Annotated in this window: 54 protein-coding genes (1 of these 54 cut by a window edge); 43 read left to right on the top strand and 11 right to left on the bottom strand. The window is 38.3% G+C overall.

The annotated features are described in order from the left end of the window. Window positions 1-1,035: 1,035 nt before the first annotated feature. Window positions 1,036-1,260 (bottom strand): nucleoside/nucleotide kinase family protein, encoded by a 225-nt coding sequence (locus IEX29_RS11630; RefSeq protein ID WP_188734629.1) that lies wholly within the window; start codon window positions 1,258-1,260, stop codon window positions 1,036-1,038. A gap of 281 nt (window positions 1,261-1,541) precedes the next feature. Between IEX29_RS11630 and mnmE the strand changes: the two genes are divergently transcribed. The 13 genes from mnmE (at window position 1,542) to IEX29_RS11565 (ending at window position 14,726) form a co-directional block, all read left to right on the top strand. Continuing rightward, entirely contained in the window at window positions 1,542-2,918 is a 1,377-nt protein-coding gene (gene mnmE, locus IEX29_RS11625; RefSeq protein ID WP_188734628.1) for a tRNA uridine-5-carboxymethylaminomethyl(34) synthesis GTPase MnmE, read from the top strand. Window positions 2,919-2,952: 34 nt separating this feature from the next. Continuing rightward, complete coding sequence (gene mnmG / locus IEX29_RS11620; protein WP_188734627.1) at window positions 2,953-4,839, top strand: tRNA uridine-5-carboxymethylaminomethyl(34) synthesis enzyme MnmG; 1,887 nt, start codon at window positions 2,953-2,955, stop codon at window positions 4,837-4,839. A gap of 185 nt (window positions 4,840-5,024) precedes the next feature. Further along, window positions 5,025-5,741: a 16S rRNA (guanine(527)-N(7))-methyltransferase RsmG gene (gene rsmG / locus IEX29_RS11615; protein WP_188734626.1), complete on the top strand. Its 717-nt coding sequence runs from the start codon at window positions 5,025-5,027 to the stop codon at window positions 5,739-5,741. Between the two features lie 631 nt (window positions 5,742-6,372). Continuing rightward, complete coding sequence (gene noc / locus IEX29_RS11610; RefSeq protein ID WP_188734625.1) at window positions 6,373-7,230, top strand: nucleoid occlusion protein; 858 nt, start codon at window positions 6,373-6,375, stop codon at window positions 7,228-7,230. A 277-nt stretch (window positions 7,231-7,507) separates the two neighbouring features. Beyond that, window positions 7,508-8,281 carry a ParA family protein gene (locus IEX29_RS11605; protein ID WP_188734624.1) on the top strand — a complete coding sequence of 258 codons (774 nt, stop codon included), beginning with the start codon at window positions 7,508-7,510 and terminating at the stop codon, window positions 8,279-8,281. Next, on the top strand, window positions 8,262-9,101 hold the full coding sequence (locus IEX29_RS11600; protein ID WP_188734623.1) for a ParB/RepB/Spo0J family partition protein: 840 nt from the start codon (window positions 8,262-8,264) through the stop codon (window positions 9,099-9,101). The genes IEX29_RS11605 and IEX29_RS11600 overlap by 20 nt, the downstream gene beginning before the upstream one ends. A gap of 159 nt (window positions 9,102-9,260) precedes the next feature. Further along, a complete protein-coding gene (locus tag IEX29_RS11595) occupies window positions 9,261-9,398 on the top strand; it encodes a hypothetical protein (RefSeq protein ID WP_188734622.1) in 138 nt (45 codons plus the stop codon). Between the two features lie 148 nt (window positions 9,399-9,546). Beyond that, complete coding sequence (locus tag IEX29_RS11590) at window positions 9,547-10,512, top strand: metal ABC transporter solute-binding protein, Zn/Mn family (RefSeq protein WP_188734621.1); 966 nt, start codon at window positions 9,547-9,549, stop codon at window positions 10,510-10,512. Window position 10,513: 1 nt separating this feature from the next. Beyond that, window positions 10,514-11,278, top strand: coding sequence for a metal ABC transporter ATP-binding protein (locus IEX29_RS11585; RefSeq protein ID WP_373290670.1), 765 nt, complete (start codon window positions 10,514-10,516; stop codon window positions 11,276-11,278). Further along, complete coding sequence (locus IEX29_RS11580) at window positions 11,253-12,176, top strand: metal ABC transporter permease (protein WP_188734619.1); 924 nt, start codon at window positions 11,253-11,255, stop codon at window positions 12,174-12,176. The genes IEX29_RS11585 and IEX29_RS11580 overlap by 26 nt, the downstream gene beginning before the upstream one ends. Next, window positions 12,173-13,060, top strand: coding sequence for a metal ABC transporter permease (locus IEX29_RS11575; RefSeq protein WP_147212593.1), 888 nt, complete (start codon window positions 12,173-12,175; stop codon window positions 13,058-13,060). The genes IEX29_RS11580 and IEX29_RS11575 overlap by 4 nt, the downstream gene beginning before the upstream one ends. 101 nt (window positions 13,061-13,161) lie before the next feature. Further along, the gene (locus IEX29_RS11570; RefSeq protein ID WP_188734618.1) at window positions 13,162-13,845 is read left to right on the top strand and encodes a response regulator transcription factor; all 684 of its coding nucleotides are present in this window, start codon (window positions 13,162-13,164) and stop codon (window positions 13,843-13,845) included. Beyond that, on the top strand, window positions 13,842-14,726 hold the full coding sequence (locus tag IEX29_RS11565; protein WP_188734617.1) for a sensor histidine kinase: 885 nt from the start codon (window positions 13,842-13,844) through the stop codon (window positions 14,724-14,726). The genes IEX29_RS11570 and IEX29_RS11565 overlap by 4 nt, the downstream gene beginning before the upstream one ends. A gap of 94 nt (window positions 14,727-14,820) precedes the next feature. Here IEX29_RS11565 and IEX29_RS11560 read toward each other — a convergent pair whose 3' ends face one another. After that, window positions 14,821-15,594, bottom strand: coding sequence for an ABC-2 transporter permease family protein (locus IEX29_RS11560; RefSeq protein ID WP_188734616.1), 774 nt, complete (start codon window positions 15,592-15,594; stop codon window positions 14,821-14,823). After that, a complete protein-coding gene (locus IEX29_RS11555; protein ID WP_188734615.1) occupies window positions 15,587-16,519 on the bottom strand; it encodes an ABC transporter ATP-binding protein in 933 nt (310 codons plus the stop codon). The genes IEX29_RS11560 and IEX29_RS11555 overlap by 8 nt, the downstream gene beginning before the upstream one ends. Window positions 16,520-17,726: 1,207 nt before the next feature. Between IEX29_RS11555 and IEX29_RS11550 the strand changes: the two genes are divergently transcribed. After that, on the top strand, window positions 17,727-18,431 hold the full coding sequence (locus tag IEX29_RS11550; protein WP_188734614.1) for a DUF554 domain-containing protein: 705 nt from the start codon (window positions 17,727-17,729) through the stop codon (window positions 18,429-18,431). A 42-nt stretch (window positions 18,432-18,473) separates the two neighbouring features. Here the strand turns inward: IEX29_RS11550 and yyaC are convergent, their stop codons facing one another. Continuing rightward, on the bottom strand, window positions 18,474-19,073 hold the full coding sequence (gene yyaC / locus IEX29_RS11545; protein WP_188734613.1) for a spore protease YyaC: 600 nt from the start codon (window positions 19,071-19,073) through the stop codon (window positions 18,474-18,476). 78 nt (window positions 19,074-19,151) lie between these two features. On the opposite strand from yyaC, the gene IEX29_RS11540 reads away from it, so the two are divergent. The 7 genes from IEX29_RS11540 to rpsR all read left to right on the top strand — a co-directional run bounded on the left by IEX29_RS11540 (window position 19,152) and on the right by rpsR (window position 24,472). Beyond that, entirely contained in the window at window positions 19,152-20,171 is a 1,020-nt protein-coding gene (locus IEX29_RS11540; RefSeq protein WP_188734612.1) for a YkvI family membrane protein, read from the top strand. Window positions 20,172-20,438: 267 nt separating this feature from the next. Then, window positions 20,439-21,344, top strand: a complete 906-nt coding sequence (locus IEX29_RS11535) for a mechanosensitive ion channel family protein (RefSeq protein WP_188734611.1) — start codon at window positions 20,439-20,441, stop codon at window positions 21,342-21,344. Between the two features lie 101 nt (window positions 21,345-21,445). Further along, window positions 21,446-21,640, top strand: coding sequence for a DUF951 domain-containing protein (locus tag IEX29_RS11530; RefSeq protein WP_077602771.1), 195 nt, complete (start codon window positions 21,446-21,448; stop codon window positions 21,638-21,640). 188 nt (window positions 21,641-21,828) lie between these two features. Further along, window positions 21,829-22,929: a redox-regulated ATPase YchF gene (gene ychF / locus IEX29_RS11525; RefSeq protein ID WP_188734610.1), complete on the top strand. Its 1,101-nt coding sequence runs from the start codon at window positions 21,829-21,831 to the stop codon at window positions 22,927-22,929. A 245-nt stretch (window positions 22,930-23,174) separates the two neighbouring features. Then, window positions 23,175-23,462 (top strand): 30S ribosomal protein S6, encoded by a 288-nt coding sequence (gene rpsF / locus IEX29_RS11520; RefSeq protein ID WP_188734609.1) that lies wholly within the window; start codon window positions 23,175-23,177, stop codon window positions 23,460-23,462. A gap of 15 nt (window positions 23,463-23,477) precedes the next feature. After that, window positions 23,478-23,978: a single-stranded DNA-binding protein gene (ssb, locus tag IEX29_RS11515; protein WP_188734608.1), complete on the top strand. Its 501-nt coding sequence runs from the start codon at window positions 23,478-23,480 to the stop codon at window positions 23,976-23,978. Between the two features lie 263 nt (window positions 23,979-24,241). After that, window positions 24,242-24,472 (top strand): 30S ribosomal protein S18, encoded by a 231-nt coding sequence (rpsR, locus tag IEX29_RS11510; RefSeq protein ID WP_077602766.1) that lies wholly within the window; start codon window positions 24,242-24,244, stop codon window positions 24,470-24,472. A gap of 426 nt (window positions 24,473-24,898) precedes the next feature. Here the strand turns inward: rpsR and IEX29_RS11505 are convergent, their stop codons facing one another. Then, window positions 24,899-25,384 carry a hypothetical protein gene (locus IEX29_RS11505; protein ID WP_188734607.1) on the bottom strand — a complete coding sequence of 162 codons (486 nt, stop codon included), beginning with the start codon at window positions 25,382-25,384 and terminating at the stop codon, window positions 24,899-24,901. Between the two features lie 570 nt (window positions 25,385-25,954). On the opposite strand from IEX29_RS11505, the gene IEX29_RS11500 reads away from it, so the two are divergent. The 4 genes from IEX29_RS11500 (at window position 25,955) to dnaB (ending at window position 30,939) form a co-directional block, all read left to right on the top strand. Next, window positions 25,955-26,887, top strand: coding sequence for a YybS family protein (locus tag IEX29_RS11500; protein WP_188734606.1), 933 nt, complete (start codon window positions 25,955-25,957; stop codon window positions 26,885-26,887). A gap of 157 nt (window positions 26,888-27,044) precedes the next feature. Further along, window positions 27,045-29,030, top strand: coding sequence for a DHH family phosphoesterase (locus tag IEX29_RS11495; RefSeq protein WP_188734605.1), 1,986 nt, complete (start codon window positions 27,045-27,047; stop codon window positions 29,028-29,030). After that, window positions 29,027-29,473 carry a 50S ribosomal protein L9 gene (gene rplI / locus IEX29_RS11490; protein WP_188734604.1) on the top strand — a complete coding sequence of 149 codons (447 nt, stop codon included), beginning with the start codon at window positions 29,027-29,029 and terminating at the stop codon, window positions 29,471-29,473. Before IEX29_RS11495 ends, rplI begins: the two co-directional genes overlap by 4 nt. Before the next feature lie 104 nt (window positions 29,474-29,577). Next, window positions 29,578-30,939, top strand: a complete 1,362-nt coding sequence (gene dnaB / locus IEX29_RS11485) for a replicative DNA helicase (RefSeq protein WP_188734603.1) — start codon at window positions 29,578-29,580, stop codon at window positions 30,937-30,939. A gap of 171 nt (window positions 30,940-31,110) precedes the next feature. On the opposite strand, the gene IEX29_RS11480 is transcribed toward dnaB, so the two are convergent. Next, window positions 31,111-31,452, bottom strand: a complete 342-nt coding sequence (locus tag IEX29_RS11480) for a DUF3899 domain-containing protein (protein WP_188734602.1) — start codon at window positions 31,450-31,452, stop codon at window positions 31,111-31,113. Window positions 31,453-31,905: 453 nt separating this feature from the next. Here IEX29_RS11480 and IEX29_RS11475 point away from each other — a divergent pair, with 453 nt between their 5' ends. From IEX29_RS11475 to oppF, 5 genes are all read left to right on the top strand, one after another. Beyond that, window positions 31,906-33,588 carry a peptide ABC transporter substrate-binding protein gene (locus tag IEX29_RS11475; protein ID WP_188734601.1) on the top strand — a complete coding sequence of 561 codons (1,683 nt, stop codon included), beginning with the start codon at window positions 31,906-31,908 and terminating at the stop codon, window positions 33,586-33,588. Between the two features lie 143 nt (window positions 33,589-33,731). Then, on the top strand, window positions 33,732-34,661 hold the full coding sequence (gene opp3b / locus IEX29_RS11470) for an oligopeptide ABC transporter permease (RefSeq protein WP_188734600.1): 930 nt from the start codon (window positions 33,732-33,734) through the stop codon (window positions 34,659-34,661). Further along, the gene (opp3C, locus tag IEX29_RS11465) at window positions 34,661-35,683 is read left to right on the top strand and encodes an oligopeptide ABC transporter permease (protein ID WP_188734599.1); all 1,023 of its coding nucleotides are present in this window, start codon (window positions 34,661-34,663) and stop codon (window positions 35,681-35,683) included. The genes opp3b and opp3C overlap by 1 nt, the downstream gene beginning before the upstream one ends. Window positions 35,684-35,700: 17 nt before the next feature. Beyond that, a complete protein-coding gene (locus tag IEX29_RS11460) occupies window positions 35,701-36,747 on the top strand; it encodes an ABC transporter ATP-binding protein (protein WP_188734598.1) in 1,047 nt (348 codons plus the stop codon). Window position 36,748: 1 nt separating this feature from the next. Next, window positions 36,749-37,690: an ABC transporter ATP-binding protein gene (gene oppF, locus IEX29_RS11455; RefSeq protein WP_188734597.1), complete on the top strand. Its 942-nt coding sequence runs from the start codon at window positions 36,749-36,751 to the stop codon at window positions 37,688-37,690. A 194-nt stretch (window positions 37,691-37,884) separates the two neighbouring features. Here oppF and IEX29_RS11450 read toward each other — a convergent pair whose 3' ends face one another. The 4 genes from IEX29_RS11450 to IEX29_RS11435 are packed head-to-tail and all read right to left on the bottom strand — an operon-like array spanning window position 37,885 to window position 41,847. Then, window positions 37,885-38,907, bottom strand: coding sequence for an ABC transporter ATP-binding protein (locus tag IEX29_RS11450; RefSeq protein ID WP_188734596.1), 1,023 nt, complete (start codon window positions 38,905-38,907; stop codon window positions 37,885-37,887). Further along, a complete protein-coding gene (locus tag IEX29_RS11445) occupies window positions 38,882-39,928 on the bottom strand; it encodes an ABC transporter ATP-binding protein (RefSeq protein ID WP_188734595.1) in 1,047 nt (348 codons plus the stop codon). Before IEX29_RS11445 ends, IEX29_RS11450 begins: the two co-directional genes overlap by 26 nt. Window positions 39,929-39,968: 40 nt before the next feature. Beyond that, on the bottom strand, window positions 39,969-40,925 hold the full coding sequence (locus tag IEX29_RS11440) for an ABC transporter permease (RefSeq protein WP_188734594.1): 957 nt from the start codon (window positions 40,923-40,925) through the stop codon (window positions 39,969-39,971). Between the two features lie 16 nt (window positions 40,926-40,941). Beyond that, window positions 40,942-41,847 (bottom strand): ABC transporter permease, encoded by a 906-nt coding sequence (locus tag IEX29_RS11435; RefSeq protein ID WP_188734593.1) that lies wholly within the window; start codon window positions 41,845-41,847, stop codon window positions 40,942-40,944. A 266-nt stretch (window positions 41,848-42,113) separates the two neighbouring features. On the opposite strand from IEX29_RS11435, the gene IEX29_RS11430 reads away from it, so the two are divergent. The 12 genes from IEX29_RS11430 (at window position 42,114) to IEX29_RS11380 (ending at window position 56,225) form a co-directional block, all read left to right on the top strand. Beyond that, window positions 42,114-42,641 (top strand): DUF2812 domain-containing protein, encoded by a 528-nt coding sequence (locus IEX29_RS11430; RefSeq protein WP_188734592.1) that lies wholly within the window; start codon window positions 42,114-42,116, stop codon window positions 42,639-42,641. Window positions 42,642-43,004: 363 nt separating this feature from the next. Beyond that, window positions 43,005-44,204, top strand: a complete 1,200-nt coding sequence (locus IEX29_RS11425) for a quaternary amine ABC transporter ATP-binding protein (protein ID WP_188734591.1) — start codon at window positions 43,005-43,007, stop codon at window positions 44,202-44,204. After that, entirely contained in the window at window positions 44,197-45,042 is an 846-nt protein-coding gene (locus IEX29_RS26695) for an ABC transporter permease (protein ID WP_204799027.1), read from the top strand. Before IEX29_RS11425 ends, IEX29_RS26695 begins: the two co-directional genes overlap by 8 nt. A 78-nt stretch (window positions 45,043-45,120) precedes the next feature. Further along, window positions 45,121-46,017, top strand: coding sequence for a glycine betaine ABC transporter substrate-binding protein (locus tag IEX29_RS26690; protein ID WP_204799028.1), 897 nt, complete (start codon window positions 45,121-45,123; stop codon window positions 46,015-46,017). A 982-nt stretch (window positions 46,018-46,999) separates the two neighbouring features. Beyond that, window positions 47,000-48,289, top strand: coding sequence for an adenylosuccinate synthase (locus IEX29_RS11415; RefSeq protein WP_188734590.1), 1,290 nt, complete (start codon window positions 47,000-47,002; stop codon window positions 48,287-48,289). A gap of 127 nt (window positions 48,290-48,416) precedes the next feature. Next, on the top strand, window positions 48,417-48,707 hold the full coding sequence (locus IEX29_RS11410; RefSeq protein WP_188734589.1) for a hypothetical protein: 291 nt from the start codon (window positions 48,417-48,419) through the stop codon (window positions 48,705-48,707). A gap of 522 nt (window positions 48,708-49,229) precedes the next feature. After that, the gene (gene yycF, locus IEX29_RS11405; protein ID WP_077602744.1) at window positions 49,230-49,931 is read left to right on the top strand and encodes a response regulator YycF; all 702 of its coding nucleotides are present in this window, start codon (window positions 49,230-49,232) and stop codon (window positions 49,929-49,931) included. Between the two features lie 6 nt (window positions 49,932-49,937). Continuing rightward, on the top strand, window positions 49,938-51,767 hold the full coding sequence (walK, locus tag IEX29_RS11400) for a cell wall metabolism sensor histidine kinase WalK (protein ID WP_188734705.1): 1,830 nt from the start codon (window positions 49,938-49,940) through the stop codon (window positions 51,765-51,767). Then, window positions 51,764-53,062, top strand: a complete 1,299-nt coding sequence (locus IEX29_RS11395) for a YycH family regulatory protein (RefSeq protein ID WP_188734588.1) — start codon at window positions 51,764-51,766, stop codon at window positions 53,060-53,062. Before walK ends, IEX29_RS11395 begins: the two co-directional genes overlap by 4 nt. A gap of 1 nt (window position 53,063) precedes the next feature. Then, on the top strand, window positions 53,064-53,999 hold the full coding sequence (locus IEX29_RS11390) for a two-component system regulatory protein YycI (protein ID WP_188734587.1): 936 nt from the start codon (window positions 53,064-53,066) through the stop codon (window positions 53,997-53,999). Then, on the top strand, window positions 53,996-54,799 hold the full coding sequence (locus IEX29_RS11385; RefSeq protein WP_188734586.1) for an MBL fold metallo-hydrolase: 804 nt from the start codon (window positions 53,996-53,998) through the stop codon (window positions 54,797-54,799). Before IEX29_RS11390 ends, IEX29_RS11385 begins: the two co-directional genes overlap by 4 nt. Window positions 54,800-55,007: 208 nt before the next feature. Next, the gene (locus tag IEX29_RS11380; protein WP_188734585.1) at window positions 55,008-56,225 is read left to right on the top strand and encodes a S1C family serine protease; all 1,218 of its coding nucleotides are present in this window, start codon (window positions 55,008-55,010) and stop codon (window positions 56,223-56,225) included. Window positions 56,226-56,488: 263 nt separating this feature from the next. Here the strand turns inward: IEX29_RS11380 and IEX29_RS11375 are convergent, their stop codons facing one another. Beyond that, on the bottom strand, window positions 56,489-56,851 hold the full coding sequence (locus IEX29_RS11375) for a DoxX family protein (RefSeq protein WP_229720193.1): 363 nt from the start codon (window positions 56,849-56,851) through the stop codon (window positions 56,489-56,491). A gap of 283 nt (window positions 56,852-57,134) precedes the next feature. On the opposite strand from IEX29_RS11375, the gene IEX29_RS11370 reads away from it, so the two are divergent. Then, a protein-coding gene (locus tag IEX29_RS11370; RefSeq protein WP_188734583.1) for an ABC transporter ATP-binding protein crosses the window boundary here: on the top strand, window positions 57,135-57,671 show its 5' end (the start). 1,179 nt of this gene lie beyond the right edge of the window; only the first 537 of its 1,716 coding nucleotides appear in the window; its start codon is at window positions 57,135-57,137; the stop codon falls past the right edge of the window.

Genomic DNA, 57,671 nt, shown 5'->3' with positions numbered 1-57,671 from the left:
TAAAATTAATCCTTAATCAGCTAGCTTTAGCTTTATCCACCATTAAGAATAAGATTTCGATATTGTTTTTAAAATTATATCAGTCATTTTTGATACAGGTAATGTTCCGTCAATAACCAGGTCTGATGAAGGTTTGATGGATTGTAACATTTCCAGGTAGCCATTTCTTCCAGCTGAAAGATAGTTCTTTGCATCCAATAAGATATTTTTTGCAGTGCTGTCTTGAAAATCCCTGACAAGCCGGCGTGCGTAAGCGATATCCAGTGGTGTATCTATAAATACAGCAAAGTTAATCCACTCCTTGATGTGTGCATGCTGATATGCAAATGGAAAGTCGATTACAATATACTTAACAGAATCTGAACGAACGTGTTCTTCATTATCCCGTTTGCATGTTGTTAAATCATCTTACTATTAAAATGGAGATTGTATATAGCGCCGCTCCGACCAACCACTACGCTTTCCATGGGGACGGCTTCAGCTAACTTGAAAAGAAAACCGCTTTTCAAGTGGATCTTCAGCTCGCCCTGTTCCCATAGGAGTCTCCGTGGTTGGTCTGCGCTCAGTTAGGCTTCTACAGCGAATGCAAGAAATCATATCCTGATGGAGTTGAATGAAATCATTGCTTTTTGCTTGATGAAAAGATCATTTTAGTGTTTCAAATGGTTGATTCGGCATGAATAGTAAATATCGGGAATAGCTTTCATGAACAGAAAGTAATCGTGACAGAATATTATGAACCCAGGAAAAATGTTTTATCTGATCTAACTTCTATTTAGTCATCTATTTCAACTTGTATAGAGCACTCCTTCTAACGGAGGCGGACCGTTTTGACTCCTGAGGGAATAGCATCATCTGAAGATCCACTTTTGCCAAGTGTTCTTCTTGGCAAAAGTTAGCTGAAGAGTATGCCCCTAGGAAAGCAAAACGGTCCGACGCAGCGGTGGCCTTACACGTTACCTTCCAGCTAGAATTTATGGTTTGTCAAGAGATAGATGGAAGGAACGATAAACACCTATCACTATGATAAGAAAGTTATTTTTTAGGGTGCGAAAGTTGAGTTAATAATAAATCCAAATCCCATTCATCATAATCAGCTCCGCGTTCAACCCAGTCAATTATATTAGAAGGGCCGTTAAAATCGTAGTCATCAAAAAATAAGGTCTTAGCATTTCCCAGCTTACTGCTTAAATCTTTGGATACTGTTGTTTTCCCGCTTCCTGAAACTCCTCCTACAGCAATAATAAATGGGTTACCCAATATTTTTCCCCCCTATGCTTTAAAATGAATAGTTCTATTAGTAATGTGTCACAAATAATAAGTGGGAGCAAGTTATATCAGCATCTTTCAATTATCCACTGATAGAAAAGGTTATTAAAAAACTTTATACACATGTGGATAACAGCAATTTGAGAACAAAAGAAGTATCTATGTGGATAAGTTTCTTTTTTTCTAAATCTATGTTATTCTTGATTGTTAGTGATAATAAAAATTAACGAATTAATTATAGATATAGAATGAAGGTAAGGCAGGTGAATAAGATGGATACAGATACAATAGCGGCGATATCTACTCCAATTGGCGAGGGAGCTATTGCAATTGTGCGTTTAAGCGGGCCGGAAGCAATATCGTTAGCCTCTGATGTGTTTGAAGGAAAGAACCTGAAAGAGGTAGATTCTCATACGATTCATTATGGAAAAGTTGTTGATCCAGTAACGGGGGAATTAGCAGAAGAGGTCATGGTATCTGTGATGCGTGCTCCCAAAACGTTTACGCGGGAAGACATTGTCGAGATTAATTGTCACGGCGGTTTAGTGTCTGTAAACCGTGTATTAGAAATTATGCTGGCAAAAGGAGCACGTCTGGCTGAGCCTGGTGAATTTACAAAACGTGCCTTTTTAAACGGGCGTATTGATTTATCACAGGCAGAGGCTGTTATGGATTTGATTCGTGCGAAAACAGATAAAGCAATGAATGTGGCATTAAAGCAAATGGATGGACGGCTGTCGAAGCTTATCCAGACGTTAAGGCAGGAATTGCTGGAAACAGTTGCTCATGTAGAGGTAAATATTGACTATCCGGAGTATGATGATGTAGAGGAAATGACGCATACCTTAATGGAAGAAAAGACAAAAGAGGTAGGTCTCGAATTAGAGAAGCTTCTGGAGGTTGCTGCCCAGGGTAAAATTTTGCGTGAAGGACTGGCAACAGCTATTATTGGACGGCCAAATGTCGGAAAATCTTCCTTAATGAATACATTAGTCCAGGAGAATAAAGCGATTGTAACGGAAATACCGGGAACAACCAGAGATATTATTGAAGAGTATGTGAATGTCCGCGGTGTTCCATTACGCTTAGTCGATACAGCCGGTATCCGGGAAACAGAGGATATTGTTGAGCGCATCGGTGTGGATCGTTCCAGACAGGTATTGAAGGAATCGGATTTAATTTTATTTGTGTTAAATTATAATGAAGCTTTAAGCGACGAAGATAAAAAATTATTTGAAGCTGTTCAAGGATTAGAATATATTGTTATCATTAATAAGACAGATTTAGAACAGAAATTAGATTTAGAAGAGGTAAAGGCATTTGCAGAAGGGAAGTCTGTTGTAACAACTTCCTTAATTGAAGAGCAGGGCGTTGATGAACTGGAGCAGGCAATTGCCAATACCTTTTTTTCTGGTGAAGTAGATGCAGGAGATTTAACATATGTATCCAATGTGCGCCATATCCAACTGCTGAAGCAGGCAAAGCAGGCATTAGTTGATGCCCGTGAAGCAATCGAACTGGGGATGCCTATGGATATTGTTCAAATTGATGTGACACGTTCGTGGGAGTTTATGGGAGAAATTATTGGTGATACAGCAAGCGACAGTTTGATTGATCAGTTATTTTCTCAATTCTGCTTAGGAAAATAAGGGATATGTTTAATAAAGGAAAGGAAGAAAAAAAATGACTTACAATGCAGGAAATTATGATGTCATTGTTGTTGGAGCCGGTCATGCTGGAGTAGAAGCAGCGTATGCCTCTGCCCGTATGGGAGCAAAAACATTAATGCTGACATTGAACTTAGATATGATAGCTTTTATGCCTTGTAACCCATCCATCGGTGGACCTGCAAAGGGTATTGTTGTACGTGAAATTGATGCACTCGGCGGAATTATGGGGAAAATCATTGATAAAAGCTATATTCAAATGCGTATGCTGAATACAGGGAAAGGGCCAGCTGTACAAGCATTGCGTGCACAGGCTGATAAACCGGTATATATGCAGGAAGTGAAGAATCTGGTTGAAAATGAAAAAAACTTAACTGTTCGTCAGGGAATGGTTAATTCTCTTATTGTAGAAGATGGCATTTGTAAAGGGGTCATCACAGAAACAAAAGCTGCTTATTATGCAAAATCTGTCATCGTTACTACCGGAACCTTTATGCGCGGGAAAGTATTGATGGGGGATTTAGAGTATGAAAGTGGACCAAATAACCAGCGTGTGTCCATTAAATTATCAGAGAACCTGGAAGAGCTGGGTTTTAAACTAACACGTTTTAAAACTGGTACACCGCCGCGTGTAAACAGTCATACAATTGATTATTCAAAAACTGAAATTCAGCCAGGGGATGAGAATCCCAAAAGCTTCTCATATGAGACAACAGAAGTTATCGAGGATCAAATTCCATGCTGGTTAACGTATACAAATGAATTTACACACCAGGTAATTAATGAAAACCTGACATTATCTGCGATGTATTCCGGTATGAAACGCGGGACAGGTCCAAGATACTGCCCATCGATTGAAGATAAAATTGTCCGTTTTAATGATAAACCGCGTCATCAGATTTTCTTAGAGCCGGAAGGAAGAAATACAGAAGAGGTCTATGTGCAGGGGCTATCCACATCTTTACCGGAATCTGTTCAGCATGAAATGGTAAAATCCGTTCCAGGTCTGGAAAATGCAGAAATCATGCGGGCAGGTTATGCGATTGAGTATGATGCTGTCGTGCCGACACAGCTTTGGCCGACATTGGAAACAAAACGTTTACCAGGTCTATTTACTGCCGGCCAGATTAACGGAACTTCAGGCTATGAAGAAGCAGCCGGCCAAGGTTTAATGGCAGGGATGAATGCAGCAGCAAAAGTTACAGGCAAGGAGCCAATTATCTTAGATCGTTCTCAGGCCTATATTGGTGTTATGATTGATGATTTAGTAACAAAAGGGACAAACGAGCCTTATCGTTTACTGACATCACGTGCAGAATACCGTTTATTGCTCCGTCATGATAATGCTGATCTACGTCTTACAGATATTGGATATGATTATGGGTTAATTTCTGAGGAAAGATATACAGCTTTTACTGCGAAAAAAGAACAGGTGGAAGCTGAGAAGAAACGTTTAAATAGAATCGTTGTCAAACCGGCAGAAGAAGTACAAAATGTCATGAAAGCTGCCGGAGCTGTACCGATGAAGGAAGCAGTCAAAGCATACGATTTATTAAAACGCCCGGAATTAACATATGAGCATATAGAACAAATGATTGAAAAAGGCGAGAATATCAGTGAGGATGTAAAAGAGCAGGTTGCTATTCAAATTAAGTATGAGGGCTATATTAAAAAAGCAAGAGAGCAAGTAGCAAGAATGCTTAAAATGGAAGATAAAAAAATACCAGCAGATATTGATTATACAGCAATTAACGGAATTGCCACAGAAGCGATTGAAAAACTGAAAAAAGTCCGTCCGCTGTCTGTAGGCCAGGCATCCAGAATTTCAGGAGTAAATCCTGCAGATATTTCTATTCTGCTTGTTTATATTGAACAAGGAAATATTGCCCGAATTGCAAATTAAAATGAAGAAAATAGCGGCGTTAAAGAGACGTCGCTATTTTTCTAAATTGTATCGTGCTTTCTATATTGATACATAAATGTAAGAATTTAATGCTTTAGGGGAGGGGATGGTCTTCTTCCTTCATAAAAGAAACTGTACATATACTTACAATCCAAAAAAATAGTAGTGTGGTAAAGGAGACTGTTATGAAATCAGAAAAATTCGTGCGAAAATTGGAAGAAAAAGGGATAATGTTAAATGAAGCGCAGCAAAAGGCATTTGACATTTATTTCAAAGAGCTCATCGAATGGAATGAAAAAATAAATTTAACGGCAATTACAGAAGAAGAGGAAGTATATGAAAAGCATTTCTATGACTGTATTACTGCGGCTTTTTACACGGATATGACGCAGGAATTATCTATTTGCGATATTGGTGCAGGTGCAGGGTTCCCTAGTATTCCATTAAAAATATGCTTTCCACACTTAAAAGTGACAATTATTGATTCCTTGAAAAAACGAATTAATTTCTTGAACCACTTAGCGAATAAGCTGGAATTGACAAATGTAGCATTTTACCATGACCGTGCTGAAATTGCCGGAAAAAATGAGGCGTTTCGTGAACAGTATGATTTGGTGACTGCAAGAGCAGTAGCCAGAATGTCTGTATTAAGTGAATTATGTCTCCCATTTGTAAAAAAAGGCGGTTACTTTATTGCAATGAAAGGATCGCAGGCAGAAGAAGAACTGGAGACAGGCAAAGCTGCAATTGAATTACTTGGTGGGGAAGTAGAATCCATTGATACTTTTACACTTCCTCAAGACGGGGGCGAACGTTCTATTATTAAAGTAGCTAAAAAACGCAAGACTCCGAAAAAATATCCTAGAAAAGCAGGTCTGCCAAATAAAGAACCGATTGAATAACTATTTTTAGGCAATAAATGAACATCTTTGCACAGATAGATAAATACTCTTTAGATTATTTAAACTCATTTTATATTTTTTCAGCGGTAGGTATGGTAAAATAAAACTATACATATCGATTGTTCGTTGTTGTATTGTGTGAAGTATAGATGCTATTATAGGAATGTTATAGGTGTGGATTTACGATGTATGGAGATAACGCTTTAAAAGTTTCTAAATGATAAGCAGCTTGGGTAATGACCTTCTAATAAAACTGCTTAGGCTTGAGCAGGGATGAAGAAGTTACTGGAGCATGTTGTCTGCATTTTCAAGACTTGATTCAGGCCCTTTTGAACATGTACTTATAATAGATGAATTCACCAAATATTTATTGAATAATTTCAGAGTACCCTGTTAAAAACGTGAAGGCTTTATATCAGGTGTTATTAATTTTTAATATAGATAAAATGGTAAGATAACGAACTAAAAAAGATAATGTTTCACGTGAAACATTATCTTTTAAGTGAAGATCAGATATTAATTTAACATGAGTGAGCTCTGATAAATTAATTATTACGTAAAGCTTCGAGCTTTTATTTTATATAGATGGAATAATGAATAGTTTGTTAATATTAGAAGGTGGTGTCAGCAAGTGGTGAGTCCTTTTAATCGGATATTTGGAAAAAGCGATAAGGATCCAATTGATACGGACAAGGTTTCCTATTCTTCAGATGAAGTGATTCAGCTCGATATCGATAAAATTCAGGCCAATCGCTACCAGCCACGAACGATTTTTCAGGAAGAAAAGATAAAAGAATTAGCTCAAACCATACACACACATGGGATGATTCAGCCAATTGTCGTTCGTAAAATAGATGATGATTCTTTCGAATTGATTGCAGGGGAAAGAAGATGGCGGGCAGTTCAGCATTTAGGCTGGAAGAAAGTGTCCGCAATTATCCGCGAAATGAGCGATACAGAAACGGCCTCTGTTGCGCTGATTGAAAATTTACAACGTGAAGAACTGACTGTCATTGAAGAAGCTATCGCGTATAATAAGCTGCTTGAACTGCATGATTTGACGCAGGAAGCATTAGCACAGCGTCTTGGTAAAAATCAGTCTACGATTGCAAACAAGCTGCGATTATTAAAGCTGCCGAAAGAAGTACAGGATGCTTTACTAGGAAAATTAATTACAGAAAGACATGCCCGTGCTTTAATTAAGTTAAAGGATGAGGAGCAGCAGCTTCTTGTTTTAAAAGAAGTTCTTGAAAAAGAATGGAATGTGAAACAAACTGAAGAGCGAATTGCTAAAATCAATGAGCCGAAAGAAGAGAAGCGGAAGCCAAAGCCTAAATTTAAAGGTATCAATAAAGATGTCCGGATTGCCATGAATACAATTAGGCAGTCGCTTAATATGGTATCTGATACTGGTGTTGACGTAGAATCAGATGAACAGGAACTGGATGATTATTATCAAATAACTATTAAAATACCAAAACAAAAATAGTTGCGGAATTATCGGTATTTATGTTTTTCTTTGCCCATCTTTAGTTAAGATGGGTATTTATTTTGAAGAGAATTAATATATAATAGAGTATATTAATTGTTTATATAAGAATTTGAAGATGGTACTTTGAATGATTCTATATTAAAATTAAATTAAAATTTACTAGAAAGCATCGTAATTTATAAATAAATGCTATGATAGTGAATAGAGAAGTGATTGCTCAAGTTTTTTTGATAAAGAAAGATTTGAACAACCTCCGAGTAAGGTAGGTGTCAACATGGGGAAAATTATATCCATCGCAAATCAAAAGGGAGGCGTTGGAAAAACAACATCGTCTGTAAATGTCAGCGCTTGTTTAGCTTCATTGGGAAATAAGGTATTACTTGTTGATACAGATCCTCAAGGAAATGCAACGAGTGGGGTCGGCGTTAATAAGGCAGATGTTAATCAATGTATCTACAATGTGTTAGTAGAGGATACGCCAGCAGAAGATGTTATTGTTTCTTCAAATTTAGAGAACTTGGATATTATTCCTGCTACGATACAGCTGGCGGGATCAGAAATCGAACTTGTTCCTATTATATCAAGAGAAATACGTTTGAAATCTGCATTAGGTGAGATAAAAGATCAATATGATTATATTATTATTGATTGTCCGCCATCATTAGGACTACTGACAATTAATGCATTAACCGCGTCAGATACTGTAATGATTCCGGTACAATGCGAGTATTATGCTTTAGAAGGATTGAGTCAATTATTAAATACAATAAGACTGGTGCAAAAGCATTTAAATAAAGAATTAATGATTGAAGGTGTTCTTTTAACAATGCTGGATGCACGTACCAATCTTGGAATTCAAGTTATTGAAGAAGTGAAAAAGTATTTCCAGGATAAAGTATTTGAAACAATTATTCCAAGAAATGTTCGTTTAGGTGAAGCACCAAGTCATGGTCAGCCAATTATCTCTTATGACCCCAGATCCCGCGGTGCAGAGGTATATCTTGATTTAGCGAAGGAAGTGATGACAAATGCAGAGAGGGTTAGGTAAAGGGATTAATGCGTTGTTTCCAGAAGTCGAAAAAGACAATAAAGATAGTATTCAAGAGATTGAAATATCTAAATGCCGTCCCAATCCTTATCAGCCGAGAAAGAGCTTTCAAGCAGACTCTATTGAAGAGTTAAAGGATTCTATCAAAGAATATGGTGTCATTCAACCAATTATTATAAGGAAAAGTCTCAAAGGCTATGAAATTGTTGTCGGTGAAAGAAGATACCGGGCAGCGAAAGAAGCTGGACTCAAGACAATTCCTGCTATCATCCGGGAATTAACGGATGAACGTATGATGGAAATTGCGTTATTAGAAAACCTCCAACGTGAGAACCTGACTCCGATTGAAGAAGCACAGGCCTACGCAAATTTAGTAGAGAAGCTGAATATTACACAGCATGTACTCTCTGAAAGATTAGGAAAAAGCCGTTCACATATTGCAAATATGATCCGTTTATTATCTTTGCCTGAAGAGGTTATTGCCTATATAAATAACGGTGAGCTGTCAATGGGGCATGGTCGGGCACTTCTCGGGTTAAAGGATCCGGAAATTATCCAAGTCTTAGCGAATAAAATACGCAAAGAGAAGTTAAATGTAAGGCAAGTAGAGAAGCTTATAATAGAAATGAACGAAAAACAGGAAAAAAAACAGAAGAAGAAGCCTAAAAAAGATATATTTATCCAGGAGAGAGAAACGGTGCTTCGCGACACTCTTGGAACAGCCGTTCATATTCATAAAGGAAAGCAAAAGGGTAAAATTGAAATTGAATTTTATAATGATGATGATTTAAATCGTATTCTGGAATATCTTGAAAAATAATAAATAGCCGATATGTTCTCTGATAGGCTCTATGAGAATATATCGGCTTTTTTATTACTATAATAATAGAGAAGATTGATATTTCGATTCAATAGTATCTTATCTGTTTTTCTGAGGTTTTAACAGACTTATTTTGATCTGAATAGAATGTTAAATACTGTGGAGAATAAAAAACAAGCAGTAATGATTCATTCATTAGCTATCCAAGTTTATTTTATGCTAAAAAAATTTAAAAATAAATCTGTATTTTTAGAGCTTGATTATTCTGATAAATATTCTAATTTGCCAACTATGTAAACGTTTACTGTAATATAATGGAATTAAAGTTTCCCTTGTGAAAAATAATAGACAAGATAAAATTTACTTGACAAAATGAAATATACTGCATAAAGTAGGGGGTAGATAATAAAGTTTGCCTTATGCAAAAAACAAGGGAGGAAGAAAGATGAAGAAAGCTTGGAAGAGAATACTGGGCTTTGCTATACTAATGGGAGTACTGTTATTAGCAGCTTGCGGCTCAGATAATGAAGAAGGAAATGCAAATGAAGGGGAGGAAGGCGCTGCAGATGATGAGCCAATTGAAGTTGTCACAACCATCGCGCAAATCGGGCAGCCGATATCTGAAATCGGCGGCGATCTAGTGAACGTGGAAAGCCTGATGGGACCTTCTGTTGACCCGCATTTATACGATCCTACAGAAAGTGATATATCAAAATTGCAAGGAGCAGATGTCGTATTGTATAGTGGTTTGAATTTAGAAGCTAATATGATTGAACCATTAGAATCTATTGGTGAAGAAAAGCCGGCACTGGCCATAGCTGATACATTACCGGAAGATGAGCTATTAACAGATGAAGAAGGTGCGACTGATCCACACGTATGGTTTGATTACGACTTATGGCAGCAGGCATTGGACGCTGGTGTTGAAGAGTTAAAAGAATATGCACCAGAATATGCTGATCAGCTGGAAGAAAATAAACAAGAATATTTTGCGAAACTGGAAGAATTAGGGGCAGAAGCGGAAAAATTAAAGGATATTCCTGATGACCAGCGCTACCTGGTAACTGCTCATGATGCATTTAGTTATTTTGGAAGATTAAATGACATTGAAGTAGTAGGTCTGCAAGGAATAAGTACAGAAAGTGAAGCTGGTGTTTCTGATGTGAACGATACAATAGCTACCATTGTAGAACATAATGTTCCAGCTATCTTTGTAGAGAGCAGTGTCAATCAGGACACAATAAACGCAGTAATTGAAGGAGCTGCCGATCAAGACGTTGATGTAGAAATCGGCGGAGAATTATACTCCGATGCAATGGGAGAAGAAGGTACAGAAGAAGGTACTTATATCGGAATGTATGAACATAATATAAACACAATTTATGATGCATTATCTGGAGGAGATGAGTAAAGTGGTATCATCTGTAATAAATGTGGATGATTTATCAGCTTCCTACCAAAAAAATAAAGTATTAAATGATGTGAGTTTTGAAGTAAAAGAAGGAACGATTACAGCAATTGTCGGTCCTAACGGTGCCGGCAAATCAACACTAATTAAGACCATGTTAGGACTTCACCCTAAGCTGACAGGAAATGTCAGCTTTTGGGATAGTCCTTTTAAAACTGCGAAGAAGAAAATCGGTTATGTTCCTCAGCGTGGGTCTGTTGACTGGGATTTCCCGACGGATGCGCTTGACGTTGTAACAATGGGTCTATATGGAAAGATTGGCTGGTTCCGGATTCCTTCAAAAAAAGATAAAGAAAAAGCGATGAATGCCTTAAAGAAAATGGGCATGGAATCCTACGCACATCGGCAGATCAGCCAGTTGTCAGGCGGGCAGCAGCAGCGTGTATTTTTGGCGCGGGCACTGGCTCAAGATGCAGAATTATACTTTATGGATGAACCGTTGGCAGGAGTAGATGCATCCACAGAAAAAGCGATTATGACCATTTTGAAAGAATTAAAAAGTAATGGAAAGACCGTTTTGGTCGTCCATCATGATTTACAAACAGTCCCTGAATATTTTGATCATGTTTTATTTTTAAATAAAAAAGTATATGCACATGGTGAAACAGAAGAAGTATTCACAAAAGATAATATAGCAACAACGTATGGTGGGGATATGCAATGGGTTGGAAAGGGAGATCAATATGTTATCCAATCTACTTCACATTAATACAGTATGGGTTATGGCAAGTACAATGATTTTAGGAATTGCTGCAGGAGGGATCGGGTGTTTAGCTTATTGGAAAAGACAAAATCTGATGAGTGACGCTTTGTCCCATGCAGCCCTTCCCGGCGTTGTTGTAGCTTTCTTAATTATTCAGGAAAAAAATCTGTTATTGCTTGTTATTGGTGCTGCGCTTAGTGCTCTATTAGGAGCATTCTTTATTCAATGGTTTACGAGTGCAAGCCGAATTACAGAAGACACAGCTATGGGGATGACATTATCTGTCTTTTACGGCGTTGGAGTGATGCTTTTGGCAATTGCCAACCGTTCTCCCGGAGGAAATCAGAGCGGGCTAAACAACTTTATCTACGGGCAGGCTGCGGCAATGGTGCGTTCTGATGTTATTACCATGGTTGTCCTGGCAGCGATTGTTATTTTTATTATATTCATCGCTTTTAAGGAATGGAAATTATTTTTATTCGACCCTGATTTCGCAAAGGGTATTGGATTATCTATACGCGGTATGAATGTACTTTACACCATTGTACTGGTAACAACGATTGTTATTGGCATACAGGCTGTCGGTGTTATTTTAATGGCAGCTATGCTAATTATTCCATCTGTAAGCGCAAGGTATTGGACCCATTCTTTTAAAATGATGATATTACTTTCTTCTGTTATTGGAGGAATATCCGGTGCATTCGGTACATGGGTAAGTTCAACTGGCAGTGGATTGCCAACTGGACCGTTTATCGTACTTACTTCGGCAGCAATTTTTGCTATATCCTTATTTTTCGGAAAAGAGCATGGGATTGTTATTCGTTATATCCAATTTAAAATGCAGCAGCGATCCTCTCAGTTGGATCAGCAGGTTATGACAGGAAGGGGAGGAAGATCACAATGAGCTACTCCATGTGGATTATTTTAACAGCTTCTCTGGTGGGTTTATCCTGCGGGTTGATCGGGGTCTTCCTTATTCTTAGAAAACAGGCAATGATGGCAGATGGAATCAGCCATACTGTATTATTAGGTATCGTATTAGCTTATATGGTCACACAGGAGGTTAGTGGACCAGCAATGCTGATAGGCGGTATTTTTGCAGGTATTCTCACTGCGTTCCTGGTTCAGACACTATCCAGCTTGAAGGTTCGGCATGATGCCTCCTTAGGTATTGTGTTTACGTCATTGTTTGCTATTGGGGTTATTCTAATCTCAACTTCGGTCGGTAATGTCCATTTAGATGTAAAGCACGCCCTGATGGGAGAGATTACATTTATTCCATTTACAACAATGGATATTCCTTTGATCGGATCTATTCCCAAAGCAACAGCATTACTTTTGCTCGTATTGTTAGTAGTGATTTTCTTTATTGTTGCTTTTTATAAAGAATGGAAGATTACCTCCTTTGATGCGGCGTTGGCAGCGAGCTTAGGAATTCCGGTGATATTCTTTCACTATTTATTTATGACGCTTGTATCGGTAACAACAGTTGCTTCCTTTGACGCGGTCGGTGCGATCCTCGTGGTTGCGATGCTGATTACACCTGCAGCGGCAGCTTATCTATGGACAGATAAGTTGATCGTTATGCTGTTTCTCAGCGGCGGATTCGGCGTATTATCAGCCATTATCGGTTATTGGATAGCAACATGGCTGGATACATCTATTTCCGGCTCTATGGCACTTGCAACAGGATGTATCTTTTTCGTAACCTTCCTGCTTTCTCCAAAGCACGGTCTGATTTCGAGATTGGTCCGGCCGGCAGAGTTGAGAGAGGAACAGGAAGCATAAAATATTTTTGTGGAAAAGGAGTTTCGTATCTGATAGGATATGGAATTCCTTTTTCTTTTGCTATACTACTAGTAAAAGAAAATAGTGGGAGTAATCAATGTATGGCGAAAATTTTAGTGGTGGAAGACAATAACGAAATCAATCAAATGTTAGTAGAGCTATTATCAGAAAGCTATCATGTTATAGGAGCCTATTCGGGAACGGAAGGATTACTTTTGTTTCAACAAGAATCTCCTGATTTAGTATTGCTGGATATCATGCTGCCTGGAAAGAACGGTGATCAGGTATTATCAGAGATTCGCAAAGTCAGTCAAGTACCTGTGATTATGCTGACAGCTTTGGGGGAGAAGAGACTTGTCAGTGAATATTTGCTGAATGGAGCCAATGATTATATTACGAAGCCTTTTGATGATAACGAATTATTTGCCAGAGTGACGGTTCAGTTACGTCATTTTAGACAAGATCGCAAGACAGATAACTTACGATACGTCAAAAATATTATGGTAGATATGTCTAATTTTGAAATTTCACGTAATGAGGAAAGTGTACGGCTTGGTAAGAAGGAATTTGAAATTCTAACATATCTATTAAAGCATCCTAATCAGATCTTTACGAAAGAGCAGTTGTACGAAACCATTTGGGAGGAGAGCTATTTGCCGGGAGATAATTCCTTAAATGCACAGCTGAGTAATTTACGGAAAAAGATTGCTGTCTTAGATTCAGAAGAAGAATATATTGAAACAATTTGGGGGCTTGGCGTGCGTCTGGCAGGTGAAAAGAGATGATAATCCTTGTTATTTTATTAATCGGTATATGCTGTATTTTTGCCTTTTTCTATTTTCGACAAAAATACGCTCTAAAAAGATTATTGATTGATATAGAAGCAAAGAAAACCTCTGAAACTAATTTGCTGTTAACAAGTAAAACACAGAATATGGAAGTAGAAAAAGTAATAAATGCGTTTAACCTGCTTTTTGAAGAGCTGAGAGAGACGAAAGTAGTCAGCTGGCAAGAACAGGAGACATTAAAATTAGCTCTTCACAACATTACCCATGACATTCGTACACCGTTGACAGTCGCCAGCGGTTATACGCAGCAGCTTTTGAGAAAGAACACAGACGAACAGGAAATATTAGAGAAAATTCAAGATAATATACGCACGGTTTCCGGGCGTTTAGATATTTTATTAGAATACCAAAATCTTTTAGAGCAGTCTGTTCAACCAGTCTTTGAGCCTGTAAATCTGACAGAGCTTGTTAAGCAGGAGCTCCTGCAGTTTTATGATGTGCTTAATGAAAAGAAGTTTGCAGTAGAAGTTGATCTTGAGCAAGCCTTTATGATTACAAATGACGCCGATTTATTAAAGCGAATTATGCAAAATATTTTCGGAAATGTTTTAAAACATGGAAGAGATTATTTACAGGTTCGTATAAGTGAAACGCAAGGGAGAATCCAGGTAGAAGTAATCAATCGGGAGCGGCAGCCAATTAAGAATTTAGAAAGGCTGACGACGCGCTTTTATTCAGAAAATATGTCTAAAACAGAGGATTCCTCGGGGTTAGGTTTATATATTGCAAAAGAACTGGCCGAATTAACAGGCGGCTATTTGATTATTCAAGAGAAAGAAGATTTATTTATGGTGATCTTGGATTGGCCACATGCGTGAAAGCAGGGGAGGGCTGAGTTGAATAAAAGAATAAAGTACTATTGCTTGCCAGAAACAATAGTACTTTATTTCCTTTATAATGAAAACATCCTTCTTATAAGCTTTTATGGCGAAAAGCCTGATAAGCAATATAGCTCATAACAATGATAACACCTAAACTGAAGCACAGGAAAACCAGCCAGGAAAAATCCGGTAAGTCACGTATCCAGGCAAAATTTATCCCATATTGAAAGTCGAAATACTTCAGCCAGCCGATGTTGAGAACAGCGCTTAAAATATTGATAATCAATGGAATGACAATGATACTGATAATGCTGCTTACATTGGAAAAAGTAATTACCAGAATGCAAAGGCCAATGATAAAAATAGCCTGGAAAGCTATAAATTGGATTCCTATTGTTTGTAAAGCATTAATCCAGAAATCCTTAGGGGCGGTACCAATTCCATTCTTAACAGCAGCAGTAAGAAAAGCAGAAGTGTAATAAAAAAGAAATTGCAGGGCTGTGACTACGATGAAAATCAAATACTTCGATCCGAAGTACTGGAAACGGGAAACACCTGAAGTCAATTGATTTTTATAACTCTTATGAACAAAATCATAGCCTGCAATCATAACAAGTAATGGCAGACAGAAATAAATCAGAAAGCTTGCCATGCTGGAAAAAGCGATGAATGTCTGATAGCTGTCCCAATCATTAACCTGTAAATGGCTTTGTATATCTGTCGTTTCCTCTAAATTTACACCAACATTTCCGGTGGCTTCTGCTAAAACACTGATGACTACAAACAAGATTAATAAAAGCTGGGTAATATAAAATCCTTTTGTATGAAATAAGCGATAAAGGTCTGCACGTACCGCATTAACCATAGGTAATCTCCTCCGTCTCGTCACGAACTAAGCTTGTGAAATATTTTTCTAAATCTTGTTTTTGGTAATAGATCCCATCAATAGGAATTTGCTGCTGTACCAGCAAAACAGTAATGTGATTGATTTGATTTGAGTCATCGAAAATATGCATCGTATCTTTGGCAATAATCTTAATCTGATAATGATTTGTTTCTTTCAGAACACGGCTGGCGTTATCCATCTGTGAAGTCTGTAATACAATATACTCTTGGCTTAGCGTCTCAAATTCATTCTTTGAGATTTCTTTCACTAATTCACCATGATGGATAATTCCAAATCGGGTAGCGACATGATAAAGTTCAGATAAGATATGACTTGAAATAATGATAGTCATCCCTTGCTCCTGCTGCAGCCGTTTTAACAATTGGCGGAATTCCACGATAGAGAGGGGATCCAGCCCGTTAATCGGTTCATCCAGTATCAGAAAATCAGGACGGGATAAAATGGCGATGGCGATCCCCAGTTTCTGCTTCATTCCTAAGGAATAATTTTTAAATTTCTTTTTATCTTTTGGATCTAAACCTACGATATCCAGCGTCTCCTGGATAATAGTTTTTTCATCAATAATTCCCCGTAATTTGCAGTAATAGGCAAGGTTTTCCCAACCGGAAAGTGATTCATAGGCAACAGGGATTTCGATAACACTGCCGGTTCTGCGTAAAGCCTTTACCCAGCTTTTTTCCGATGAAGACCCGAACAAAGCAATCTGTCCATTTGTTGGATCAATTAATTTTACAATGGCTTTTAATAGTGTTGTTTTCCCCGCTCCATTTCTGCCGATCAAACCATAGATTTCTCCTTTTTGGATGGATAAAGAAACATCTTTAAGAGCATATTGGCTTTTATATTTCTTATTTAAGTTTTTAATTTCTAACACAGTTTCCATTTTGTTTGCCTCCCATTCCTTATACTTAATATCATAATGGGTATTTCTCAGATTTTGCTCAATCAATTCTCAAATGTTTCTAAAAAATCATAAGGTCAGGGTAATTTCATATAGACCCAACTTTCGCACCTTAAAAAAATAACTTGCTTATCCATAGAGACGGATGTTGATCGTTCCTTCCATCTATCTCTTAACAAAGCAAAAACTCTATTTAGAAAGAAGGTAACGTGTAAGGCCCCGCAGAGGCGGACCGTTTTGCTAATTAGGAGTCAAAACAGTCCGTCGCAGCTAGCAGGGTATTCTATACAGCTTGAAACAGCTGGCTAAATAGAAGTTAGATCAGATGAAACATTTTTCCTAATTCATGGTAAAATATTCTTTCATGATTACTCTCTATTTATGAAAGCTATTCCTGATATTCATTATCCCATGCTGTGTCATCATTTAAATTGCCAAATTAACCATTTGAAATATTACAATGATCTTTTCATCAAGCAAAAAGTGATTATTTCATCCGTCTCTATCAGGATATAATTTCTTTCATTCGCTGCAGAAGCTTGACTGAGTGCAGACCAGCCACAAAGACTCCTAAATGGTTCGCAGGCTAAACCCGTGACTCCCGGGGCCTAAGATTACTCACCCCACCGGAAACATTTGTACGTCGGAAAGCGGAGTGGTTGGTTGCAGGAGCTATACAATCTCCATTTTAATAGTAAGATGATTTAACGAAATGCAAGCAGGATAATGAAGAACATGTTCTTCATGGAATAGTAAAAGTAAAGTATAGATGCTTATCCTCAGGTGCGAAAGTTGAGTTATAGATTTATGATGAAGAAAAAGGATTGCAAATTAATTGAAATTTGATTATAATGCTCCTTAACTCTTTATCCGGAAGGAAGGCTTAAAAACAGGATAAAATGCTGTTTCATATAAGCGGATAATTAGATAAATCTGCTACATAAATTCTTATCAAGTATAAAAAGAAACTTTAAGGAATTAGGAGTTTTACGGACTGCATAATAGAAAAGCTGAATTGTATAAATAGATTTTTTTATCAATATATAAAACCTTTTTAAATAGAAATGTTTCACGTGGAACATTATAGTATTGTTTTACGGAGATTTGGGACAGAGTATGAGGGCGCTTACTCATCTCCCGGAAAACCTTTGCAGTATGGTAAAACCTCTTCAAAACAGGAGGTCTGGAAGTGGCTTTATTTGGTACAATTGTTAATTTAATATTTATTATTGTTGGAAGTATCATTGGTTTGTTTTTCACAAAAATACCTGAACGGTTTAAAGAAACGGTTATGAATGGAATAGGACTGGCCATAGTTTTAATTGGGCTGCAGATGGCGTTGCAGACGGAGCAAATTATTGTTGTCCTATTAAGCTTGTTATCAGGAGCAATCATTGGGGAAGGCTTGAAGGTAGAAGAGGGGTTAAACCGGTTTGGAAAATGGATAGGATACCGTTTTGCTACGAATGAAAATGACACAAGCATCTCTCAAGGATTTGTTACAGCTTCACTTATATTTTGTGTCGGGGCAATGGCGATTATCGGGGCTTTGGACAGTGGTATCCGTGGAGATCATGGTATCTTAATAACAAAAGGAATTATCGATGGATTTACGGCGCTTGTATTAACAACCACGTTAGGTATCGGTGTTATTTTATCAGCAATACCGGTTGTGCTTTATCAGGGAACGATTACACTTTTGGCAACACAAATTGATAAGTGGATATCGGGCGCTTTTTTAGATGGTTTAATTGTAGAGCTGACAGCAGTTGGCGGACTGCTTATTCTGGCGATCGGTCTAAATTTATTAAATATCACCAAAATTCGTATCGGAAACTTATTACCCAGTATTTTAACGGTAGTGCTTGTTTATTATGTATTTACATTATTTTAGAAATGAAAAAAATCGGGTGTTTATTGCCCGATTTTTTGTGTTTTAAATTGTCTTTTTAACTGTGTGTGTAAGCAGGGAAGGGGTTAATTGGTTATCAATTTGTTTAAGTATACCAGCTATCTCTATAGCCATGTCCATGACGAGTGACAGACGGGTGTTTTGTAGAACCGTGTGCTCCATAAAACCGCTGATGTTTACAACTCCTGTAATATTCATATTTCCTACCTGTGGGAGTTGTTTATTTAATGCTAAGCCGGGCTTCAAAGGTTTGTTTTCAGCAATAATACTTCCAATAGAGCTGCTCTTGCCCAGGCAGGCATCAATTGCAATCAAATAAGGTTTATCATATTTTTTATAAATACTGCAGAGCGATTCTTGTAAATTAACAGCGTGAACAGGGTCGTGAACTGTCCCGTATACATGTAAATTTTGGGGACACATTTCCTCAAAATATGTCCCGGCGAGCGGACCTAAAGCGTCTCCTGTAGAACGATCAGTGCCAATAAAGACAGCGATATAATTATTTGCTTTCAAAGGAAACCAGGGAAGTATTTGATCAGATAATGTTTTAGCTACGTCGGGTTCTTTATAATTTGCTCTGAAATGGTTTGATTGTATGCGTAGATGGTTTTTTAGATTCATAGCAGTTCCTCCAAAATCATATTGTTACAGTATACGGTAATTTACGAAGAACTATACGTATGAATTGGAGGAAGTACTATGTGGCGAAGAGGCCTGCAGTGGACGGCGTTAATTCTTGGTGCAACGATTGGTGCCGGATATGTTTCAGGAAGAGAACTATGGCAGTTTTTTGGACATGAAAGTGGACTGGCTATTGTAATATTTTCTTTTCTTTTTTCGTTTTCCTGTTATGTGATTATGGTAATTAGCTACCAGCTGAAAAGTGCTAATTATTTACCTGTATTAGAAATTATTGCAGGAACAAAGCTGACGAAAGTATTTGACGGGTTTATTCTTCTGTATCTTTTTACGACAACGATGATTATGATTGCCGGGAGCGGGGCAACAGGGCAGGTGTTTCATTTACCATATTCTATGGGGATTGGAATTACCGGAATTGTTCTCGTATTGTTATTTGTTAAAGGGATAAAAGGTTTATTGACCTTTAACGAGCTTATATTACCGATTTTGATTGGTGGACTTTTGTATGTGTTAGTAGTATATGTCTTTAAGGAAAATTTACAGCTGTTTGCATATTGGCATGAGCAGCGAAATTGGTTTGCTTCCTTTCCTTTTACAGCATTAAATATTCTTCCTCTAATAGCTATTCTGGGAGCCATTGGGAATAAGGTGAAAGGAAGAGGAGAAATCATTATTTGCTGTATTGGGACAGGACTGTGTTTAGGGGTTGTTTCATATATTTATAACAGCAGCCTGATTCAAATTGCAGATGAAATCATCCTGTATGAGATTCCTCTATTTGCAATTTTAAAAGAATTTCCATTAGGTATGATTCTATTCATGTCTATTCTTCTCTGGCTGGCAATCTTTACAACTGCGGCGGCGGGGATGCTGGGAATTGCTACAAGAGTGCAATCATTTTTAAAAGAGGAAAAGCCAATGTATGTTATTGTGCTTATTTCGGTATTACTTATGCTGCCGTTGACAGGATTTGGTTTTGCTAATTTGGTAAATTTCCTCTATCCGCTATACGGTATACTTAATTTATATATTTTAGCCAGATTATTAACTTATCCATTATGGAAAAGAACAAGATAATCCTTTCGTTTATGAATAACATGCATAAAACTTCCAAATAAAGGACTGTTAAAAAAATGAAGGCATTGGAGAATAGTATAATCCCGATGTTCAAAAGTTATTTCATCTATAGAAGGAGGTTCTTTTGAACACGTAATAAACATAAAAAACATGCAAATATCAGATTTATATGTTTATTTTTTTGTAGATGGGAAAAACATTATGATAGTATTTTTTAAACATCCACTGGAAGAGCTGTTGTATGGAAGTGAAAGGAGTTATATACGCATGAAATTAAATTTTATAAGTCATCAAATTGACAAGGTGTGGGATTATTTAAGCAATCCGGAAATGTGGTTAGCCATTTTAGGAGGAGCAATCCGGATCGTTTTGATTCTCCTTATTTCCTGGCTGGTTGTCGGTATTGTGCGGAAAATAGTAGATAAATTATTTGTGCAAAGGCAGCACGGGCCGATAAGAATTCCAAAACGCCGGGAAGAGACATTGAAGAAATTAATTAAGAGTGTCGTAGCATATGTTGTTTACTTTATGGCACTTGTTATGATATTGGAAGTCTTTAACTTTGAAATTGGACCGTTACTAGCTGGTGCCGGTGTTGCAGGTCTGGCAATTGGTTTTGGGGCGCAAAACCTTGTGCGTGATATCATTACAGGCTTCTTTATTATTTTTGAGGATCAATTTTCAGTAGGGGATTATGTGTTAGCTGCTGGAATAGAAGGAACTGTGGAAGAAATTGGATTGCGCACATCGAAAATTGTTTCCTGGACAGGGGAGCTGAACATTGTCCCTAATGGAAATATTGATCAAGTAATTAATTATTCAGCTCGAAATGGTCTTTCTGTTGTTGATGTGAATGTACCATACGAAAGTGATGTTGCGCAGGTGGAACAAATTATTCAGGAGGTAGCAGAGACATTGCCGGATAAATACGAGTTTATTTTAGGCGTTCCGGAGATTATCGGTGTTCAGAATCTGGATGTTTCCCATTTCGTTGTCCGTGTTATTGCTGAAACAGAGCCGGTCTTCCAATGGGCTGGAGAACGGAATATCCGTAAAGAGATTCAAGACAAGCTATATAAATCAGGTATTAAAATTCCTGCACCCCGGATTGTCGCTTATTCCGAGCAGGAAATGGATAACCTAACGCGGGAACGCCAGCAAAATCGAGGATAAAACTCTCTTAAATTTGCTATAATGAATGTAAGAAAAGCTCTAAGCTAATTAAACAGGTGCCTGGAGCAAGACAGCATTATTTCAAAAAAGGAGCAGGGAGTATGGATAAAGAATTTGGTTTAAATGACATTGTCCAAATGAAAAAGCCACATCCATGCGGTGAGAACCGCTGGAAAATTATTCGGATGGGGATGGACATCCGTATAAAATGTCTTGGCTGCGGGCATAGTGTTCTTATTCCAAGAAGAGATTTTACCAAGAAGCTTAAAAAAGTTTTAGAAAAACATGAAGAATAGTAAAAAAAGATTTCATGCGTGAATAAGAAAGACAAAAATAAATATTTTCTTAGAAGAAAACTCAAAACAGTGTTAAAACGTGCACCTGTTTTGAGTTTTCTCATGCTTGTCTTTTTATCAGGGACTATCTATAATTGGAGTTACAAAAATGTTCATGAACGAATCCTTAAGGAGTTGAAGAAAGTAATATGGCATTAACAGCAGGAATTGTCGGTCTTCCAAATGTAGGGAAATCTACACTATTTAATGCAATCACACAGGCTGGAGCTGAAGCAGCAAACTATCCATTTGCTACGATTGACCCGAATGTAGGGATTGTGGAGGTTCCAGACGAACGTTTAAATAAATTAACAGAGCTTGTAAAACCGAAAAAAACAGTCCCGACTGCATTTGAATTTACGGATATTGCCGGAATTGTAAAAGGTGCAAGCAAGGGAGAAGGATTAGGAAACCAATTCTTATCCCATATCAGACAGGTAGATGCAATTTGCCAGGTTGTCCGTTGTTTTGAAGATGAGAATATTACACATGTTTCCGGGAAGGTAGATCCGATAGATGATATTGAAATCATTAATCTGGAGCTGATCCTGGCAGATTTGGAATCTGTAAATAAACGATTCCATCGTGTGGAAAAGCTGGCGCGTCAAAAGGATAAAGACGCACTTGTGGAGTGTGAGCTGCTGAACAAGATTAAAGAAGGCTTAGAGAGTGACCTGCCGGTACGTGCTTTAGAGTTTACAGAAGAGCAGGAAAAAACGGTTAAAGGTCTTCATCTGTTAACGAGTAAGCCAACATTATATGTAGCGAATGTAAGTGAAGATGAGGTAGCAGATCCCGATTCAAATGAAAATGTTCAAAAGGTAAAAGAATATGCAGCTAATGAAAATGCAGAAGTGATTGTTATTTGTGCGAGGATTGAGGAAGAAATAGCAGAGTTGGAGCCGGAAGAAAAAGAAGAATTTCTGGAAGACTTAGGTATTTCAGAATCAGGCTTAGACAAATTAATTAAGGCTTCTTATAACTTACTTGGACTGGCTACTTATTTCACAGCCGGTGAACAGGAGGTACGTGCATGGACCTTCCGCCAAGGAATAAAAGCACCACAGGCGGCGGGAATTATCCATACCGATTTTGAGCGTGGATTTATCCGTGCAGAGACGGTGTCTTACGGTGATTTGGTGGATGCCGGCAATATGGCAACTGCAAGAGAAAGAGGTAAAGTAAGACTGGAAGGAAAAGAATATATCGTTCAGGATGGTGACGTTATTCATTTCCGTTTTAATGTATAATAATGTGTTTGAACAGCTCCATAAGTCATGCAAACAGGCTTTTAGATATTCCTTGTGAAAAGAACGTTAGAAGTAATAGTTGAAAAAGGTAAATCAGGTTCTCTCGAAAACTTGTCATAACATAATTTATTTGGTATAATACTACATTGTGAGTAATTAGATAATTATTCCTTGCTCTTATGTCTATGATTCAACGTGGAATTATGAGAGATGAGGGCCGCTAAGACCAAAAGGAGGTGTAACGGATGAGAAAATACGAAACTATGTACATCATCCGCCCAGATATCGAAGAGGAAGCACAAACTGCTTTAATCGAGCGTTTTAACAAAATCCTTACTGATAACGGAGCGGAAATCGAAAAAGTTGATGAAAAAGGCAAGAAGCGTCTTGCTTACGAAATCAATGACTATCGTGATGGCTATTATGTTATTATCAATTTCCAAAGTGATGAAGCTGCAGTAAATGAGTTTGACCGCTTAGCGAAATTCAATGATGATATTGTTCGTCATATGACAATTAGAGATGAAAAATAATAAGGAGTGGTTCTGATGTTAAATCGTGTCGTATTGGTTGGCAGATTAACGAGGGATCCTGATTTACGCTATACTCCAAATGGTGTGGCAGTAGCCAACTTTACTATTGCTGTTAACAGACCTTTTTCGAATCAACAGGGAGATCGCGAAGCAGATTTTATAAACTGTGTCGTTTGGCGTAGACCAGCTGAAAACCTGGCGAACTATATGAAAAAAGGGAGCTTAATTGGTGTAGATGGTCGTGTTCAAACACGTAATTTCGAAGGACAAGATGGTAAACGGGTTTATGTAACAGAAATTGTTGCAGATAGTGTTCAATTCCTGGAGACAAAAGGGTCTCAAGGTGGAGGACAGTATCAATCTGATGGCTACCAAGGTAACCAAAATAATCAGAACCAATATCAACAAAATCCATTTTCATCAAATCAAAACCAAAATCAAAACCAGAATCAGGAAGATCCATTTAAAAATAATGGAGAACCGATTGATATATCAGATGATGATTTACCGTTTTAAATTGTCTTCTAACTAAAATAACTAAAATGAGAGTTCAAAAAGGCAGTTAAAAAGGACCGAGAAGTTCAAGACAGCGCAGCTTTGAGTAACGGAACGTATGCAGTAGATACGTGAGTAACGAAAAAGCAAGCTAACGAACTTCCGCAGGATGCGGTGACTTCTACGTTGCCCACAGGACGTGGGCGGGTTTAGTAGAAGTTCCTTACCCCGATGTGTCATTTTTAGCGGACTTTTTGAACATCCTATAAAAGGAGTGTATTCACATGGCAGCTCGTCGCGGACGTGCAAAACGTCGTAAGGTGTGTTATTTCACAGCAAACGGAATTACACACATCGACTATAAAGATGTTGACTTGCTAAGACGTTTCGTTTCTGAACGTGGAAAAATTCTTCCTCGTCGTGTAACTGGAACTTCTGCAAAATATCAACGTAAATTAACAATTGCAATTAAACGTGCTCGTCAAATGGCTTTATTGCCTTACGTAGCAGAATAATAACAAAACCCTTAAGTTCCTATGGACTTAAGGGTTTTATTATTGACTCAACTTTCGCACCTGAGAATAAACACACTAACCTTGCTGTTCCAGGATGTACAAGGTCTCTATTATCATGCTTGCTTTTAGTTAACTCATCTTTTTATTTTTTGAACAGATTATTGTGTATAGCTTCCGCTCCCGCCAACCACTCCGCTTTCCATGGGGACGGCTTCAGCTAACTTGAAAAGAAACCCGCTTTTCAAGTGGATCTTCAGCTCGCCCTGCGATGCACAAATGTTTTCGATGGGGTGAGTAATCTTAGGTCTCAGGAGTCACGGGTTTAGCCTGCGAACCACTTAGGAGTCTCTGTGGTTGGTCTGCGCTCTAATAGGATTCTACAGCGCATGGAAGAAATAATAGCCTGATGAATTTCAATAGTTTCTTTTAACGAACTCTTTTTGGCGGATATAATAAAATCATTCGTATCAGTAATAAAAAGGGATAAATAAAAAAGATAAATAAAAACCAATCTGGAATTGGCCAGATAAACGAAATAAGTGTAAATACCAGATTAGGAATAGTTATGGAACAAGCAGTTAATTTCCACAATGTTCCATAGTAAAGCTTCCGGTTTGCCAGATAGACAACTCCTCTGCCTAAATAAGCAATGAATGAAATGACTCCCAGCAATAAAACGGATAAAATTAAATAATAGAACATAAAGAAATAGATAAACTGGAAAATAATGTTCATTTCTCCGCCCAAGCCAGTCTGGCCTGTTAATCGTGACAACAGTTCAGGTAAGGATGTGATTATAAATAAAATGAAAAGATAGATCATAATGCTATCCATTCCAATTCGGTTGATCTGAAACATGGCTTTTTTTTGTGGAAGTAAAAGGCTTTCTTTTAATATTTTTGTAAATTGCATTTTCCCCATCCTTTAATTCAGTAGTGCTGCTTCTACTTTCTGGGTTATTTAAACAGGTATAATATTCACTTTTGTTATGGACAAATTAATAAGTAATTGATGCTGTTGGGCCTGAAAAAGTTGTTTCTGCCAAATCTTAATAAATAATATATGTACAAGCTGAAACCAACAGAAAATGAAATGATTTAATCCATTTCTAATTGGCAACACTACTATTATAAAGGAATCAGCTCTCAGATGGGAAAGAAAATAGCGCTATTCGACAAATTTCCCGGGAAATAATTATGTGATTTTATTTCAAAAATATTTTATTTCCTCATTTCTATGATAAAATGCTTGATATCATAAATTTACTGACCCGAGGGACCAATATAATAATAAATGAACAAGGTGCGATACAAGCCTTTCTGCTAAATTCGTGTTATTATAGTGGAGTATGTGTTGAATTATTATGTTGCTGCCTTTCATAGAGTTTTATTAAGATATATGGATATGGGAAAGAAAGAGAAGGAGCAGCTAATTTGATTCTTTATAAGTATTTATTTTTGCTAGAACGAGGTGCAGTAGTATATGAATCAATCGAAAAAGATTACAGAAGGAGCCGTAGTAATTGCGATCTTAATTGCAATATTGGTGGCTTCCTTATTACCGATACTTAGTTTAATTACAGCTTTTGTTTTGCCTGTTCCTTTTATTTTCTATGTGAAGCGGCATGGAGTAAAAGCTGGTCTTGTTGTGACAGTGGCTGTTGCCTTTATTTCTACATTGCTGCTGTCGTATATTATTTTGCCGTTAGTATTAGTTGCTGCTGCAGGAGGACTTTTTATCGGTCATGCGATATATAAAAAGAATACAGCCTATGAAACACTGGCTCAAGGTACATTTGGTTTTATTATTGGAATGCTCATTTCTTATATTTTTATACAAACGCTGATGGGCGTTAATATTATGTCTGAATTTAGTCAGATTGTGGAAGAATCTGTTAACACCAGCACATCTATGATAGAAAGTATTAATCCATCATTAAATGAAAAAGACATAGAGGTGCTGATAGACACACAAATCGACTTATTCCAACAATTAATTCCAACTTTTATGGTTCTTTTTGCTTTTATTACAGCTTTTATTACCCAATGGATCAGCTATAAGTGGTTTAACCGGGTGGGAAAAGAAAAGTTCTATTTTCCGCCATTTCGTGAACTGCAATTTCCTAGTGCGATTATTTGGGTTTATCTGTTAGCATTAATTCTATCTGTTATCGACTTCGCCGAAGGAAGCACGATGTATTTTGGTGCACAGAATTTATTGATGATTGTCGGAATTGCCTTGTCCTTGCAGGGATTCTCTTTCATTTTTTATTTTGCACATATTAAAAAAAGATCAAAAGTATTTCCTATTTTAATCGTTATCCTAACAATTCTTTTTCCAACATTTCTTCTTTATTTCGTCCGAATCTTAGGTATAATTGATATAGGTTTCCGATTAAGAAGCCGGTTGAAATAATAGGGGCAGACAGCTTCTTATATACCGGCTTATGGTTTGAAGCTGTATACCTGATCGGTTTAGCGTTCAGGTTAAGAACAGATTTGCAATAAGATTTATATTTTTAATTCTAAATAAAAGCAAGACAGATTGTTGGATTTTGAAGGAGCTGAATGCCGTGCCAGATTTAGAGAATAGACCAGCATTAAGCAAGCATGTATGGATTATCTATATCCTTACTTTTATTTTGCTTTTATGTGTATGGTACTATCAATGGATAGTTGGCTTAATAATGACAGTTGTCTTTGCTGCTTCATTTTATTATAGTATTCGAACGGAAAGGGTGCTTCTTGATGAAGCAGAGGAATATATATCGACCATTTCCCATCGAGTAAAAAAGGTTGGTTCTGAGGCATTGTTAGAGATGCCTTTTGGAATTATTTTATTCAATGATAACTATCAGGTAGAATGGTCTAATCCATTTATGAATCAATTTAAGACGAGCAAAGATACCATTATTGGTGAATCTCTTAATAATTTATCAGAGGATTTAATTCCGATGATTATAGATAACAGGAATGAGATTTGGGTAGAAATTGGCGATTATACGTTTCTGTGTGTCATCAAAAAGGAAGAGAAGCTGCTCTATTTCCTTGATCGGACAGAGCATCAAGAACTGAAGGAACGTTATCATAATGAACAGACGGTGCTTGCCATTATCTTCTTAGATAATTATGAAGAAATCACACAAAATATGGATGATACGGCAAAGAGCCAATTGAACTCTCAAGTAACAGCTGTTCTTAATAACTGGTCGAGCCGTTACGGGCTTTATTTGAAGCGGACGTCACAGGAAAGATTCTTGGCGGTTGGAAATGTAGAAATTCTCGAAGAGCTGGAAAAAGTAAAATTTGCTATTTTAGATGAAGTGCGGGAAATGGGTGGATCTGAAAGCAACCCGGTTACATTGAGTATCGGGGTTGGTGCTGGAAATATGTCGCTGCCTGAAATTGGAGAGATTGCACAATCGAGCTTAGATCTAGCCTTGGGCCGCGGCGGTGATCAGGTCGCTATTAAGGATGAGAATGGAAAGGTACGTTTTTATGGCGGGAAAACTAACCCAATGGAAAAACGCACCCGTGTAAGAGCAAGGGTTATCTCTCATGCGCTTAAAGAGTTGGTTCGTGCAAGTGAGAATGTTATTATTATGGGACATAAATCACCAGATATGGATGCAATCGGTGCAGCGATTGGTGTTTTAAATATTGCTAAAACAAATGACGTCCCCGGTTATATAGTATTTGATGAGAATGATGTGGAGACAGGTGTTTCGAAGCTGATGGATCGTATTCGTGAAGATGAGGAGCTTTGGGAACAATTTGTCAGTCCTGAAGAAGCAGAGGACCTGATGGCAGACCAGCAGAGCCTGTTAATTGTTGTGGATACGCATAAACCGAATATGGTTGCAGTGGAAAGCTTATTAAACTATACCGATTATAAAATTGTTATAGACCATCATCGCCGGGCCGAGGAATTTATTGATAATCCAACGCTTGTTTATATGGAGCCTTATGCGTCATCCACTGCTGAGCTTGTGACAGAGTTACTGGAGTATCAACCAAAAGGGACGAAGCTGAAAATGCTGGAGGCAACAGCACTTTTAGCCGGGATTATCGTTGATACAAAAAGCTTTACATTGCGTACCGGCTCGAGAACCTTTGATGCAGCATCCTATCTTAGATCGCAGGGAGCAGATACCGTATTGGTTCAGCGTCTTCTTAAAGAGGATTTGGATGTTTTTGTCCAGCGCAGTCATATTATTGAAAGAACACAAATATACAATGATCATATTGCTATTGCCAAAGCGCCGAGCGGGAAAGCATACAGTCCGGTGTTGATTGCCCAAGCTGCGGATACCTTACTGACGATGGAGGGCATTTCAGCGTCATTTGTTATCTCGGAACGGTCAGATGGCAGAGTTGGCATCAGTGCAAGGTCACTGGGCGATGTAAATGTTCAGGTCATTATGGAAAAAATGAATGGCGGCGGACATTTGACGAATGCAGCTACGCAAATTGAGGGTAAAACCATAGATGAAGCAAAAGAAATGCTGATAGAGATTATTGATGAATTAGAGTATAAAAAAGGGAGAGATTCAGAATGAAAGTTATTTTCTTAAAAGATGTCAAAGGGAAAGCAAAAAAAGGCGATGTAAAAAATGTTCCTGACGGCTACGCTCGTAATTACCTGTTAAAAAATAAACTGGCAGAAGAAGCTACTTCCGGAAACTTAAAAGCTCTGGACGCGAAAAAGAAAAAACAGGATAAATTAGAAATAGAAGAAAAAGAGAGTGCGATTAATTTAAAAGATAAATTAGCTGATTTAACAGTTGAGCTGGAAGCAAAATCTGGTGAAAATGGACGTTTATTTGGTTCCATTACAAGCAAGCAGATTGCAGAAGCATTAAACAAGCAGCATGGTTACAAGCTTGATAAACGTAAAATTGAATTAGATGAGCCGATCCGTGCATTAGGATATACAAATGTTCCGGTTAAATTGCATCCGGAAGTATCCGGTTCTGTGAAGGTTCATGTGAAAGAAAAGTAATAAGTAATCTATACAAACAGAGAAAATGAAAAGAAATTGGCATTAAAGAAGTACGCCGGTTTCTTTTTTTCTCACTCGTATAACAGGAATACGGAGGAGAGAGAATGAGTGCAGCTTTTGATCGTACGCCACCACATAATATAGAAGCAGAGCAATCTGTTTTAGGTGCAGTATTTTTAGAGCCGACAGCCTTTGTACAGGCTTCTGAAATACTAATTCCAGAGGATTTCTACCGTGCGAGTCACCAGCTTATTTTTACTGCTATGATGACTTTATCTGACCGCGGTGAACCGATTGATGTAGTGACGGTTACCACGTTTTTAAATGACAGGAAGCAGCTGGAGGAAGCAGGCGGTGTATCCTACTTAACTGAACTGGCTGAGAGTGTGCCTACAGCAGCGAATGTTGAATATTACAGTAAAATGGTAGAAGAAAAATCAACGCTTCGCCGTTTAATCCGGAAAGCAACAGATATTGTTACAGCATCCTTTGAAAAAGAGGATGAGGTTGAAGATGTTTTAAACGATGCAGAAAAAAGTATTTTAGAGGTTTCCGGACGTAAAAATTCAGGAGCTTTTAAAAATATAAAAGACGTCTTAATTAGTGTGTATGACAATATTGAGCAGCTTCATCAGCAAAAAGGCGATGTAACCGGAGTTCCAACTGGGTTCTTAGATTTGGACCGGATTACAGCAGGATTTCAGCGGAATGACTTAATTATTATTGCAGCACGGCCATCTGTGGGGAAAACAGCATTTGCACTAAATGTGGCTCAGAATGTTGCTGTGAAAACGGATGAAAATGTTGCTATTTTCAGCTTGGAGATGGGTGCTGATCAGCTGGTTCAACGTATGCTCTGTGCAGAGGGGAATATTGATGCACAGCGTCTTAGAAATGGTCAGCTGCAGGCAGATGACTGGAGTAAACTCACCATGGCGATGGGTTCGTTGTCGAATGCAGGAATATATATTGACGATACACCAGGGGTGCGTGTGAATGAAATTCGTTCCAAGTGCCGGCGCCTGAAGCAGGAGCATGGCCTGGGAATGATTCTGATTGATTATCTGCAGCTTATTCAGGGAAGCGGCAGCTCGAAGGAAAACCGGCAGCAGGAGGTCTCTGAGATTTCCCGTTCCTTAAAGGCGTTAGCCCGTGAGCTCGAGGTTCCGCTTATTGCCTTATCTCAGCTTTCCCGTGGTGTGGAATCAAGACAGGACAAACGGCCGATGATGTCAGATATCCGTGAATCCGGAAGTATTGAGCAGGATGCGGATATTGTAGGCTTCCTATATCGTGATGATTATTATGATAAAGAAACAGAGAAGCAGAATATTATTGAGATTATCATCGCTAAACAGCGTAACGGTCCAACAGGTACGGTAGAGCTTGCCTTTGTTAAAGAGTATAATAAGTTTGTGGATTTAGATCATCGTTACGGGGAAGGCGATATTCCACCGGCAATGTAATCCAGGAGGTTTATTTGGTCAAAAAAACAAGTCCATTTTTGTCAATAATATGAAGAAAAAGAGGAATCCTGTAATTACACTGGAATCCTCTTTTTCGAATCAAAAGAACTTTCTTCACAGGGGTTCTATGTTGGCAGTGTCTTCTGCTTGTACTATCGACTAAATTCATTTCTAAAGAGAAAAATAATAAATAAGTAAACCGCCAAGCATAAGAACAATAGCAGTACAGCCGGTTATAAATGGTATGACATAGTGCTGAGGCGCCAGTTCAGAGAGCGGCCGGCGATCCCGGTTAGACATCCGGCTGAAAAAATACTGAAAGCTGTAGAATACAATATCAAAAAAGCGCCCTTTGATCACATAACCTGCCATCGCGTATAGAATAAGAACTGCGCCGATGACAAAGGAAACATTTATGTAGGATAAAAGATTAATACGATGATAAAAAATAAAGCAGAATAACAAGATGAGGATTTGGGAGAATACAATCCATACAAATGATTTTTTAATCATAACTATCAACGTCCTTCAAAGTGAATATGTAACATATTATACCATTAGTGCATAAAAAAAATCATAATGGATTAAAAATTTAATAGAGAAAGATAGATTTTCAATTAAATTTACAAATATTTCAAAATCTGATTCGACTTTATACTCATTTTTAATGAAAAGATATTTTTTTACATTAAAATCTAAAGAAAATGCCAAGCAATAAGAATTATTTTTTTGGATTAATATGGTAATAATAATGAGTGCATTTTCTATTAAATAAGACCTTAAAAGAGGGGATAACAGTTGATTTAACAAGATTTTTGTAAGCGTTTTATTAACGATTAATAAAGGGGTGGTGGTGCAATTATCTTTCTTTTCTGTATTGGATGAATTATAAAAAATATTTACAATTATGGTTAAGCTAGTATAATGTGTAGTAGAGTAAAATTATAAAAGGGGTGTACAGAAAAAGTGAAAAAGTCTAAATATTATCTCATTATTATTTTGGCGTTAACAATGGTCATGATTTCAGCTTGTGGATCAAATGACGATGATAATGAAGGAAGTTCAGATAGTGGTGACGACTCATCTGCTTCAGGTGAGCAAGTATTAAATATGGTAGAAACAGCAGAGATTCCAACAGGGGACCCTGCATTGGCAACAGATGCTGCCAGTTTTATCGTATTTGGACAAACAATGGAAGGTCTTTATGTATTAGATGGGGATGATCAACCGGTTCCGGCTATTGCTGATGGTGATCCGGAGGTTAGTGATGATGGACTTGTTTATACATTTAAATTAAAAGAAGATGCAAAATGGTCAAATGGAGATCCTGTGACAGCACATGATTTTGTGTATGCTTGGCAAAGAGCACTAAATCCTGACACTGGTTCCCAATATGCGTACATGTTCTCAGGTGTTATTGAAAATGCAACAGATATTATGAATGGTGAGGCAGACGTAGAAGAATTAGGTGCTGAAGCCGTAGATGATAATACTTTAGAAGTAACTCTGGAACAACCTGTGGAATACTTAAATTCATTATTGGCTTTTGGTACGTACCTGCCATTAAATGAAGATTTTGTAGAAGAGAAAGGCGACAGCTTTGGAACGAACAGTGATAACATGCTTGCAAACGGTCCATTCGTATTAACAGAATGGGATGGTTCCGGGTTAACTTGGACATATGCAAAAAATGAAGAATACTATGATATGGATAATGTAAGCCTTGATGAAGTAAATGTACAAGTTGTTAAAGAGCCAAGCACAGCGGTAAACCTGTATGAAACTGGAGAAGTAGACCGTACAGCTGCATTGAGCTCAGAATATGCAAAACAATATGCAAATCATGAAGATGCTGCAACGTTTGAAGAAGGTAGCTCCTGGTATCTTAAATTCAACCAGGAACGTGATGGTGAAGAAACACCATTAGCCAACGAAAATATCCGTAAAGCTCTGGCAATGGCTTTTGATAAAGAATCATTTACAGAACAAGTTCTTGCCAATGGTTCCATTCCTACTGATGGTTATGTACCACGCGGCTTAGCTGTAAATCCTGAAACAGGAGAAGACTTCCGTGAAGAAAGCGGAGACCTAATCGGCTATGACTTGGAACAGGCAAAAGAATATTGGGAAACAGGCTTAGATGAATTAGGTGTAGATGAGCTTGCTCTTGATTTCTTAGGCGATGATACTGAAAATGCAAAAAGAATTGGCGAGTATTTTAAAAATCAATTAGAAACAAATCTTGACGGTTTAACAATTTCATTAGAAAATGTACCATTTAAAAACCGTTTAGATAGAACGACAGCTCAGGATTACGATATCGTAATGCACGGCTGGGGACCGGATTATCTGGATCCACTTACTTTCTTAGATCTATATGTTACAGATGGAGCGAATAACCAGGCAAGTATTTCCAATGAAGAATACGATCAGCTTATTGAAGATGCAAAAGTAACTTATGCAAATGACCCTGCAAAACGTTGGCAGGCAATGCTTGACGCTGAAAAAATTCTCGTTCAGGAAGATACTGCAATCGCACCTGTATACCAACGCGGAAGATTAACACTTATCAAACCGTATGTACAAGGTTTAGAAGAGCATTTGTTTGGACCTGATTACTCACTAAAAAATGTAACAATCGAAAAATAATGTTTTGAAAAGCGTGCATTTAAAAGTCCGCTGAAATTAATACTGTATGGAAAAGAGAGACTTTTAGTGAAAAGTACTCTCTTTTCCTCATTTTTACAGAAGTTTAGAATATTTTCATTTATTCGTATATAGGAGGACAAAGTATGGCGAAATATATTACCAAGCGGATAATTTATTTGATTATTACGCTGTTTATTATTGCTTCTGTTACCTTTTTCCTGATGAAGTTTCTGCCGGGTACCCCATTTTCAAATGAGGAACGGTTAACAATAGAGCAACGTGAACTATTAAATGCGAAGTATGGATTGGATCAGCCTGTTCCTGTCCAGTATATGAACTACATGGTAAACATTGTAAAAGGTGATTTAGGTGTATCCTTTCAGTTTGAAAATCAGCCCGTCATGGATTTGTTGATGAATCGAATGGGGCCTTCGTTGCAGCTTGGTGTCCAGGCGATGATTATAGGGACCATCATCGGTGTTGCACTTGGGGTTCTTGCAGCAATGTTCCAAAATACGTGGATTGATTATGGAAGTACGTTTTTAGCCATACTTGGAAAATCAATTCCTTCCTTTGTTTTAGCAGCATTATTACAATATTACATTGGAGTAAAATTGGAATTGTTGCCAGTCGCGTCCTGGAACAGTTTCTCTTCATCTATTTTACCCACCATTGCGTTAGCTTGTTTCCCAATAGCTACAGCAGCGCGTTTTATGAGGACAGAACTGATAGAAGTATTTGGATCTGATTATATTACATTAGCAAAAGCAAAAGGAAATTCACGCGGCGAAGTAGCTGTGAAGCATGCGATTCGTAATGCGTTAATTCCTTTAATTACCGTATTAGGACCTATGGCTGTCGGCTTAATGACCGGTTCGATGGTTGTAGAGAAAGTATTTGCCGTGCCAGGGATTGGTGAGCAATTTGTGAAATCGATTATGACAAATGATTTCCCGATTATTATGGGAACAACCTTATTTTTCGCTTTCTTACTGACGGTTATTATTTTAATTATTGATATCCTTTATGGAATTATCGATCCGAGAATTCGTCTGAATGGAGGCGATAAATAATGAATAAAGAAGAAATAAAAGAAATACCGAAAGAACAATTTGAGCCTGCTCCAATTGATCATGAAGGGGCCGAGAGGCTGGAGAAACCGCAGCTTTCGTTTATGAAGGATGCCTGGCTTCGCGTTCGAAAAAATAAAGCAGCCATCGTCAGTTTAATTATATTGGCGCTGGTCGTCATTATGGCTATTATTGGACCACATCTTTCAGGTCATGATGGTTATGAGCAGGATGTTTCAAAAAGTAATCTTCCGCCACGTGTACCAGTTTTAGAGAATATGGGTATCTTTGACGGTAAGCAGAAAATTGGCGGCGAGGAAGTAAATAAATACGAACAGATGAATATAGAAGAATACTATTGGTTTGGTACCGATAGTCTTGGAAGAGACTTATTTACCCGCGTCTGGCTGGGAACGAGAGTATCATTGTATATTGCTGTACTGGCAGCTGCTATTGATATGCTGGTTGGCGTTATTTATGGTTTAGTATCCGGATTTAAAGGCGGCAGAACAGATAACGTGATGCAGCGTATTTTGGAAGTTATTTCTGGTATTCCAAACTTAATTGTAGTAATTTTAATGCTCTTAATCCTGAAACCGGGTATTATGTCCATCACGATAGCAATGGTTATTACCGGCTGGATTGGTATGGCAAGGGTCGTCCGTGGACAAGTTCTTAAATTAAAAGACCAGGAATATATACTAGCTTCGCGGACATTGGGTGCTAAAAATAATCGACTCCTTTTCAAGCATCTGTTACCGAATTTATCAGGGGTTATTATTATAAATACCATGTTCACGATTCCTAGTGCTATTTTCTTTGAAGCTTTCTTAAGCTTTATCGGAATTGGATTACAGGCTCCATCGGCATCCTTAGGTACACTGATTGAGGACGGTTATAAAACGTTTCAATTTTTACCTCATCTGATGATTATTCCGTGTATCCTTATCTGTGTGATTTTGATTGTATGTAATTTAATTGGAGATGGACTACGTGATGCATTTGATCCGAAAATGCGCGATTAAAGTTGAGGTGAAATGATATGAAAAAATTATTAGAAGTAAAAGATCTTCATATATCGTTCCATACATTTGCCGGGGAAGTGCAGGCAATCCGAGGTGTAGATTTTGATTTACATGAGGGAGAGACACTTGCGATTGTCGGGGAATCTGGTTCAGGTAAATCGGTAACGACAAAGTCAATTATGAGGCTGCTGCCACAGGGTAATTCTGAAATTAAATCAGGAGAGATTCTTTTTAACGGAGAAAATCTTGCAACCGCATCTGAAAAGAAAATGCAAAAAATCCGGGGAAAGGATATTTCAATGATTTTCCAGGATCCAATGACTTCACTGAATCCTACGATGACGATTGGTAAGCAGATTATGGAACCATTAATTAAACATCGAAATTTAGGTAAAAAGGAAGCAACGGAACGTACAATAAAACTACTGGATTTAGTTGGTATTCCAAAACCGGAGACCCGCTTAAAACAATATCCGCATCAATTTTCAGGTGGAATGAGACAGCGTGTGGTTATTGCCATTGCATTGGCTTGTGCTCCGAAAGTATTAATTGCTGATGAGCCGACAACTGCTCTGGATGTAACGATTCAAGGTCAAATACTGGATTTGATGAAGGATCTGCAAAAGAAAATTGAAACATCTATTATATTTATTACGCATGACTTAGGTGTAGTAGCCAATGTTGCTGACCGTGTGGCAGTTATGTACGGCGGCAAGATTGTCGAAGTTGGGACAGTAGATGAGATATTCTACAATCCGCAGCACCCGTATACATGGGGACTAATCAGCTCGATGCCGAGTCTGGATTCACAGGATGAGGAGCTGTTTGTAATTCCGGGTACACCACCAGATCTGCTTCATCCGCCTAAAGGAGATGCGTTTGCACCAAGAAATCCTTACGCTATGAAAATAGACAAGGAAGAACAGCCGCCAATGTTTAAAGTATCTGACACGCATTATGCGGCAACATGGCTTCTGCATCCAGATGCACCTAAAGTAGAGCCCCCATTGGCAGTTCAAGAGCGGCAGGCGAAGTTCCACGCTTCTATAAAGGGGGACAAGTAAGATGACAGAGAAATTGTTAGAGGTAAAAAACCTGAAGCAATATTTTAATATCGGCAAGCCCAAAGAAGTACGGGCTGTTGATGATATAAGCTTTGATATTTATAAAGGTGAGACACTTGGACTGGTTGGAGAATCAGGCTGTGGTAAGTCAACAACAGGAAGAACGTTGATTCGTTTGTATAATGCTACAGGCGGAGAAGTTTTATACGATGGTGTAAATGTTCATGGAAAGAAATCTGGTAAGGAACTAAAAGAATTCAACCAAAAAATGCAGATGATTTTCCAAGACCCTTACGCATCCTTAAATCCAAGAATGAAGATATCTGACATAATTGCAGAGGGTATCGATATTCATGGACTTGCTAAATCACCAAAAGAACGATTAGAAAAGGTCTACAAGCTTCTGGAAACAGTAGGCTTGAATAAGGAGCACGCTAATCGTTATCCGCATGAATTTTCTGGTGGACAGCGGCAAAGAATCGGAATTGCCCGTGCACTTGCAGTAGAGCCGGAATTTATTATAGCGGACGAACCAATATCTGCTTTGGATGTATCCATTCAGGCGCAGGTAGTTAACCTGCTGAAAAAATTGCAAAAAGAACGGGAATTAACTTATTTGTTTATTGCCCATGATTTATCCATGGTCAAATATATCAGCGATCGGATTGGCGTTATGTATTTCGGGAAATTGGTTGAGCTGGCACCTGCAGATGATTTGTATCGGAACCCGGTTCATCCTTATACGCAATCACTGCTTTCCGCAATACCTCTTCCAGATCCGGAATATGAACGCTCAAGGAAGCGGAAAGCATATCGTCCGGACATCCATCAGTATGAGGATGGAGAAGATGTGCGTATGCGTGAAATTTCTCCGGGACATTTTGTTAACTGCTCAGAAAAAGAGTTTGAACAATATAAAGCAAACTATAATCATAAAAAGTAAACATTCTAGACCCGCTTAAATACCCCGTATCGAACCAAGCTTTTGCTGGTTTGATACGGGGTATTTAAGTGGTAATCATGTATAGAAGACGATGTTTTCATCTACGGAAGGCATGAGGGTTTGCTCTATTTTGATTATAATCATACATAACAAGCAAATATGAAACCCTCCCCATCCCTGCTTATATAAATTACTTAAGCATGCACTTGCGCCTGATGCTCACCGGAACGGATAGCTTCCATATGGTGACAAGCTGCACGATGGCCGTCCTTCATCCCTTCGGTGTTACGAAGTTCTGGTACCTTTGTGCGGCATAAATCCGTTGCGAATGGACAACGTGTATGGAAACGGCAGCCTTCCGGAGGATCAATTGGAGAAGGTACATCTCCTTTTAACATAATGCGTTCTTTTTTCTTCTCTACGTCTGTACTGGGTATGGCAGATAGCAGGGCCTTTGTATAAGGATGCATATTATTTGTAAATAATGAATTTTTATCTGCTATTTCGACTATTTTCCCTAAGTACATTACAATAATTCGATCGGAAATATGACGAACTACACCTAGATCATGAGAAATGAAAAGGTACGTTAATTTAAATTCGCGCTGCAGTTTCTTTAACAGGTTGATTACCTGAGCCTGAATAGATACATCAAGCGCAGAAACGGCTTCATCTGCAATAATTAATCTTGGATTTACCGATAATGCACGGGCAATTCCAATACGTTGCCGCTGTCCGCCGCTGAACTCATGCGGGTACCGGTCTGCCTGGTGTGGTCCGAGACCAACTGTGTCCATTAATTCTTTGACACGATCATTTCTTTCTTTTTTCGGTACAGCATTTTGAATTTCCATTGCTTCTGTTAAGATTTGTCGTACAGTATGACGAGGGTTAATCGAAGCATATGGATCCTGGAAGATAATCTGCATATCTTTACGGAATTTATTCATTTCTTTTTTATCCAACTCAAGGATATTGGTATTATCAAATTCTACTTCTCCTGCAGTCGGTTCATCCAGGCGGAGAATCGCCCGGCCAGTTGTTGATTTCCCACAGCCGGATTCTCCTACAATACTAAGTGTTTCTCCCTCAAAAATTTCAAAGGATACATCGTCTACTGCTTTTACGTGATTAACGGTGCGTCCGAAAATCCCGCCTTTAATCGGAAAATATTGTTTTAATTCATTTACTTTAAGAAGTACTTTCTGATCGCTCATAAACGTTCACCTCCGGATCTCCATCCCATTCATCAGAATAAATCCAGCAACGAATTTGGTTACCATCTTCATCTGTTTCTAAATCAGGTAATTTATTTCGGCATAAATCCGTTGCAAATGGGCATCTTGGTGCAAATCGGCAGCCTTTAGGCATATCAGCAGGACTGGGAACAGATCCTTTAATAACTGCTAGATCTCCTTCGACATCTTGATCGTATTGAGGAATAGATTCCATCAAACCGACAGTGTACGGGTGTTTTGGCTCTGTGAATAATGTTTTCTTATCGGTAAATTCAACTACTTTACCACAATACATAACGGCTACATAATCACAGGTCTCGGCAACAACACCTAAGTCATGCGTAATTAATAAAATACCCATATCCAATTTTTTCTGCAAATCTTTCATTAAATCTAAAATTTGTGCCTGAATGGTTACATCCAGTGCGGTTGTCGGCTCATCGGCAATAAGCAAATCTGGATTACATGCAAGGGCAATGGCAATCATTACACGTTGACGCATTCCGCCGGATAATTCAAAAGGATATTGATCCACACGTTTTTCCGGGGAAGGAATACCGACAAGCTTTAACATATCAACCGATTTTTTCTTTGCTTCTTTCTTACTTAGCCCTTGGTGGATACGGAATGATTCTCCAATTTGCTGTCCAACAGTAAAGGTTGGATTAAGAGAAGTCATTGGTTCCTGGAAAATCATTGATATTTCATTACCACGGATTTTACGCATCTGTGCTTCGCTTTTATTTAAGAGATTTTCTCCCTTGAAGAGAATTTCTCCTCCTTTGACTTTTCCTGGTTCTTCAATTAGGCGAAGAATAGATAGTGAGGTAATACTTTTACCGGAACCAGATTCCCCAACGACACCCAGTACTTTTCCTTTTGGAATACTAAATGAAACACCATCTACAGCCTTTACTTCTAAATCTTTTGTAAAGAAAGAAGTCTGTAAATTTTTAATTTCTAATATATTATCATATGAAGTGTCAGGTGCACCTGTCATAGTAAGCAGCTCCTTTCTAAAATCTAGTAATTAGAGAATACTAGTCTAAATCAATGCGCTTGTTCAAGAAACGATAAGCGACGTCTACAAGTAAGTTTACAAAAACGAAGAGAAGTGACGCAACTAAAATAGTACCTTGAACAACCGGGAAATCACGGGCCTGAATCGAATCAATAATTAATTTCCCCATTCCATTAATAGCGAATACAGACTCTGTTAATACAGCTCCTCCCAGAAGTCCGCCGAATTGTAAACCAACCACGGTAACGATTGGAATCAGCGCATTTTTCAATGCGTGCCGATAAATAACGATTTGTTCTTTAACCCCTTTGGCACGGGCAGTCCGGATATAATCCTGTCCAATAACATCCAGCATGCTGGAGCGGGTCATACGCGCAATAATGGCAGCACTGCTTGTACCTAATGTGATAACAGGCAAAACAACCTGACTGAAGCTGCCCCAGCCTGAAGGACTGAACCAGGCTGTATCACTAAAGAAAGGTACCCAGGATGGTAAATCAATTCCAATCGCAAACCATTGAATTAACATTAAACCAAGCCAGAAGTTTGGCATGGATAAGCCGAATAAAGCTACCAGCATGAGTATTGTATCAATTGCAGAATATTTCCGTGTTGCAGAGATAATACCGACAATTAATCCTACAAATACAGCTAAAACTGTACTATAAAAGGCCAGTTCAACAGTAACCCAAAATCTGGCGCCGATTTCAGATGAAACATCCCGTCCGCTTCGCATTGAAGTTCCTAAATCACCTTGGACAGCATTGGTTACATAATCTAAGTACTGTTTTGGAAGCGGGTCATTTAAACCCAGCCGTTCTCTAATATTATCAATTTGTTCCTGTGGAGCACCTTCGCCGGCAATCACTTGTGCAGGGTCCCCGGGAACCAAATGCATCATGCTAAATACGATAATAGATACACCAATTAAGACGGGTATCGTTTGTAAAATACGTCGAATGATAAATTGAAACAAAATGGTTCACCTCTTCCTATTCTCTCGTTTTTGGATCGAATGCATCACGTAATCCATCTCCAAGTAAGTTAAATGCCAGTACAGCTACGACAATAGCAAGCCCCGGGAATAATGCCACATGGGGTGCGTTGTATAAATAGTTTCTGCCGTCACTCAGCATTGCTCCCCATTCCGGTGTAGGAGGCTGTGCGCCCAAACCTAAAAAGGAAAGTCCACTGGCTGATAGAATCGCTGTAGCAATACTTAACGTAGCTTGAACGATAATTGGAGAGGTGATATTAGGTAAAATATGTTTGAAAATAATTCTGGAGTCGCTGGCTCCCAATGCTCTCATAGCATCAATATATTCCAGCTTTTTCACAGATAAAGTAGACCCCCGGACAATTCTGGCAAAAATAGGTACAGACGAAACAGCAACAGCAATGATGACGTTAAACATGTTTCCTCCCAGCACAGTTACAATAGTCAGTGCTAATAGAATACTAGGAAATGCTAATAGTACATCCATTATCCGCATGATAATGCTGTCTGTCCGTTTACCATAATATCCTGCGATAATACCGAGGAATACACCGACAGTTGCCCCAAGTAAAATAGAAAAAAATCCTATCATCAGCGTTAATCCAGTTCCTTGGATTACCCTGCTGAATATGTCCCTTCCAAAGTTATCTGTTCCAAACCAATGATCGGAAGAAGGTGTAGCCAGTTTATTGGTGACATCCTGATCATATAGAGGATCATAAGGGGTTAAGTATGGTCCGACAAGAGCAATAATGATAAGTAAAATAATTAAAATACCGCCGACAACAGCCGACTTATTTTTCTTAAGTTTATTAAAGACACTTTTCCAGCTTTTAAGTCGGGGATTAGGCGGCCTGACAGCTGTCTGCGGCTTTTCGATATGTTCGCTTGAATGACTCATCGGGTTTTTTCATCCTTTCTCTCGTTGTTATAGGTCAGACTTGATTATATCATGAAAAAGTTTAGAGAAATATAATTGATTTGAAAAACGTGAAAAAATACACAGTTTTGAAAATTGTAGAAAAAGGTAAATAATTGCTACAAGAGGGTTTATTTAAATGAATCTGATGCTTTCCTATATAAGAGGCAGGAAGGATTGTTAAAAATCTAGTATAATGATAAATAATTTAAGATATATCATGATTGATTATAAAGAGGTGGAATTTCGTGAAAAAGAAATTTGTTTGGAATCCTGCTAGAATCTTCTTCCATAATACGGGCACCGAAAAATTAGAAACTCTTGCGAAAGAAGGCTGGAGTGTAGAGAAGTTACGATTGGGCGGCCTGCTCTTTCAACTAAAAGAAGATGATCCTAAGGAAGTGCAGTATCACATAGATTTTCAGTCTTTTCAAAATACAGATGAAGATATGCCGCAAATAGACGAAGGATGGGAACTGGTTGATGCACTTGATTATATGGAGATTTTTCAGGGATCGCCGGAAGCTTCGCCAATGGCGGGACATCAGGAGCAGCTGCTGGAGCAATTAAATCAGGAAGGACGATTGCTCAGTAAATATATAATTCTTTCAAGCATTTTTTTAATTGTTTTCTTTATTTTACATATAAAAGCAGGCTGGGCTTTGGTAAAAATGATTCTGCTCGGAGGAATTATTATGGGGGGAACTGCATTCATTCTGATACTGGCTTTGTATATTTTAAATTGGTACAGACGATATAATTTGAAAAATACGTAATAAAAGTGAAAATAAATAGAAACATTAGGGCAATAAAACATGTCGAATTGTAATATAAGGGAGTATTTAAAAGTAAACTGCAGAAAAAGGCAGAAAAGATCATCCTGTATGTGATAGACGAGATAAACTGCTTAAAACTCTTGGGAAACGGCGCTACAGGCCGTTTGAGATTTCCCGGAAACTACCCTATAATAAACAAAGTTGCCTGGAAAAAGGTAAACACATCTATATAGATGCCGTAAAATAAATGAGTCGATAGTTGATTCATTTATTTTTGTTTACAGCATAATTGGTTCAGGAGTACCAAAGATTGATTTACCTAAAAATGTACTACAAATCAAAATAAAATAAAGAGGTGATTACATGGCAGTAGTTGAAGCAAAAAACCTGTCTAAAATCTTTGGTAAAAACATCAGCCAATCTATTAAAATGTTAGATCAGGGCATGACCAAAGAAGAGATATTGAAAAAGACAGGAAATACTGTCGGAGTAAATCGTGCCAGTTTCTCTGTAGAAGAAGGAGAAATATTTGTCATAATGGGGCTTTCTGGAAGTGGGAAGTCTACGCTGGTCCGGTTAATAAATCGTTTAATTGATCCAAGTGAAGGATCTATTCTTATTGATGGAAAAGAATTAGCGACAATGGATAAAAAAGCATTAAGACAAGTACGTCGTGAAAAATTAGGAATGGTCTTTCAGCAATTCGCACTTTTCCCACATCGCACAATTTTACAAAATGCAGGGTTTGGTTTAGAAGTACAAGGCATTGATAAAGCTGAACGGGAAAAACGTGCAGAAGAATCATTAAAACTTGTTGGCCTGGGTGACTACATGCATCAGAAACCTGGCCAATTATCCGGCGGGATGCAGCAGCGTGTAGGACTGGCCCGTGCACTGGCTAACGATCCGAAAGTGCTGTTAATGGATGAAGCTTTCTCAGCACTTGATCCGCTTATCCGTAAAGAAATGCAGGACGAGTTAATTGATTTGCAATCTACAATGAAGAAAACCATTATCTTTATTACGCATGACCTTGATGAAGCTCTCCGCTTAGGAGATCGAATTGCGTTAATGAAAGATGGGGCTATTGTACAAATTGGCACTCCAGAAGAAATTCTAATGAATCCGGCAAATGACTACGTTGAGAAATTTGTGGAGGATGTGGACCGTTCGAAAATCCTCACTGCAAGTCATATTATGAAGCGACCGGAGACAATCAATATTGATAAGCATGGCCCAAGAGCAGCGTTAGAAAGAATGCGCAAGGAAGGAATCTCAAGCATTCTTGTTGTTGATGATAAACGACGCTTACAAGGTTATGTCACAGCAGACGATGCTTCCGAAGCCCGTAAAAAGGAAGTGTCAAACATTAAAGAAATTTTAAAAACAGATATATTAAAAGTTGTACCGGATACACCGATGCAAGAAATTTTCTCTATTATTTATGATACTCCTATCCCAATTGCAGTTGTAGGCGATGATAATCGTTTAAACGGAATTATTGTCCGGGGAGCGGTATTGGCCGCACTTGCAAATGATGGGGAGGTGAATATGGATGCTTGATTTTATGGATAAAATACCATTAGCAGAATGGACTGAGTCTGCGACAAGTTGGATTCAGGATGCATTTGCGTTTCTTTTCGAACCAATTAAAAGCCATTTTGGCGATTTTATGGACTTTATATCTGGAGATCTACTACCAGGTATCCCGCCAATTTTGTTTATCTTAATTGTTGCTGTGATTGCATTCTTTGTTTCCGGTAAGAAATTAGGATTAGCAGTGTTCTCTATCGTTGGTCTATGGTTTGTATATAACCAGGAATTATGGGATGCGTTAATGTCTACAGTGACTTTGGTCATTTTAGCAAGTCTATTGTCTGTCATTATTGGTGTACCAGTGGGAATATTGATGGCAAAGAGCAAAATTGCCAATTCGATTCTTACTCCAGTATTAGACTTTATGCAGACAATGCCGGCATTCGTATATTTAATACCGGCAGTAGCATTCTTCGGAATTGGAATGGTTCCAGGTGTATTCGCATCTCTTATTTTTGCGACACCGCCGACTGTCCGTTTTACAAACTTAGGTATCCGCCAGGTTTCTAATGATTTAATTGAAGCATCTGATTCATTCGGTGCTACAGGGTCACAGAAGCTGTTTAAAGTAGAATTACCTATGGCAAAAGGAACGATTATGGCTGGTATTAACCAGACGGTAATGCTTGCACTTTCAATGGTTGTAATTGCGTCAATGATTGGTGCGCCGGGACTTGGAAGCCAAGTACTTTCTTCTCTTCAACGTGCATCTGTCGGTACCGGATTTGTTGCTGGAATTGGAATTGTAATTCTGGCGATTATTATTGACCGTATTACACAAAATATGAATAAAGGGAAAGAATAAATTTGCGTGATAATCTTTTCATATATGAAAAGTGTCAATATAGCAAAAATTAATTTTAAGAAAAGGGGAGTTTTATTTATGTCTAAATGGAGTCTTAAACGTGCTGGACTTATTGGTTCATTAGCACTTGGACTAGTTGTTGCCGGTTGTGGAAGTAATGACAGCGATGGCGGAGATAGTGATTCTGCAGAAGGCGGAGTAGATGGAGAAATCGAATTAGCCTATGTAGAGTGGGATACAGAGGTAGCCTCTACAAATGTTGTCGGAAAAGTACTGGAAGATTTAGGTTATGATGTGACATTAACCCCGCTTGATAATGCCATTATGTGGGAGGCAGTTGCAAGCGGTGAAGCAGATGGAATGGTAGCTGCCTGGTTACCAGGAACACATGCAGAGCAATTCGAAGCTTATGGTGACCAAGTAGAACAGCTTGGGCCTAACTTAGAAGGTGCAGCAATTGGTCTTGTCGTTCCTGAATATATGGACGTAGATTCTATAGCAGACCTGACAGATGAAGCTGGTCAAACCATTACAGGTATTGAAGCTGGTGCTGGCGTTGTAAATGCTGCTGAAAATGCAGTGGAAGAATATGATAATCTGGATGGCTGGACTGTACAAACTTCTTCCAGTGGTGCAATGGCCACAGAATTAGGCAGTGCTATTAATAATGAAGATGAGATTGTTGTTACTGGATGGTCTCCACACTGGAAATTCCAAAAATATGATTTGAAATATCTAGAAGACCCGGAAGGTGTTTTCGGTGAAGCAGAATCTATTGAAACAATGGTTCGTGAAGGCTTAGAAGATGACGCACCGGAAGCATATCAAGTATTAGATAACTTCTATTGGGATACAGATGATATGGAAGAGGTCATGCTAGCTATTAACGAAGGTGCTTCTCCAGAAGACGCAGCAGCTGATTGGGTAGAAGCTAACCAGGATAAGGTAGCTGAATGGACAGAAGGTATTGAATAATTAATACTTGTCTTATTGAAAAGGCGACTCCAATGATTGTGTTGGGGTCGCTTTTTATTTATAAAAAGAATTATTCTATTGCTATATATGGGGCGTCACTAACATTTTGGGAAAGTTGTACGTCAAGTGAATTTCGACCAAAAACCGGCGATTCTTAGGTAAGAATCATTGGCCATATTATTAATTATTATTGGATAAGAGAGCATTGTTTCATACACAAGGTCATTGATCAAAATCTCGAAGCACTAATTACGTTTAAGTTGGAGGTGATTCTTTCGTTCAGAAATTCTCGGAACGGCAATAATACCTGCACCGATTAATGTAATAATTGTTCCGAAAGTAATAAGTGCCGGTAAAAATACCCATTGATTCTCCTTATTGTCAAAGGGTGATTAGCCTTTCGTGAATTTGTTATTCAATATTTTTCACAATAAGGAAAGTACTAATAAAAAATAAGTTATTCTATTTTTCATATATTGATCTACACAAGTGATATTTATAAGTTTTTGACTAATTGTGAGCATTGTAGGCGTTAGTCAAACAGGTAATCAAAAAGTCAGTTCCTTAGCTTAACGGGAATCGACTTTTTTTAAAATGAAATAACTTAGCTTTTATTTCAATTATAATTTATGGTTTAGAGGCATTTAGAGGCATGGCTGCTATTTACTGACCCGAAAAAATATAAAAAACAATCTTTGGTATAACATTGAAATCCGAACATTAATATGTTTCTGGTTTTATTTAGTCCGTCTTTTAAAAGCTGAACTAAATATAAATAAGATGAACAAAGCATATGATAAACAAAACAGAAAATAACGTTCGTATTCTGCATTGACGTTTATTTTTTTAACTGATAAAATATTAAATAGTGAGTAAAATACAAATAATGATAAATGATTGTTCAGCTGTATATATTATTAAAAGATAAAAAAGCAGACGGGGCAAGAAGCTTCATATATAAAACCAATCTTGGAGGTGCACTATGTCCTCAGTAGTTGTTGTAGGTACGCAATGGGGAGATGAAGGGAAAGGTAAAATTACTGATTTCCTATCTCAAAACGCAGAAGTAGTTGCTCGTTATCAAGGCGGAAATAACGCTGGCCATACGATTAAATTTGATGATGTAACATACAAGTTACATTTAATCCCGTCCGGAATTTTCTTTAGTGAAAAAACCTGTGTGCTTGGAAATGGAATGGTTATTGATCCAAAAGCATTTGTAGAAGAAATTGCTTATTTACATGAGCGCAATGTTTCTACAGATAATCTTCGTATCAGTAATCGCGCACATGTGATTCTTCCATATCATTTGAAGCTGGATATTCTTCAAGAGGAAGAAAAAGGTGCTAATAAAATTGGTACGACGAAAAAAGGAATTGGCCCTGCCTATATGGATAAAGCAGCACGTGTCGGTATCCGTATTGCTGATTTAATGGACAAAGAAGTCTTCCGTGAAAAATTAGAACAAAACTTAAGAGAAAAGAACCGCTTATTTGAAAAAGTATATGAGTCTGATTCCATTCAAGTAGAGGATATTTTAGATGAATACTTTGAATATGGACAGCAAATGGCTCCTTATGTGGTAGATACATCTGTTGTTTTAAATGATGCTATTGATGAAGGGAAACGTGTCCTGTTTGAAGGTGCACAGGGAGTTATGCTGGATATTGACCAGGGTACGTATCCATTTGTAACGTCCTCTAACCCGATTGCCGGCGGTGTGACAATTGGTTCTGGTGTAGGCCCGACAAAAATTAATCATGTTGTAGGTGTGTCTAAAGCATATACAACACGTGTTGGCGACGGTCCTTTCCCGACAGAATTACATGATGAAGTGGGAAATCAAATTCGTGAGGTCGGCCGTGAATATGGTACAACAACAGGGCGTGCGCGCCGTGTAGGCTGGTTTGATAGTGTCGTTGTCCGCCATGCACGCCGTGTGAGCGGAATAACAGATTTATCTCTAAATTCCATTGATGTATTAACAGGTATTGAAACATTAAAAATCTGCGTTGCCTATCGCTATAAAGGGGAAGTTATTAAAGAATTCCCTGCAAGCTTAAAAGCGTTAGCAGAGTGCGAACCGGTATATGAAGAAATGCCAGGCTGGACGGAGGACATTACAGGAGTGAAGACATTGGATGAACTTCCAGCCAATGCGCGTCACTATCTGGAGCGGATTTCCCAGCTGACAGAAATTCCATTATCTATCTTTTCCGTTGGTCCGGACCGTTCGCAGACAAACGTAGTAAGAAGTGTGTATCGTCCATAATAAAATAATGAATACAGGAAAAGGAGCTGATTGCGGAAATCAGCTCCTTTTCCTATGAGGGAGCCCCCTTACTGAATGAAGCTTCACTTTATGATAAGATGGGGGAAATGATAAAGGGGAGATAACGATGAATTTTGTTCGGCCAGGGGCAGATTATGATGTTTTTATGCTAGTGTTATCTATTATCATGTTAATCATTTTCACCTTTTTGGCAGCGACGATTGTGTATGCTTTCTTAAAAAGGGATAGGCAGAAGCCTGGATATTATATTTTTTATACTTTTATACTCTTATGTGCTATTTTTCAATTAATTAACCTTTTCCAGAGTTATACATGGTTAGCGATAGCAGCAATAATCATCTATCTTATTTTTGGACTGATCGTTTTTCTGGCACTCCGTAAAAAAAGAGAGAAATAAGTATTAGAAAAATAACGTATCCAATTTTTTCTAACGTATATTTATATTCAGCCAGCAAGACAGAAGCGCTGTTTTACGTTAGAATAGAGAGAGGCACTCTATTTAAATAATTATATTTTATAATGAAGGGTCAATACTAAAATAATTGACTGATATAGGTGTATAAAAATATGGTAATAACACTATTTTGCGACGGAACGAGTAATCATGTGATGTTCTCAGGTTAATAAAATTTTAAAATAGATTAATACAGATAGTAACGAAACTCACTAGCGTAGGAAAAACACGTAGACTCCTATGGGAAAGCGCGGTGGGAAGACCCCGCAGAAAAAAAGTGGTCTTCTTTTTTTCGAGGAGGCTGAGTGCAAGCCCATGGAAAGCGAAGTGTTTTTCCGCAGCGGCCGGATTAACCTGACAATATTCGTAATAGAAGTCTCTGGTTTTTACAGTTTACAAACAAGAAGAGATAAACATTAAAAATAAATGAAAACGAAATTATTTAACTAAAAGGATGTGCAACCAATGAGTCAAAAAATATTAGTTGTAGATGATGAACAGCCAATTGCAGATATATTACAATTTAACTTAGAAAAAGAAGGCTATCAGGTAGTGGTGGCAAATGATGGAGATACAGCGATTGAACTTGCGGAATCAGAGCGCCCTAACCTAATTTTGCTGGATATCATGCTGCCTGGAAAAGACGGGAACGAGGTCTTGCGTGAAGTGCGTAAAACACAGAGTATCCCGGTTATTATGCTGACTGCAAAGGATGCGGAAATTGATAAAGTGCTTGGATTAGAGCTGGGTGCAGATGACTATGTAACCAAACCATTCAGCAATCGTGAATTAATTGCACGTGTCAAAGCAAATCTGCGTCGTGAAAATGTTACGGAGGAGCCGTCAAAAACAACGAAGGATATTGTTATCGGAGATTTAGTCGTTCATCCGGATGCGTATGTTGTTTCCCGTAAAGGAGTAGAGATTGAATTAACCCATCGTGAATTTGAACTCTTACACTATTTGGCACGTCATATCGGACAGGTAATGACACGGGAACACTTGTTGGAAACTGTGTGGGGCTATGATTATTTTGGAGATGTGCGTACCGTAGATGTTACCGTTCGCCGTTTGCGTGAAAAAATTGAAGAAAACCCTAGTAACCCATTATGGATTGTAACAAGAAGAGGTGTCGGATATTATCTGCGTAATCCTGAACAGGAGTAAGGCATGATGAATAAAGTTGGTTTTTTCAGGTCGATCCAGTTAAAGTTTATTATTATTTACATCCTGCTGCTAATTTTAGCTGTACAGGTTATTGGGTCTTTTTTTACAAACCGGTTGGAAGATGACTTGACGACAACCTTTAAACAATCAATTAATGAGCGTGTCGAGATGCTGAGCTATAATCTGGAACAAGCCTTTATAAGAGAACGTTCGGAAGAAGATCCGAGTTTAGAGCAGGAAATTCAGACAATTATTGAGGATGTCAATACAGATAATCTGGCAACGACGATCCATGTATATGATAATCAAAGAAGGATTTTAGGGACAAACCGGATCGATGGGAGATCAGAAGTTGGAAGAAAAACCACAGATATTGATGTAAAGAATACCTTGCTTTTTGATAAGTCCCAGCAAAAACCTTATTTTGACCGGGAGACAGACAGCAGAGTCTATGTACATGTGGAACCATTGGTCGGAGATGATGGAAATACAGTTGGTGCGATTCAATTTAAAGCCTCTATGGAGGAGGTTTATGATCAGATTGAAGGTATTAATAATATCTTTCTCCAGGGCTCCATCTTAGCAATAAGTATCTCTGCAATACTCGGGATTCTAGTCGCACGTACGATTACCAAACCGATTCAGGAAATGCGTGAACAAGCATTGATTATGTCGAATGGAGACTTTACACAGCAGCTCGAGATCTATGGCCGGGATGAAATCGGACAGCTTGCGGAGGCATTTAATGACTTAAACAGCAGACTGAAGCATTCCTATGCCACCATTGAAGAGGAACGGAGGAAATTAAGCTCTGTTCTATCCTATATGAGTGACGGTGTTATTGCTACAGACGATTCTGGGGCCGTAACATTGATGAATGATGCCGCAGCCAGAATGATTGGATTAAATCCGGATGATGTCATTGGAGAAGATTTAATTGATGTTCTGAAGCTGGAAGAAAAAGTTGTCGATATCAGCAAGCTGCCGGACAGCGGTTCGATAATTATTGATTTCAGTGATGAAGAAACACCATTTATTATACGGGCGAATTTTTCTACAGTTGTTGATGAGGAAGAAGAAACGACTGGTTTTATCACCGTGATTAGTGACGTTACCGAGCAGGAGAAAATTGATCAGGAACGCAGAGACTTTGTGTCGAATGTGTCACATGAGCTCCGGACACCGCTGACAACAATGAAAAGTTATCTAGAAGCGTTATCTGATGGCGCTTGGGAAAACAAAGAAATTGCACCGCGATTTTTAGAGGTCACACAGAAAGAAACAGACCGTATGATCCGGATGGTAAACGACCTGCTGCAGCTGTCTAAAATGGATTCGGATGAATTGCCGATGCATAAGGAAAGAACAGAATTTATGGGCTATGTGCATCAGGTTCTTGACCGGTACGAAATGAATCTGCCGGAAACAATTACGTTAGAGCGTAATATACCAAAAGGAAAATCATTTGTATGGATGGATAGAGATAAAATTACCCAGGTGTTTGACAACGTTATTACCAATGCTTTCAAATACTCTCCGGAAGGCGGAAAGGTTCGTGTAAATCTCGATGTAAGACGCCATATTGTTATTGTCAGTATTCTGGACGAAGGTGTGGGTATTCCATATGATAAGCTCGATAAAATATTTGACCGTTTCTACCGTGCCGATCGTGCCAGAACGAGAAAGCTTGGAGGAACCGGACTTGGCCTGGCTATCACAAAAGAGCTTGTAGAAGCCCATCATGGAAAAATCTGGGCGCAAAGTAAAGAAGGACGAGGAACAACAATTCTATTTACCTTGCCACTCATGGGTTCGAAGCGGGGGAAAGGCAAATGAAGTTAGAGACTGCAAAATCATTGTTGCTGATTATATTAATAGGAACGAGCTTAATTCTTACTTTTGGGATGTGGAATTATCGGGCAGAATATGAACCGCTAAATGATGATGAGTCGATTGATAAAGCTGATCTGGGCGGCGAGCAAAAGAATGCAAATGATGTTGTGAAACCGAATAACGTTGTTTTTAAAATAAATGGAGAATTCTACAGCTATGAGGATCCAGAAGATAGTGCTGAATTATTTGAAGATATCCAGACATGGGAAATGACGGATCTGCAAAATACAGATGTAGAAGAAAAGACTGCTGATGCAGAAGTAGAAATTATATTTCCAACAGGAGTTCCATTATCTTTATTTGAAAGTATTTTAAATACGGACCGTACATTGACGAATAATATGAATTTTTATGTAGATCGGTTTTATATTCAATTACAAGAAGAAGATCAGTTATTAAAGGTTTATTTTGTTTCTTTGGATGGGGATGAAGTAGTTGAAGGTACTATCCATTCCACGACAAATTATGAGCAGCTGCTGTCGATGTTTAGTAATTTGAAAGGTGAGAAATATCAAGAAAATCATTTATTGACGGAGACTGCCAGAAATATATATATTCCAGATGGAGAAAAAACAATGCAATCCTTTAAGTATACCTTTAATATGACTAGGACTGCTGATGTTAGAAATATCATGTTTGCCCGTCCCAATCTGGTGAGTGAATCGAAATCTGCGGAATCAATTATGTATCGGACAGATGATAGACAATTAAATATTACAGGGGGCGGGATGAAGTTTATCAATGTCGCTGAGTGGAATAAAGAACCGGCAGATAAAAGTGTCTTTCAGCAAAGTCTGGAAAATATTAACGAGCATGCAGGGTTTACAGATGATTATCGTTTGGACAGCTATACGGATGACAGTATTACTTACCGGCTGTACCGGCTCCAATATCCTGTTATAAATAATTCTTATATGGATTTATCAACAATATATCAAAGATGGCAGAGTGATCAATTGAGTGAATACACCCGTTCCTTGATATCACTGGATACGGTTGCTAATACATCCAGCATAAAATTAAGAGACAGTGATGAAATCATTTCGAGCATCCAGCAGAATAAAAATGTAGCAGACATTCAGGATGTGCAGATTGGATATCGTTTGACGGTTGAAAAGGATGTTAATGGTGAGGACTATGCATTATTAGAACCGGATTGGTACCAGCGTGTGAATGACAGCTGGTCAGTAGTACCAGAAAAAAACACAGGAACACAGAACGTTGAAGGGGGAAGCTGAGATGCGATGGTCACATATTAAAACACTGTTTATCCTCAGCTTCCTTATCCTGAATGGGTATTTACTATACCAATTTATCAGCAAACAGGATGAAATGAATATTCCAGAGCTGGATACGACTAATATGGACCTGGACGAAGAGCTGAGAGATGAAGACATTACTATTTCTGCTGATGTTGATTTTGAGGTCCCGGAACTGAGTTATATTTCCTCTGCACAAAAGAAATTTACCGGGTCAGAAATAAGTGATTTAAATGATAATAAGAATATTAATGCGGAGAAGAGCATGGATAGTCAATTATTAATAGCAGAGTTTTCTTCTCCATTAAAGATTCCTGACAATGCAGATGAAGAAACTCTTTCCAGTCTGGTTAGCCCTTATATTCTGGATTCATCCGACTTTTCCTTTGGAGCATGGGATGATGATTTAAATATTATTGTTTTCTTTCAAAATAAGGAAGGGCATCCAATTTACTTAAATCGACATGCAATGCTTACTTTTTATGTGAATGATAATAATGAAATTACACATTACACACAAACCATGTTAGGGGATACTGATCCACAGGGAAGCCCAACCTTAAATACACCTAAGATTGCTATTAGTTCCTTGCTGCAAAGCCGTTATTTAAATGCAGAAGATAATATAACAGATGTCAGCTACGGCTATTACTCAAGAATTGCGGAAGCGGAAGAGGGAACGCAAGTCTTCGCCCCGACCTATAAAATAACTGTAAATGGCGAGAGTGATTACTTTGTAAACGCAGCAGAGTCCACTACCTATTCCGGCAACTATAGAGATTATCTTGTAAAAATGTTGGCGGGAAATTATTTAAGAAAGCTTAATTTAATGGCGGATGAGGATGATTCTATGGCAGATAGCCTTATTTCTGTCATAGAGAATAAGATTGAGCCTTTTAGGAGTGATTTAGAATGACCTTACGTTTTAGTGTGCTTGCATCAGGGAGTACAGGCAATGCATTTTATATAGAATCAGAACAGCAGCGGCTGCTGGTAGACGCTGGATTAAGCGGAAAAAAGATGGACTGGCTTTTTGGAGAGATTGATGTTGACCCGTCACGACTTGACGGAATTCTTGTAACACATGAGCATAGTGACCATATTAAAGGGCTGGGTATCTTTGCCCGGAAGTATAATCTGCCTATCTATGCAAATGAGAAAACATGGCAGGCAATGGATAATTCCCTTGGCAAACTGACAATTGATCAAAAGTTTCAATTCGATATGGAATCTGTCCGGGGCTTTGGCGATATAGAAGTCGAATCGTTTGGTGTATCTCATGATGCTGCAGAACCAATGTTTTATACATTCCGCAATAACGGACAGAAGGTTGCACTTGTTACGGATTTAGGATATGTATCTGAACGGATTAAGAAAACTGTCGAAGATGCAGATGCTTATATATTTGAAGCAAATCATGATGTAGAGATGCTGCGGATGGGGCGCTATCCATGGAATGTAAAACGACGTATCCTGGGAGACTCCGGACACGTTTCCAATGAAGATTCCGGCCTTGCCCTGGCAGATATTATCTCTAACCGCACGAAGCGGATTTACTTAGCTCACCTCAGCTTAGATAATAATATGAAGGATCTGGCGCGCATGTCTGTCAATCAAACTTTGGCTGAACGGGGAATAGAGATAGATCTGCATGATACAGACCCCGAAGCACCAACACCGCTTTACGAGGTCAGTACTGTAACAGAGCGTGTGTGAACGGGATAGAAATTTTCAAATGAAAAGGTACAGAGGTCTGTATTGGGATAAAAATTTCATTTATGCATAAACTGAAATTAGCCGCCCAATACAGTCCTTTTTATTTAATCTGTTTATAAAAGAAATAAGAATTATGGGTTTAGTACTAAATGAATTTTGGGAATACTTAGGTAGATATTAGTAGATAAATTGACAAGGAGAAGGATATATGGAATATAATGATCAACCGGATCAGCCGCAGCTGCCAAAACCGCCGGGCAATAAAAATAAATGGCTTGTCCCGCTATTACTAGGCATTATCATTGGCGGAATACTCGTGTTGCTTATTAACCCTGATTTTCTTAATAATGAAAATACTGAGCAGGCAAATCTTGCTGAAGAAGAAAGCAATGGGAACTCCGGCAGCATTGATGATTCAGCAGGCCAGCCGATGCAGGTAGATGTCTCCACACAGCTGACAGATATTATTGAACAAGTAACTCCAGCTGTAGTCGGTATTACCAATATCCAGCAGAATGTCTCCTGGGGGGCAGGTGCAGACGGTATTGAAGCTGGATCTGGATCAGGTGTTATTTATAAAGTAGAGAATGGTGAAACGTATATTGTAACGAACCACCATGTTATAGAAGACGCAGATGCAGTGGAAGTTATTATGTATGATGATACACATATGGAAGCAGATATCATTGGAAGTGATTTATTTACAGACTTAGCAGTACTTAAAATGGAGAGCGGAAATAAAGATAAGGCAATGGAAGTAGGCTCCTCGGCAAATTTGAAGGTAGGAGAGCCGGCGATTGCTATCGGGAACCCGTTAGGAGCATACTTATCGAGCACCGTTACCCAAGGTGTAATCAGTGGAACAGAGCGTACCATTCCAATGGATTTTAATTTTGATGGGCAGCCTGATTGGCAGGCAGAAGTTGTTCAGACAGATGCAGCGATTAACCCGGGAAATAGCGGCGGTGCACTGATTAATTTATATGGACAGTTAATTGGTATTAATTCCATGAAAATTAATGAAGAAGCGGTAGAGGGAATCGGATTTGCGATTCCAATTGATAGTGCCCTTCCTGTTATGCAGGAGTTGGAGGAGCATGGTGAAGTCGTCCGTCCATTCTTAGGCGTAGAGATTTATTCGATTGAGGAGCTGCCTCAGTATGAATGGAGAAATACTTTGAAGCTGCCGTTAGAAGTAGATGGCGGCGTGTATGTATGGAGTGTGGAAAACGCATCTCCAGCTGATAAAGCCGGCATTGAACAATATGATGTCATTGTTGCGTTAGACGGAGAGCCTGTGTATAACACAATTGATTTGCGGAAAATCCTTTATGAGCAGAAAGACGTCGGAGATCATATAAAAGTAGACTATTACCGGGATGGAGAGCTTAATCAGACCGAGATTGTGCTGGAGGTTCAAGAATAAGGAGAGAAGAATGGATGAAAAGAAGAATCATCCATTCTTTTTTTGCTGGTTAATTATCCACAGAAACAGAGAATTATACACAAATAGTGGATAAATATGGACTGCAATTCTATATTTGGTGTGGAAAACATGTTCCTATACAAGATAACGGCGAACATTTGTGCATATGTGGATATAATTGTGGATAAGATTAGTTTATCCATAGGATATATACAGGTTTTTAGAATTACACAGATGTTGTCCACAATCTGGTTGTGGGAAAGTTAAGTAAAGGCTTCTTTTTCCTTGCGCTGTGTCCAAAGGAAGATAAGCAGTATAAGTAATGTAATATCTAATCGTGATGCAAAGAGAAATGCAAATACCCCGTCGCCTGTCAGGACAGGCAGCTTTGTAAAAAAGAGTGCACCAAGCATAATGAAAATAAGCGGAATAATAGATATGTGGATAAATATTCTGCCGATTAACAGCATCCCCGCCATCACTTCGAAAAGAGCTACAAAAAAATAAACATAATTAGATAAAGGTACACCCATCTGTTCAAAACTGCTGACCATCGAGAGGTCAATAAATTTCATCAGTCCGGAAACAAGAAAAACAGATCCCACCAGATAGCAAATAAGCTTCATTGGTTTCACGTGAAACGCCCCCTTTTTTAATGGTATGCACGGACTGGGACAAACTTTCTCAGTACATTGGAAAAGTATAAGTTTAACGGAAATTTATTCTTGTTCCAGGAGACCTGAATTCAGATACAGATTAAAGTCTCAGTTGTCTACACTTTTAAATGGAGGCAGCTTGCGTTTTTTATTCGAATATGAAGTTAAGTATATTGTTTTCATAAGAGATTAAATATATAATTCATTAATATGTGCATTACCATTATAAAAAACAAAAGAAAGGGAGATAAGGATGCTGCGTCAATTTTTTTCATATTATAAACCACATAAGCGGTTATTTATTATAGATTTCTCTGCTGCAGTAGTTGTAGCACTGCTTGAATTGGCATTTCCGGTAGCTGTTCAATGGTTTATTGATCAGCTGTTGCCTGGTCAGGACTGGGATACGATTGTTGTCACTTCTGTATTGCTGCTGATTATTTATATTATCAGTACTTACTTGCAATATGTTGTTTCCTATTTAGGGCATAAGCTCGGCATTAATATAGAAACAGACATGCGCCGTGATTTATTCTATCAGGTACAGAGACAATCTTTTCGTTTCTTTGATAATACGAAAACAGGTCATATCATGAGCCGTATTACCAATGATTTATTCGATTTAGGAGAGCTGGCCCATCATGGTCCAGAGGATTTCTTTATCTCGATTATGACATTTATGGGTGCATTCTTTATTATGTTCACCATCAATCCAGTTTTAGCACTTATTGTTCTTATTACCGTACCTCTCTTGATTTTCCTTATTACGTTTGGAAATATTCGCATGAAT

Source organism: Oceanobacillus neutriphilus (genome assembly GCF_014645515.1).
Classification (GTDB): Bacteria; Bacillota; Bacilli; order Bacillales; family Amphibacillaceae; genus Oceanobacillus; species Oceanobacillus neutriphilus.
This window is presented reverse-complemented; position numbering and strand designations above follow the sequence as displayed.

Excerpts from the sequence above, each read along its gene's own strand:
- IEX29_RS11590 (WP_188734621.1), top strand. The coding sequence starts at position 9,547 with ATGAAGAAAGCTTGGAAGAGAATACTGGGCTTTGCTATACTAATGGGA.
- IEX29_RS11580 (WP_188734619.1), top strand. The coding sequence starts at position 11,253 with ATGTTATCCAATCTACTTCACATTAATACAGTATGGGTTATGGCAAGT.
- IEX29_RS11410 (WP_188734589.1), top strand. The coding sequence starts at position 48,417 with ATGAATTTTGTTCGGCCAGGGGCAGATTATGATGTTTTTATGCTAGTG.
- IEX29_RS11575 (WP_147212593.1), top strand. The coding sequence starts at position 12,173 with ATGAGCTACTCCATGTGGATTATTTTAACAGCTTCTCTGGTGGGTTTA.
- dnaB (WP_188734603.1), top strand. The coding sequence starts at position 29,578 with ATGAGTGCAGCTTTTGATCGTACGCCACCACATAATATAGAAGCAGAG.
- IEX29_RS11565 (WP_188734617.1), top strand. The coding sequence starts at position 13,842 with ATGATAATCCTTGTTATTTTATTAATCGGTATATGCTGTATTTTTGCC.
- mnmE (WP_188734628.1), top strand. The coding sequence starts at position 1,542 with ATGGATACAGATACAATAGCGGCGATATCTACTCCAATTGGCGAGGGA.
- rpsF (WP_188734609.1), top strand. The coding sequence starts at position 23,175 with ATGAGAAAATACGAAACTATGTACATCATCCGCCCAGATATCGAAGAG.
- rsmG (WP_188734626.1), top strand. The coding sequence starts at position 5,025 with ATGAAATCAGAAAAATTCGTGCGAAAATTGGAAGAAAAAGGGATAATG.
- IEX29_RS11445 (WP_188734595.1), bottom strand. The coding sequence starts at position 39,928 with ATGACAGGTGCACCTGACACTTCATATGATAATATATTAGAAATTAAA.
- ychF (WP_188734610.1), top strand. The coding sequence starts at position 21,829 with ATGGCATTAACAGCAGGAATTGTCGGTCTTCCAAATGTAGGGAAATCT.
- IEX29_RS11605 (WP_188734624.1), top strand. The coding sequence starts at position 7,508 with ATGGGGAAAATTATATCCATCGCAAATCAAAAGGGAGGCGTTGGAAAA.
- IEX29_RS11570 (WP_188734618.1), top strand. The coding sequence starts at position 13,162 with ATGGCGAAAATTTTAGTGGTGGAAGACAATAACGAAATCAATCAAATG.
- IEX29_RS11555 (WP_188734615.1), bottom strand. The coding sequence starts at position 16,519 with ATGGAAACTGTGTTAGAAATTAAAAACTTAAATAAGAAATATAAAAGC.
- rpsR (WP_077602766.1), top strand. The coding sequence starts at position 24,242 with ATGGCAGCTCGTCGCGGACGTGCAAAACGTCGTAAGGTGTGTTATTTC.
- mnmG (WP_188734627.1), top strand. The coding sequence starts at position 2,953 with ATGACTTACAATGCAGGAAATTATGATGTCATTGTTGTTGGAGCCGGT.
- IEX29_RS11505 (WP_188734607.1), bottom strand. The coding sequence starts at position 25,384 with ATGCAATTTACAAAAATATTAAAAGAAAGCCTTTTACTTCCACAAAAA.
- IEX29_RS11450 (WP_188734596.1), bottom strand. The coding sequence starts at position 38,907 with ATGAGCGATCAGAAAGTACTTCTTAAAGTAAATGAATTAAAACAATAT.
- IEX29_RS11535 (WP_188734611.1), top strand. The coding sequence starts at position 20,439 with ATGAAATTAAATTTTATAAGTCATCAAATTGACAAGGTGTGGGATTAT.
- IEX29_RS11460 (WP_188734598.1), top strand. The coding sequence starts at position 35,701 with ATGAAAAAATTATTAGAAGTAAAAGATCTTCATATATCGTTCCATACA.
- IEX29_RS11600 (WP_188734623.1), top strand. The coding sequence starts at position 8,262 with ATGCAGAGAGGGTTAGGTAAAGGGATTAATGCGTTGTTTCCAGAAGTC.
- IEX29_RS11530 (WP_077602771.1), top strand. The coding sequence starts at position 21,446 with ATGGATAAAGAATTTGGTTTAAATGACATTGTCCAAATGAAAAAGCCA.
- IEX29_RS11385 (WP_188734586.1), top strand. The coding sequence starts at position 53,996 with ATGACCTTACGTTTTAGTGTGCTTGCATCAGGGAGTACAGGCAATGCA.
- IEX29_RS11390 (WP_188734587.1), top strand. The coding sequence starts at position 53,064 with ATGCGATGGTCACATATTAAAACACTGTTTATCCTCAGCTTCCTTATC.
- oppF (WP_188734597.1), top strand. The coding sequence starts at position 36,749 with ATGACAGAGAAATTGTTAGAGGTAAAAAACCTGAAGCAATATTTTAAT.
- rplI (WP_188734604.1), top strand. The coding sequence starts at position 29,027 with ATGAAAGTTATTTTCTTAAAAGATGTCAAAGGGAAAGCAAAAAAAGGC.
- opp3C (WP_188734599.1), top strand. The coding sequence starts at position 34,661 with ATGAATAAAGAAGAAATAAAAGAAATACCGAAAGAACAATTTGAGCCT.
- yyaC (WP_188734613.1), bottom strand. The coding sequence starts at position 19,073 with ATGAATCTAAAAAACCATCTACGCATACAATCAAACCATTTCAGAGCA.
- yycF (WP_077602744.1), top strand. The coding sequence starts at position 49,230 with ATGAGTCAAAAAATATTAGTTGTAGATGATGAACAGCCAATTGCAGAT.
- IEX29_RS11560 (WP_188734616.1), bottom strand. The coding sequence starts at position 15,594 with ATGGTTAATGCGGTACGTGCAGACCTTTATCGCTTATTTCATACAAAA.
- IEX29_RS11500 (WP_188734606.1), top strand. The coding sequence starts at position 25,955 with ATGAATCAATCGAAAAAGATTACAGAAGGAGCCGTAGTAATTGCGATC.
- ssb (WP_188734608.1), top strand. The coding sequence starts at position 23,478 with ATGTTAAATCGTGTCGTATTGGTTGGCAGATTAACGAGGGATCCTGAT.
- IEX29_RS11395 (WP_188734588.1), top strand. The coding sequence starts at position 51,764 with ATGAAGTTAGAGACTGCAAAATCATTGTTGCTGATTATATTAATAGGA.
- IEX29_RS11480 (WP_188734602.1), bottom strand. The coding sequence starts at position 31,452 with ATGATTAAAAAATCATTTGTATGGATTGTATTCTCCCAAATCCTCATC.
- walK (WP_188734705.1), top strand. The coding sequence starts at position 49,938 with ATGAATAAAGTTGGTTTTTTCAGGTCGATCCAGTTAAAGTTTATTATT.
- opp3b (WP_188734600.1), top strand. The coding sequence starts at position 33,732 with ATGGCGAAATATATTACCAAGCGGATAATTTATTTGATTATTACGCTG.
- IEX29_RS26690 (WP_204799028.1), top strand. The coding sequence starts at position 45,121 with ATGTCTAAATGGAGTCTTAAACGTGCTGGACTTATTGGTTCATTAGCA.
- IEX29_RS11375 (WP_229720193.1), bottom strand. The coding sequence starts at position 56,851 with ATGAAGCTTATTTGCTATCTGGTGGGATCTGTTTTTCTTGTTTCCGGA.
- IEX29_RS11435 (WP_188734593.1), bottom strand. The coding sequence starts at position 41,847 with ATGAGTCATTCAAGCGAACATATCGAAAAGCCGCAGACAGCTGTCAGG.
- IEX29_RS11425 (WP_188734591.1), top strand. The coding sequence starts at position 43,005 with ATGGCAGTAGTTGAAGCAAAAAACCTGTCTAAAATCTTTGGTAAAAAC.
- IEX29_RS11540 (WP_188734612.1), top strand. The coding sequence starts at position 19,152 with ATGTGGCGAAGAGGCCTGCAGTGGACGGCGTTAATTCTTGGTGCAACG.
- IEX29_RS11380 (WP_188734585.1), top strand. The coding sequence starts at position 55,008 with ATGGAATATAATGATCAACCGGATCAGCCGCAGCTGCCAAAACCGCCG.
- IEX29_RS11415 (WP_188734590.1), top strand. The coding sequence starts at position 47,000 with ATGTCCTCAGTAGTTGTTGTAGGTACGCAATGGGGAGATGAAGGGAAA.
- IEX29_RS26695 (WP_204799027.1), top strand. The coding sequence starts at position 44,197 with ATGCTTGATTTTATGGATAAAATACCATTAGCAGAATGGACTGAGTCT.